43 protein-coding genes (1 of these 43 only partly in view) are annotated in these 40,666 nt (G+C 63.7%); 13 read left to right on the top strand and 30 right to left on the bottom strand.

What is annotated here, in order from left to right; translation table 11 throughout:
* Positions 1–303: 303 nt before the first annotated feature.
* On the top strand, positions 304–537 hold the full coding sequence (locus tag ACWTU8_RS17040) for a hypothetical protein (protein ID WP_455849042.1): 234 nt from the start codon (positions 304–306) through the stop codon (positions 535–537).
* Positions 538–768: 231 nt separating this feature from the next.
* Here the strand turns inward: ACWTU8_RS17040 and ACWTU8_RS17035 are convergent, their stop codons facing one another.
* Positions 769–1,848 carry an aminopeptidase gene (locus ACWTU8_RS17035; RefSeq protein WP_455849041.1) on the bottom strand — a complete coding sequence of 360 codons (1,080 nt, stop codon included), beginning with the start codon at positions 1,846–1,848 and terminating at the stop codon, positions 769–771.
* Positions 1,849–2,097: 249 nt separating this feature from the next.
* On the opposite strand from ACWTU8_RS17035, the gene ACWTU8_RS17030 reads away from it, so the two are divergent.
* Together ACWTU8_RS17030 and ACWTU8_RS17025 are read left to right on the top strand one after the other, a co-directional pair.
* Positions 2,098–2,757, top strand: a complete 660-nt coding sequence (locus tag ACWTU8_RS17030) for a L,D-transpeptidase (RefSeq protein WP_077380658.1) — start codon at positions 2,098–2,100, stop codon at positions 2,755–2,757.
* Between the two features lie 10 nt (positions 2,758–2,767).
* Positions 2,768–3,280 (top strand): OmpA family protein, encoded by a 513-nt coding sequence (locus ACWTU8_RS17025; protein ID WP_065010224.1) that lies wholly within the window; start codon positions 2,768–2,770, stop codon positions 3,278–3,280.
* Between the two features lie 307 nt (positions 3,281–3,587).
* Here the strand turns inward: ACWTU8_RS17025 and ACWTU8_RS17020 are convergent, their stop codons facing one another.
* The 4 genes from ACWTU8_RS17020 to ACWTU8_RS17005 all read right to left on the bottom strand — a co-directional run bounded on the left by ACWTU8_RS17020 (position 3,588) and on the right by ACWTU8_RS17005 (position 7,500).
* Complete coding sequence (locus tag ACWTU8_RS17020) at positions 3,588–4,205, bottom strand: alpha/beta fold hydrolase (RefSeq protein WP_455849040.1); 618 nt, start codon at positions 4,203–4,205, stop codon at positions 3,588–3,590.
* A gap of 39 nt (positions 4,206–4,244) precedes the next feature.
* Positions 4,245–4,739, bottom strand: coding sequence for an adenylate/guanylate cyclase domain-containing protein (locus ACWTU8_RS17015; RefSeq protein WP_455849088.1), 495 nt, complete (start codon positions 4,737–4,739; stop codon positions 4,245–4,247).
* Between the two features lie 60 nt (positions 4,740–4,799).
* The gene (locus tag ACWTU8_RS17010; protein WP_455849039.1) at positions 4,800–6,524 is read right to left on the bottom strand and encodes a hypothetical protein; all 1,725 of its coding nucleotides are present in this window, start codon (positions 6,522–6,524) and stop codon (positions 4,800–4,802) included.
* 337 nt (positions 6,525–6,861) lie between these two features.
* Positions 6,862–7,500, bottom strand: coding sequence for a DNA-3-methyladenine glycosylase (locus ACWTU8_RS17005; protein WP_455849038.1), 639 nt, complete (start codon positions 7,498–7,500; stop codon positions 6,862–6,864).
* A 156-nt stretch (positions 7,501–7,656) separates the two neighbouring features.
* On the opposite strand from ACWTU8_RS17005, the gene ACWTU8_RS17000 reads away from it, so the two are divergent.
* Positions 7,657–8,805, top strand: coding sequence for an amidohydrolase (locus ACWTU8_RS17000; protein WP_455849037.1), 1,149 nt, complete (start codon positions 7,657–7,659; stop codon positions 8,803–8,805).
* A 39-nt stretch (positions 8,806–8,844) separates the two neighbouring features.
* Here ACWTU8_RS17000 and ACWTU8_RS16995 read toward each other — a convergent pair whose 3' ends face one another.
* The 12 genes from ACWTU8_RS16995 to ACWTU8_RS16940 form a co-directional block, all read right to left on the bottom strand.
* The gene (locus tag ACWTU8_RS16995; protein WP_455849036.1) at positions 8,845–10,344 is read right to left on the bottom strand and encodes a helicase HerA domain-containing protein; all 1,500 of its coding nucleotides are present in this window, start codon (positions 10,342–10,344) and stop codon (positions 8,845–8,847) included.
* Between the two features lie 105 nt (positions 10,345–10,449).
* The gene (gene arsK / locus ACWTU8_RS16990; protein ID WP_455849035.1) at positions 10,450–11,682 is read right to left on the bottom strand and encodes an arsenite efflux MFS transporter ArsK; all 1,233 of its coding nucleotides are present in this window, start codon (positions 11,680–11,682) and stop codon (positions 10,450–10,452) included.
* The gene (locus ACWTU8_RS16985; protein ID WP_455849034.1) at positions 11,679–13,112 is read right to left on the bottom strand and encodes an NAD(P)-binding domain-containing protein; all 1,434 of its coding nucleotides are present in this window, start codon (positions 13,110–13,112) and stop codon (positions 11,679–11,681) included. Before ACWTU8_RS16985 ends, arsK begins: the two co-directional genes overlap by 4 nt.
* Positions 13,113–13,161: 49 nt before the next feature.
* A complete protein-coding gene (locus ACWTU8_RS16980; protein ID WP_095520145.1) occupies positions 13,162–13,482 on the bottom strand; it encodes an ArsR/SmtB family transcription factor in 321 nt (106 codons plus the stop codon).
* A 75-nt stretch (positions 13,483–13,557) separates the two neighbouring features.
* Positions 13,558–13,977, bottom strand: a complete 420-nt coding sequence (gene arsC / locus ACWTU8_RS16975) for an arsenate reductase (glutaredoxin) (RefSeq protein WP_455849033.1) — start codon at positions 13,975–13,977, stop codon at positions 13,558–13,560.
* Positions 13,974–14,663: an aquaporin gene (locus tag ACWTU8_RS16970; RefSeq protein ID WP_455849032.1), complete on the bottom strand. Its 690-nt coding sequence runs from the start codon at positions 14,661–14,663 to the stop codon at positions 13,974–13,976. The genes arsC and ACWTU8_RS16970 overlap by 4 nt, the downstream gene beginning before the upstream one ends.
* A gap of 1 nt (position 14,664) precedes the next feature.
* Positions 14,665–15,171: an arsenate reductase ArsC gene (locus ACWTU8_RS16965; RefSeq protein ID WP_455849031.1), complete on the bottom strand. Its 507-nt coding sequence runs from the start codon at positions 15,169–15,171 to the stop codon at positions 14,665–14,667.
* 13 nt (positions 15,172–15,184) lie between these two features.
* Positions 15,185–15,517 (bottom strand): ArsR/SmtB family transcription factor, encoded by a 333-nt coding sequence (locus ACWTU8_RS16960; RefSeq protein WP_455849030.1) that lies wholly within the window; start codon positions 15,515–15,517, stop codon positions 15,185–15,187.
* Positions 15,518–15,675: 158 nt separating this feature from the next.
* The gene (locus tag ACWTU8_RS16955; RefSeq protein WP_455849029.1) at positions 15,676–16,650 is read right to left on the bottom strand and encodes a TonB family protein; all 975 of its coding nucleotides are present in this window, start codon (positions 16,648–16,650) and stop codon (positions 15,676–15,678) included.
* Positions 16,650–17,108, bottom strand: coding sequence for a TonB system transport protein ExbD (gene exbD / locus ACWTU8_RS16950; protein ID WP_455849028.1), 459 nt, complete (start codon positions 17,106–17,108; stop codon positions 16,650–16,652). The genes ACWTU8_RS16955 and exbD overlap by 1 nt, the downstream gene beginning before the upstream one ends.
* A gap of 15 nt (positions 17,109–17,123) precedes the next feature.
* On the bottom strand, positions 17,124–18,050 hold the full coding sequence (exbB, locus tag ACWTU8_RS16945) for a tonB-system energizer ExbB (RefSeq protein ID WP_455849027.1): 927 nt from the start codon (positions 18,048–18,050) through the stop codon (positions 17,124–17,126).
* A 28-nt stretch (positions 18,051–18,078) separates the two neighbouring features.
* Entirely contained in the window at positions 18,079–18,870 is a 792-nt protein-coding gene (locus tag ACWTU8_RS16940) for an ATP-binding cassette domain-containing protein (protein WP_455849026.1), read from the bottom strand.
* Positions 18,871–19,100: 230 nt separating this feature from the next.
* On the opposite strand from ACWTU8_RS16940, the gene ACWTU8_RS16935 reads away from it, so the two are divergent.
* Together ACWTU8_RS16935 and ACWTU8_RS16930 are read left to right on the top strand one after the other, a co-directional pair.
* On the top strand, positions 19,101–19,298 hold the full coding sequence (locus ACWTU8_RS16935) for a hypothetical protein (RefSeq protein WP_455849025.1): 198 nt from the start codon (positions 19,101–19,103) through the stop codon (positions 19,296–19,298).
* Positions 19,299–19,555: 257 nt separating this feature from the next.
* Positions 19,556–19,741: an iron chelate uptake ABC transporter family permease subunit gene (locus ACWTU8_RS16930; protein WP_455849024.1), complete on the top strand. Its 186-nt coding sequence runs from the start codon at positions 19,556–19,558 to the stop codon at positions 19,739–19,741.
* Positions 19,742–19,797: 56 nt separating this feature from the next.
* On the opposite strand, the gene ACWTU8_RS16925 is transcribed toward ACWTU8_RS16930, so the two are convergent.
* The 3 genes from ACWTU8_RS16925 to ACWTU8_RS16915 form a co-directional block, all read right to left on the bottom strand.
* Positions 19,798–20,742 carry an LLM class flavin-dependent oxidoreductase gene (locus ACWTU8_RS16925; RefSeq protein WP_455849023.1) on the bottom strand — a complete coding sequence of 315 codons (945 nt, stop codon included), beginning with the start codon at positions 20,740–20,742 and terminating at the stop codon, positions 19,798–19,800.
* Between the two features lie 133 nt (positions 20,743–20,875).
* Complete coding sequence (locus ACWTU8_RS16920; protein WP_455849022.1) at positions 20,876–21,031, bottom strand: hypothetical protein; 156 nt, start codon at positions 21,029–21,031, stop codon at positions 20,876–20,878.
* A gap of 193 nt (positions 21,032–21,224) precedes the next feature.
* Positions 21,225–21,617: a hypothetical protein gene (locus ACWTU8_RS16915; RefSeq protein WP_455849021.1), complete on the bottom strand. Its 393-nt coding sequence runs from the start codon at positions 21,615–21,617 to the stop codon at positions 21,225–21,227.
* A 290-nt stretch (positions 21,618–21,907) separates the two neighbouring features.
* Here ACWTU8_RS16915 and ACWTU8_RS16910 point away from each other — a divergent pair, with 290 nt between their 5' ends.
* Positions 21,908–24,034, top strand: coding sequence for a DUF294 nucleotidyltransferase-like domain-containing protein (locus tag ACWTU8_RS16910; protein ID WP_455849020.1), 2,127 nt, complete (start codon positions 21,908–21,910; stop codon positions 24,032–24,034).
* A 66-nt stretch (positions 24,035–24,100) separates the two neighbouring features.
* Here the strand turns inward: ACWTU8_RS16910 and ACWTU8_RS16905 are convergent, their stop codons facing one another.
* Entirely contained in the window at positions 24,101–24,733 is a 633-nt protein-coding gene (locus tag ACWTU8_RS16905; RefSeq protein WP_455849019.1) for a hypothetical protein, read from the bottom strand.
* 300 nt (positions 24,734–25,033) lie between these two features.
* Here ACWTU8_RS16905 and ACWTU8_RS16900 point away from each other — a divergent pair, with 300 nt between their 5' ends.
* The 4 genes from ACWTU8_RS16900 (at position 25,034) to ACWTU8_RS16885 (ending at position 27,911) form a co-directional block, all read left to right on the top strand.
* A complete protein-coding gene (locus ACWTU8_RS16900) occupies positions 25,034–25,288 on the top strand; it encodes a DUF4212 domain-containing protein (RefSeq protein ID WP_065010248.1) in 255 nt (84 codons plus the stop codon).
* Positions 25,289–25,303: 15 nt separating this feature from the next.
* Positions 25,304–27,169, top strand: coding sequence for a sodium:solute symporter family protein (locus tag ACWTU8_RS16895; protein ID WP_455849018.1), 1,866 nt, complete (start codon positions 25,304–25,306; stop codon positions 27,167–27,169).
* A gap of 108 nt (positions 27,170–27,277) precedes the next feature.
* The gene (locus ACWTU8_RS16890) at positions 27,278–27,586 is read left to right on the top strand and encodes a YggT family protein (RefSeq protein ID WP_029349200.1); all 309 of its coding nucleotides are present in this window, start codon (positions 27,278–27,280) and stop codon (positions 27,584–27,586) included.
* 4 nt (positions 27,587–27,590) lie between these two features.
* Positions 27,591–27,911, top strand: coding sequence for a hypothetical protein (locus ACWTU8_RS16885; protein WP_455849017.1), 321 nt, complete (start codon positions 27,591–27,593; stop codon positions 27,909–27,911).
* A gap of 20 nt (positions 27,912–27,931) precedes the next feature.
* Here ACWTU8_RS16885 and ACWTU8_RS16880 read toward each other — a convergent pair whose 3' ends face one another.
* The 9 genes from ACWTU8_RS16880 to ACWTU8_RS16840 form a co-directional block, all read right to left on the bottom strand.
* Positions 27,932–28,876, bottom strand: coding sequence for an ABC transporter permease (locus tag ACWTU8_RS16880; RefSeq protein WP_455849016.1), 945 nt, complete (start codon positions 28,874–28,876; stop codon positions 27,932–27,934).
* The gene (locus tag ACWTU8_RS16875; protein ID WP_029349211.1) at positions 28,873–29,928 is read right to left on the bottom strand and encodes an ABC transporter permease; all 1,056 of its coding nucleotides are present in this window, start codon (positions 29,926–29,928) and stop codon (positions 28,873–28,875) included. Before ACWTU8_RS16875 ends, ACWTU8_RS16880 begins: the two co-directional genes overlap by 4 nt.
* The gene (locus ACWTU8_RS16870) at positions 29,928–31,418 is read right to left on the bottom strand and encodes an ABC transporter ATP-binding protein (RefSeq protein ID WP_455849087.1); all 1,491 of its coding nucleotides are present in this window, start codon (positions 31,416–31,418) and stop codon (positions 29,928–29,930) included. The genes ACWTU8_RS16875 and ACWTU8_RS16870 overlap by 1 nt, the downstream gene beginning before the upstream one ends.
* A 197-nt stretch (positions 31,419–31,615) precedes the next feature.
* The gene (locus tag ACWTU8_RS16865) at positions 31,616–32,647 is read right to left on the bottom strand and encodes a BMP family protein (protein WP_127209731.1); all 1,032 of its coding nucleotides are present in this window, start codon (positions 32,645–32,647) and stop codon (positions 31,616–31,618) included.
* 165 nt (positions 32,648–32,812) lie between these two features.
* On the bottom strand, positions 32,813–34,018 hold the full coding sequence (gene pcaF, locus ACWTU8_RS16860) for a 3-oxoadipyl-CoA thiolase (protein ID WP_455849015.1): 1,206 nt from the start codon (positions 34,016–34,018) through the stop codon (positions 32,813–32,815).
* Positions 34,019–34,067: 49 nt separating this feature from the next.
* Positions 34,068–35,357, bottom strand: coding sequence for an NAD(P)/FAD-dependent oxidoreductase (locus ACWTU8_RS16855; protein WP_455849086.1), 1,290 nt, complete (start codon positions 35,355–35,357; stop codon positions 34,068–34,070).
* A complete protein-coding gene (locus ACWTU8_RS16850) occupies positions 35,357–36,709 on the bottom strand; it encodes a glutamine synthetase family protein (RefSeq protein WP_455849014.1) in 1,353 nt (450 codons plus the stop codon). Before ACWTU8_RS16850 ends, ACWTU8_RS16855 begins: the two co-directional genes overlap by 1 nt.
* A 45-nt stretch (positions 36,710–36,754) precedes the next feature.
* Positions 36,755–38,029 carry a glycosyltransferase gene (locus tag ACWTU8_RS16845; RefSeq protein WP_455849013.1) on the bottom strand — a complete coding sequence of 425 codons (1,275 nt, stop codon included), beginning with the start codon at positions 38,027–38,029 and terminating at the stop codon, positions 36,755–36,757.
* Complete coding sequence (locus ACWTU8_RS16840) at positions 38,029–38,979, bottom strand: GntR family transcriptional regulator (protein ID WP_455849012.1); 951 nt, start codon at positions 38,977–38,979, stop codon at positions 38,029–38,031. The genes ACWTU8_RS16845 and ACWTU8_RS16840 overlap by 1 nt, the downstream gene beginning before the upstream one ends.
* Before the next feature lie 236 nt (positions 38,980–39,215).
* On the opposite strand from ACWTU8_RS16840, the gene ACWTU8_RS16835 reads away from it, so the two are divergent.
* Entirely contained in the window at positions 39,216–40,280 is a 1,065-nt protein-coding gene (locus ACWTU8_RS16835) for a polyamine ABC transporter substrate-binding protein (RefSeq protein WP_287336340.1), read from the top strand.
* 105 nt (positions 40,281–40,385) lie between these two features.
* A protein-coding gene (locus ACWTU8_RS16830; RefSeq protein ID WP_029349227.1) for an ABC transporter permease crosses the window boundary here: on the top strand, positions 40,386–40,666 show its beginning. Its footprint extends 562 nt past the window's final position; only the first 281 of its 843 coding nucleotides appear in the window; it begins with the start codon at positions 40,386–40,388; its stop codon lies off the right edge, out of view.

Below are 40,666 nucleotides of genomic sequence, written 5' to 3'. Positions count from 1 at the left end.
AGGAAATGCTGGCGCGAATGAATGCAAAACCCGATCGCGTGCTGTTTCCGAAGAGCAATTTGAGGTGAACTTCCTCACGCCCCGCCCGCGTCGCGGCAGGCAAGCCCGGATACTCGAACGTGTGCGTCCAATCCTCCTCACTCGTTCGTGTCGACATGGCTTGCGTCTCCGACTCAGGCGGAACCCATGATTCACAACCGACCCCAAGGAACACTGTTGCCGCCCATCTAGCCGTCTTATCGGTATCGGCGAAGCCGCTGATCTGTGCTAAGCCGCAGCCCGAATAGTCAAAGGAGTACACCCGTGAGCGAGCCGACCGTGGCCGAGGCGACCGACAGCATCTATGCATCGCTCCGGGCGAACAATGCCGACATCGACGCACATATCGCGGCGCTCAAAGCAGCGCTGGCGCGAGAGGGGATAGAACAAGCGGTATTCGATCCAACCAAGCTGGCGCAGAACAACCGTTCGGGCCGCAAGCTAATGCAGGCTTATTTTCGGCAGCGCGGCGTGAGCGTGAGGTTTTCGGCCTCGTAGGGGCGCACGCTGAGGCGCCACGGCCCGCCGGCAATCATTGTGGTCCAAGATCCCGCGGGGAGTTCAGGCAAGTCCGCTTTTGGCTTCTGTAGGCCGACATGCGGCTTCCGGCCCCGCCGACGTCAAAGTACCTGGGAAATCGGCCGACAAATGGTCAATTCAATCACCTGCGCCGGCTGCCGAGCACATCAGCGACCGATTCGCCGCTTCCGGCCTTCGGATTTGACCGGATCAATCGCATAAATCTGCCGCCTTGAGCGCTTCGGCGCGGTCAGATTTGTCTAACGCTCCTATCCGTCGAACCGACGCGAAGAATCGTGGATAGTCGCCCGAACACAAATCGAACAAGCGGAGAAACGTCGCCACCCGATCGCCGTAGACGGAAGTCGCGGCGAGCTTCGCGTTGTTAATCGGAGAATCGAACCAGACATCGTATCCCCGGTATCCACGCCAGCGACTGTCGCGCATCTCTCGGTAGCGCATTCGCAGCCGTTCGATCGCGGCTATCTTTGCGGCCCGCTTCTGCTCAGAGGTAGCGCTGTCGTCATAGACGTGCCTTAGCTCGTCTCGGGTCTGCGACACCAGCGCAAGAAATTGAGCTCTGCGCCTCCGGTCGGCTTCGTACCGGCGCAAACCGGCAGTATCCCCATTCGCGCGCAGCCATTTTCTTACACCGGTTGTTTCGACAGCGGCAGCGAACGCTTCGTTGAACGCGGAATCGTCCTGTACGTAGACGCGCTGGTGGGCCAGCTCATGGAACACCAGCCCTGCAAGACCCGCTTCATCTTGGCTGAGCATGGTGCTTAGCAGCGGGTCACTTGACCAGCCGAGCGTGGAATATGCAGTGATGCCCGTCACATAGACGTCCAGGCCCTGTCTCTGAAGTTCGACAGCGGTTTCAATCGCAGACCTTTTGGAGAAGTATCCTCGGTACGGAACGCATCCGAACACCGGAAAGCACCATGTTCGTGGCGTCAGCGAGAATTCCGGCGCTGCGAAAATGGCCCATGTCACCGCGTCCCGACCAATCTCAACATAGCTGCGGTAGCTATTGTTGTCCGGCAGCGCTAGTTCATCTATCGCAAACTGTCGGATGGCGCTCGCCGATGCCATTCGAGCGCGCAATGTCCCAGGGGTCGAAGGATTGTCGATCAGCTCTCCGACATCCTGGCGCGCCGCCATGATCTCCACGTGACCCTTCAAGGATTGTGCGTAATAGGAAATGCTGGTGCAACCTGCCACGCCGGACATCACGATCATCGCAGCAACCGAACGAAAAAAAGCATGCATCATACCCACGGCATCGCTCACACGTCCGGACAGGGCAAATGTCGCAACTACGTCCGGTCCCAAACAGTCGCGCCAATTTGGTTAAGATCCTGGATGGGGTTTAGGTTAGACGTTCGTCCTCGGCAAGATTGCCACAATTCGGTCACTCGCCGCCAAATTGCCGAATGTCCGGACATGGCAGACTGAAGCAACGCAGCATTTTCCACTTTGAGGCGAAGTAATTCTCAACTATGGTGCGCCAGGCTTTTGGCATGGGGGGGAATATTGCCGATGGTTTTATCACGCAGGGGTGTCGTGCTCGGCGGCCTGGCGCTGGTCGCGGTGGGTGCAACCAGCAATATTGCTCAAGCCGCGGCGGCAAAATCCTTTTTCGCCGGTACCGCCAGCGACAACAATTTTGTCTATCGCAAGACCAACTTCGCCAAGATCGACAAGAGATGGCATCGCCAGATCGTCAAGTATTTCAGCAGCGAGCCGGTCGGCACCGTCGTGGTCGATACCCGTCACCACTTCCTCTACGTCATCATGGAAAACAAGACCGCCATCCGCTACGGCGTCGGCGTCGGCAAGGACGGCTTCAAATGGTACGGCCGCGCGACGATCGACCGCCGCGCGCTGTGGCCGCAATGGGTCCCGCCCCCCGAAATGCGTAAGCGCAAGCCGGACCTACCGCACATGGTCGCAGGCGGCGCCTCCAACAATCCGCTCGGGCCGCGCGCGCTCTATCTGCACCGCAACGGCGCCGACACCGGCTACCGCCTGCATGGCACGCTGGAGCCATGGAGCATCGGCACCGACGCTTCCAGCGGCTGCATCCGGATGTTCCCGGAAGACATCATCGACCTCTACCAGCGCTGCCCGATCGGCACCGCGGTGCAGGTCCTGCCGCACATCGCCGACCAGGCGCCCGCTTCCACCACTGTCGAATGATTGGCGCCTCATGAACCGCATGATTGAAAACACGCGCCGGCTGCTCGCCGCCGGCCTGCTGGTGCTGGCCGCATCCTGCTCGACCAGCAACACGCTGGCCCCTTCCACGCCCAACATCACCAACACCGAGGTTGCCGGCTTCCAGAACGTGCAGCCGGGCAGCGAGGAGGATTTTATACTCAATGTCGGCCGCCGCACCTATTTCACGCAAGGTTCGGCCGCGCTCGATTCTGTCGCCAAGGCCACCCTCGACACCCAGATCGCCTGGTTAGCAAAGCATCCGCGCTGGCTGCTCAAGCTGCAGGGTTTCGCCGACGATCCCGGCGCAAGTGAAACGGCGCTGTCGCAGCAGCGCGCCGATGCGGTGATGGACTACCTCGCCGCCGGCGGCATAGACCGCAACCGCATGTGGGCCAAGGGCTACGGCAAGGACAGGCTCGTCCGCGACTGCCCCGACACCGCCTGTAGGTCGCAGAACCGCCGCGTTGTGTCTAATTTGCGCGATGAGAGGGACGAGCCGTAGGGGGCTGCTGTTCTGCTTGTGACCCGAAGCAGAGTCTCACACGCGACGGCGGCATGGCTGCTTTGCGCCGCATGTCGGTCGTTGAGTAGACCCTAGCCGCATCCAAAAGCCGACATGCAATTGAACAGGCGAGGAGGCACGTTTGCACACAAGCGGACGTTCGGCTGTAGCCACTCAACCCTTTCCAGCAGGGGTGTTTCAACGAAGCTGAAATGGGTGTCGCTTCGTCGCACTCGCCGCCGGCTTCATCGCCGTCAAATCCATCCACACTCGCCTAGCTCGCTCGAAGCAGAGAAGATTCGGGGCGTCACCTCGATAAGAATAGCCGTATCTCCTCGAATATGCGTTCGAAGGCAGGCTCGCCCTCCTGGACCAAATGGCTGCGCTCCTCCATCGCAACGAACCGTGCGTCCGGTATGCCGGCCGCCACCTCGCGCCCGCTCTCGAGCGGAGCGATGAGGTCGCCGCGGACGTGCATTACGAGGGTCCGTGCCTGCACCCGAGGCAGGAGATCGCGCACGTCGAGGTCACCTACCGTTTCGAAGTAGCGGACCGCGCACTCGGGCGAGGTCGTCCGCCGCTGAAGCTCGTTCCAGACGTCCGCCTGCTCCTTTGTGGCGTCGGGCATGAACTGCGAGGTGAACATTTGGCGGAAGACTGGCTCATCCGCACCCCAACCAAAACGCATCAGGGTTGCCATGGCGTCTCGCTTCGCCCTGCTCTCAGGCGAGCGTTTGCGAGCGCCAAGCGCGAACCCGCCATACAAGATGAGGTGCGACACCCGCTCGGGATAGCGCTCCGCGAAGGCAATCGAGACCGCACAGCCCTGCGAGACGCCGAGCAGGGCAAAGCGGTCGAGACCTGCGTCATCCACCACAGCCTTAAGATCGCTCACCCATGCGTCGAGGGAGACGGTCCGGTACATCCCAATCCGAGAGGCCGTTGCCGCGAGCGTCGTAGCGGATCAGCGTGTTGCCTCTCGCAGGCCGCTCCAGAAAGGCGCGCCATACCGGGCTCTCCCAATCGTATTCGAGATGGTTTGAGCCAATTGGCCGCCTTCACGATCGGCGGGCCCGTGCCGACCTTGGCCCATGCGAGGCACGGCAATATTCGATCTCCTGCTGCAGGGCGGCACCGCGTATCGAGCGAGCCGCGGCCGTTCTTCACGTTGGACGAGGTAGGTTCTAACCGGCCGAGCGATGTTCTTGACCGATGTTGAGCCTCGATCCTCAAAGCCGCAATTCAGCTTGCCCTCGACTTCGTCGTGCACTTTGCCGGAGATCAGGATGCCGCCCGCTGGCGCGAGTGCTTCGAGGCGGGCAGCGACATTGACGCCCTCGTCGTAGATGTCGCCATCATCCTCGACTATGACGTCGCCGAGGTTGATGCCAATCCGAATTGCAACCGGGTTTGACGGGCAGTCCGGCCGGTCCGACGCACCCCGAACGGGCCAGCCCATCATCCATCCTGTCGCCGGACGTAGCTCTGTCCCCGAAGATTTTTCTTCCCGTTTCGGCGATCAATCCCGGCGCGGATCGTAAGGCTTGGCGGCCCGTTGAGCGACGCGCTCGCGGTACCTCGCGTCGGTACCACCTCGGTTTTCCGGCTTGGTGAGCGTTTCGACAGGCTTCCCGAGGACGACCAGCAGCGTGTCCCATTCTTCCTGGCCGAGCGTCTTGTAGCGGTACTGCAGACCCGGCGAAGCCAGAAGCTGCTCGATCTCAGGCCGCGCGAAAGAGGCTGCAGGGCCTATGCGGCGAAAGCCGCTTCGCACGGCATCGGTAGCCGCGGTCAGGTCGCTGAAGCCATACTTGCCCGGATCGTAGACGGAGTACTCGCGCAGCAGCCGCAACAGGTCGGGCACGGCATCGACGCCGCGGTCGCCCTGGCGCTTGATCAGGCCGGTGGCAAAGCGGCTGACCGCCGGATCGGCGAGAATCTCGCGCTCTTCCGGCAGAGGATCGGCGAATGCACCTACAGGGAGGCCGGCCAGGGCATTGATCCAGTGGCACGCCTCCTTCTTGTCGGTGGCCGCGAGATAGCGGCGGGCGGCGAGCCGCCGCAGACCGGCGGAGTCGCCATCGACCTGTTTGATGATCGCCCACAGCCCGTCTGAGGATCGCACCCGCGGGTCCTCCAAGATGCGAACCAGCAGACGCCGGTCGCTCTCGCCGAGCGGCTGGTCGTTCGCGCGGAACGAGTCCATCCACTGATTGGCGAGCGCGAACGCGGGATCGCTCACCGGCTTACGCGAATCGTCGAGCGCTCTGGCAAGTTCCTCGCGCGTTCTCGTTTTCGCCGCTTCCATATCCACGCCGCGCGAAACGCTGGTGTGGTCGAGTAGCAACCGGTTGACCGGAACCTCGGCGTACATCCTTCCGTCACCGAGCCGCCGACGCCCCCAGCCGAACCGGAAGGTCTCGATCCCGCCCGAAGTCCCGATCAGCATCGGCGTCGCCGGGGCAAAGATCGACAGGATCGACTGCCGCAGCAGCACCTGTTCACCGGCGTCGGTGATGGTGAGCGCCTTGCGGTGGGGTGCGGAGGGTTCGAGCGACCAATCCACCCGTCCCGATCGGGGCTTGGCATCGGGCACGGCAGGGCCGTCCTCGATCGCGATGGTGAAGTCGGGTTCGAGGGCGTCGTCGCTTTGCAGCAGCGCCTTGCCCTCTGACATCATCAGGTTCCATTCGGCTTCCAGCGCGCGCTGAGGGGCGAGCGGATCGGAGGCATCGTAGCGCCGCTCTTCCAGCAGGCCATGCCCGATGACGGTGCTTCGTTTGCCGGGCGTCGAGTCCGGCACGATGCGATAGGTATTGGAATGACCGCGAGGGGTCTGGACGCGGACCGAAGTGACGCCCGGGGTCTTGAGCAAGGCCGCGCACAGTGCATCGCAACGGCCCTCGAACGGGCGCGCGAGGAGAATGTCGCCCTTCAGCGCAATCGGTGCGCTCGCCTGAATGTCCGGCTCCTTCAGGCTGGCCAGCATGCCCCTCGCCCAGGTGAGGCCTGGCTGGGGGATGGTCCAGAACAGTGCCAGCGTCGCAGCGCCCGACATGACGTTCAGAGGAACCCCTGAAAGGAAACCTCCGAGCAGCAAGCGGAACAGCGCGAAGGCGACGCCATACATGAAAGCCGTTGGCATCGACGCGAGGATGATCCCCGGGATAATCAGGAAACTGCCGATGATGACCAGCCAGGGCATTGTCAGCGCCACGAACGCGCCGATGCCGGTGATGATCAAGTAAGTCTTCAACCACATGCACGGAACCTTACCGCGCAGGACTCAAAAAAATGATAAAGCTACTGTTCTCGGGTCGGTGCCGTCTTTCGGCATCCGTCCGTTGACGAATCTCGTTACGCTCACCTCAAAAAGCTGTCGATCGTCCGCCTTTGGGGCTCTGGCGCCTCCCACCAGATGACCGACTCGAAGTGGCAAGAGGAACGTCAGCTTTCTAACGCATCGCGCCCGAAACCGGAAGGACAGCAGACGGCCCATTGAGGTTACCATATAAATCGCACTCGATTGTCCGCTCTGGGGGCGCAAATCAGACTCCGATGCTTTACCTGCAACTCTGCTCCTACTGCTGCCCCTGGCTCAGCGATCTTGGACCGCTGACAAACGCACTCCCCCTGACATAAAATCGCAATAGCCGACCCGCGTCCTTCGAAATACCGATCCTAATGCTCTTCCCGATTTCGCCTGCTTTGTGGTCGTCTCGTGCCAGCCATAGCGGGCCTTCCCGGCAAAGATCGAGCCCGTCGAGCGAACGGTCGATTCGCAACGCGGCAGCCAGCCTACCCGGTCCTCGCGCCAGGTCGCGCAAGCGCTCGACGCCGCGATGGAACCGCATGAGTCCGATGCCTTCGAGCGGCTCGAGCGCCCTGATCAGCACGCCGGTTCCGATCCCAGCCGTCTCGCTCGAAACGTTCAGCATGTATGAGAGGCCATAGGCGAGATAGACGTAGGCGTGCCCGCGCTCAAGAAACAGCGAACGGTTGCGCGGGGTCATTCCCCGGTAACCGTGCCCGGCGGCATCGCCGGCGACATAGGCCTCGGTCTCGACAATGCGGCCGCTGACGATGCCTTCCGGCAACGCCCGCACCACCAGCTTGCCGATGAGATAGTGGGCAAGAGCGGCCGTATCTTCAGGCAGCTCCGCGCGGGCGAGCGGCGGATGATCATGTCGGCCAGGCTTCACGGCATCCGCTCGACCCATTGTGCGCGAGAAGGCCCAGGCTCGAACGGATCGCGGAAATACTGGTTCTTACAACCCAAGGGCACTCTGAGCTCCCGGTCTTGCATTTCGAGACTCCTTGACCCTGGAGCAATGGCTGCTTTTGCTTAGAATGGAGCGCAAACGGAGTTGGAACACGTGACCCTTACCAATCGAGACATCGTCGAGCTTATAGCGTGGCGGCGCAAGCTGCACCAGAACCCCGAAATCTCGAATGAAGAGGAGAAGACCGCTAAAGAGGTCGTCGACTTCCTCGCCGATACGGGGCCGGACAAGGTGCTGACCGGATTGGGCGGGCATGGCGTGGCGGCGATCTACGAAAGCGGTAAGGCGGGGCCGACGGTGATGTTTCGCTCGGAACTCGATGCGCTGCCGATTTATGAACTTTCTGGCGTAGATCATGCATCACTCGTGCCGGGCAAGTCGCATATGTGCGGCCATGACGGACATAGCGCGATCCTGGCGGCACTTGGCCGTCAGTTGGGGCGCGAAAAACCTGCCCGCGGTCGTGTCGTGCTGATGTTCCAGCCGGCGGAAGAAACCGGCAATGGTGCTGCCGGTGTCGTCGCCGATCCGCGCTTTAGCGAGATCGCCCCGGATTTCGCCTTCTCGCTGCACAATCTGCCGGGCGTGCCGTTCGGCGAGGTGCGGCTCAAGACCGGGGTGGTGAACTGCGCTTCACGCGGCATGCGCATCGTGCTGGAGGGCAAGACCGCGCATTCGTCCATGCCCGAGACCGGCGTCTCGCCGATGATGGCAATCAGCCAGTTGATGCCGGCACTCCCGGCACTTGGCAGCGGAACTTTTGCCGACGACAACTTCAGCATGCTGACCGTCACCCATGCCGCGATGGGCGAAGCGGTGTTCGGCATCGCGCCCGGCCATGCAGAGGTCTGGGCGACGCTGCGCACCCGGCGCGACGAGCGCATGGCAAACCTGTGCGCCGCCGCTGAATCGCTGGTCACACAGATCGCTAGCCAGCATGGCCTTTCTGCCCGGTGGGACTATCAAGAGATATTTGTGGCCAGCGTCAATGCGCCGGACGCCGTAGAGCATCTGCGGCGAGCTCTCGATGAAGAAGGCGTCGTGCACGGAGAAGAAGCCCTGCCAATGCGTGCTTCGGAAGATTTCGGCTTGTTCGGCCACAGCGCCTCGTCGGCGATGTTCTTCCTGGGTGCGGGCGAGCGGCACCCTGCGTTGCACAATCCGGACTATGACTTTCCGGACGATTTGATCCCGATCGGGTCGAAAATATTCATGCGAGCGGCGCGCAATCTTCTGGGCTGACCTCAGCTTCTGGCTGAGCCCCAGCGCCCCATCCGCCCCTCACACAGCCAAACGCCCCTGCTCGGCCTCCGCCGCATTAGGGTCTCCCGGTGCGGTCGCCCAGGCCAGTTCGACGAGCGTCACCGTCCGCCGCCCAGTCCCGTCGAGTTGGCAGACGATGAGGCCCTGCTCCTCGATATAGGTCAGCAGACGCCGGGCACGGCGCAGCGAGTGTGAGCCATAGGCGCGGGCAATTGCTGCGTCGCTCGGGCAGGGCCAGCCCTCCTTCGCTGCGCGGGCGATCATCATGAACACACCTTGCATATCCTCGGGCAGCAGCGAGGCGCGCACCGAGACATCCTGCCAAGCGTCATCCCCCGCCATATCGGAGCCGAGGCCGGCGCGGGCGCGGGTCAGCATGCGGCGGAACTCGGGAAGGTTCGGCACGACCGAGGCGAGGCCCTCTATCCGGCAGCGAACCACGAACTCCTGATAAAGCACGCCGATGACACGGAAGCCCGCGTCGGGCTGCGCCAGCACGGCGCGCAGAACACGGTCCACCCGCTCACGCCGCTCCGCCAAATCCTCGGCGCTGATCGGCGGCTCCACCGGTTCAGGGCGGATTTCCAGCGCCGCCGACTTCGCCGCCATCAATTGATCGAGCAGGTCCGGCGACGACCGGCGCTGCGGCCGGACAGTTTCCGGCGGCGGGGCTGCCAGGATGATGGCGCGCGCGTCCTCAAGGGCTGCTTCCGGCAGCGGCATCAGCCGCGGCGTGCCATTGCGCGGGCTGGTATCCGTCGGGCCGATGCGCAGGCCCAGCGGACGGCGCGATAGCGCCGGGCCCAGCGCCATGAATTGCCCGCGCTCCAGGTCGCGGAAAGCCTCGGCCTGCCGCCGCTCCATGCCCAGCAAGTCGGCCGCGCGGGCCATATCAATGTCCAAAAAGGTTCGGCCCATGAGGAAATTGGAGGCCTCGGCGGCGACATTCTTGGCGAGCTTGGCCAGCCGCTGGGTGGCGATGATCCCGGCAAGCCCGCGTTTGCGGCCACGGCACATCAGGTTGGTCATGGCGCCGAGCGAGAGTTTGCGCGCCTCGTCCGAAACCTCGCCGGCGACGGCCGGCGCGAACAGCTGCGCCTCGTCCACAACCACCAGCATCGGATACCAGTGGTCGCGGGCGACCTCGAACAGTCCGCCGAGGAAGGCAGCGGCGCGACGCATCTGGTTCTCGGCGTCGAGCCCTTCGAGATTGAGCACCGTGGAAACGCGATGGATGCGAGCCCGCTCGCCGGCGCTCTGCAGGCCGCGCTCGGTATGCTCCTCGGCATCGATCACCAGATGGCCGAAGCGCTCGCCCAGCGACACGAAGTCGCCTTCGGGGTCGATGATGGTCTGCTGCACCCAGGGGGCACTCTGCTCCAGCAGCCGGCGCAGCAGATGCGATTTGCCGGAGCCCGAATTGCCCTGCACCAAAAGGCGGGTCGCCAGTAGTTCCTCGAGATCCAGTGCCGCCGGGGCGCCTGCGGTCGTGTGGCCCATCTCGATCGCAACGGTCATGTCTCGACTCTCCTTGGGGAGAGGGCTTATCAACCGCATCACAGCCCGTCGAGCGCCCATGGCCGACCGCTCGCTGTTGCGCACAGCTGTACGCCGCACGCGACGTCAGTTCGCCGAGGTAAGCATCACGCGATCATGCGCGAGAGGCTGCCGCCTGATCAGGATGATTGCCGAGAAAGCCAGTATGCCGAGCATGCCGACCGCAGCGGTCAACCAGAGCGATGGTTGGAGGTCGATGCCTGCCATCGCCATGGCAAGGGCAAAGGGCGCAAGCGCTGAAGAAAACTGACGCGCGGCCGTCACCCAGCCGAGCCGGGCGCCGTAGCGCTCCCGCCCGAACAGTTCCAGGGGCAGCGTGCCGCCGACGATGCTGGCGAGGCCCGAGCCCAATCCAAACAGGATGACGAAGGCGATGGCGCCGGGCAGCGATGGTGTCATCGCCAGCAGGACGACAAGGCCGAGCGGCAGCAATGTCGCGCCGATCACCGCGAGCCAGGTCTGTGCCAGCCGGCCGCCGAACAGCATGTTGATCAACCGGCTCGCCACCTGGGAGGGCCCGAAAAGCGTGGTTACGACGAGCCCGGCGGAGCCAAGCCCGAGCGCCGTCGTCAGCGGCACCATGTGAACGAGAATCGAGGACAGCACGAAACCCTCGATCGCGAAGCCGCCAAGCATGAGCAGAAACACTCTGCTGCGGTCGCGTGGCGCGAAGGCACGGCCTGCCGGCGCGACGGCCGCAGGTGTCGGTGAGGCGCTTTCGTCTGTCCGACGCGACAGCCGTGCCAGCCAGGCATGGATGGGCAGGCAGATGGCGACATTGATGCCGGCAAAGACCAAATAGACCTCGCGCCAGGTCAGGTGTTCGTGCAGCGCAGCCGTCAACGGCCAGAACAGGGTGGAGGCGAAGCCGGCGATCAGCGTCAGATGGGTGATGCTGCGCTGCGCCCTGGCTCCGCCGATCTGGACGATCGCGACGAAAGCGGCGCTGTAAAGCACGAAGGCGGACGCCAGTTCCATCGCCACCAGAGCCAGCACAAAGCTCACCCGGCCGGGTGCTAGCGCGCAAGCGACAAGCGCTGCTGCGGCAGCAAGCGAACCAAAGGTCATCACCCGGCCGGCGCCGAAACGATCGGCCCAGCGCCCGGCTGTCGGTGCAAACAAGCCACCCACCAGCAGCGACGCCGACAGGGCGCCGAAAACCCATTGTTCCGGCCAGGCGAATTCGAGCGCGATCGACGGCACCAGGATACTGAAGCTGTAATAGAGCGTGCCATAGCCGATGATCTGCGTCAGCCCCAACGCCCAGAGCGCGGCAGCCGGGATCTTCCGGTCGCTCATCGAGCGGCGATCTCGAGATCGCCGCTGCGCACTGCTGCGATCGCTTGCGTGCTGCCGCAGCCGCAGCCTGACTTGCCGCTCGCCTTCGCCTTGGCGTCGTCGACACAACAGGCATCGACAGCAGCCGGCGCCGGCCCGCCGCAGCAACCCTGGGACGACGCGCCTGAAAGTGACGCCGGCACAGTGCAGACGCCGGTCTCGGGCAACTCCAGCTGCACGGCATCGGCCGCAGCCATGTCGCCGGCGAGCGCCGCGGCGACCGAGCGGACCTGCTCATAGCCGGTCAGCAGCAGGAACGTCGGCGCCCGGCCGTAGCTTTTGACGCCGACCGTGTAGAAATCGGGCTCGGGGTGGCTGAGCTCGCGATGACCATGCGGCGGGACATCGCCGCAGGAATGTTCATTGGGGTCGATGAGCGGCCCCAGCGCCTTGACGCCTTCGAGCCACGGATCAAGGTCCAGCCGAAGCTCGCGGGTCAAGGTGAGATCAGGGCGCTGACCGGTCGCGGCGATAATCCTGTCGACGGGGCCGAGCGTGCGCAATCCGTCTTTTGTCTGGCCTTCGACAACCAGGCGGCCGTCGACCTCGCGAATGGCAACCGTGGCAAAGCCCGTCACCAGCCGCACGCGGCCGCTCTCGGCGAGATGCCGGACATCCGAACCGAGTTCGCCCCGCGCCGGCAAGGCGTCGGCATCGCCGCCGCCGTATATGCGGACAAGGTCGGTGCCGCGCGTCACCCATAGTGCCAAGGTGCCCGGTTCGGTTTGCGCAAGCTCCGCCAATTCGAGCAAGGCATTGGCAGCGGAATGGCCGGCGCCCACGACCAATGTCGTGCGGCCTGCATAGAGATGACGGTCCCGTCCGAGGACATCCGGTATGCCATAGGCAATGCGGTTTCCAAATTCCTTCTCACCTTCGGCCGGCAAGCCGCCCGCACCGAGCGGGTTCGGCGTTTGCCAGGTGCCGGATGCATCGATGACGGCACGAGCGCTGTCCCGGCGCGTGCCCTCGGCGGTTTCGACCAGAAGCAGGAACGGCCGCGTCTCCCGCGCCTTGCTCAAGACCTTGTCGGCTCCCCACCGGGAAATCGCGACAATGCGGGCATTACTCTCGATCGACGGCGCCAGTTCGGAAAGCTTTGCCAGCGGCGCGAGATACTGGTCGACGATCTCGCCAGCCGTGGGGAACGCCTCCGGCTCCGGCATCTGCCAGCCGTGGCTCTCGAGAAGTTTTCGGGCGACCGCATCGACACAATAGCGCCACGGCGTGAAAACCCGCACATGACCCCAATCCAGAAGGTTCGACCCGACCGCGGAACCAGCCTCGTAAACCTTGACTGAAAGGCCGCGGCTGACAAGTTGGGCGGCAGCCGCCAGGCCGACCGGTCCGCCGCCGATGATGGCGACCGGGAGATTGCTGTTGGGAACCATGATGCACCTTCTATGCTTCTAGGATTATAGAAATATAGGCCAAAAAGAGTTACGCAGCAGCCTCGCCGACAGCCGGGCCGCATACGGCATCGGCACAACATTCATCGGCAAGAAAGCCGAGGAGATCGTTCATGACAGGGTAATTGGCACGGCAGATCAGCGTCGTTGCCTGGCGTTCCTGGGTGACCAGGCCGGTCAGGATAAGCCGGTGGAGATGATGCGACAGGGTCGACGCAGCGATGCCGAGGGCTTCCTGCAGATAACCGACCGGTCGTCCGGTTTCGCCTGCCCTCACCAGCGTGCGATAAAGCTTCAGCCGCGTCGGATTGCCGAGCGCCTCGAGCTGTTTTGCTGCTTGTTCGAGTTTCATGGAAATACGCTAGCTCCCGCTGCCGGGTGTCGTCAAGTTCTATTTCCAAGATTATCGAAGAACTGGATTATACCTTCAGACGCGCCGCCCCGATGCATCGATCACCACTTCGCCGTCTTCCTTGGTGAACGGCCCGATATCCGGATTGGGCAGAATGTCGAGAACGGCTTCGGACGGCCGAGCAAGCATGGTGCCGAGCGGCGTCACCACGATCGGCCGGTTGATCAGGATCGGATGCGCCAGCATGAAATCGACAATCTCGTCGTCGGTCCATTTGGGATCGCCGAGGTTGAGCTCGGCGTACGGCGTACCCTTCTCGCGCAGCAACTCGCGCGGCGTCATTCCCGTCGCCTTGATCAGCTCGACCAGCCGTTCGCGCGACGGCGGGTTCTTCAGATACTCGATCACATCAGGCTCTTCGCCGGACTGCCGGATGATGGCGAGCGTGTTGCGCGAGGTGCCGCAGCCGGGGTTGTGGTAGATGGTGATGGTCATTTCGCGGCTCTCATCTGTCTGATTGGTTTGGGCTCGCTGAGCAGCCATCCTGCCAAGGCCATGGCAAGCAGCGCGCCCAGCAGCTCGGCGACGATGAACGCCGGCAGGTCAACAGGACGGATGCCCGCGAACGTGTTTGAAACCGCTCGCGCAATGGCGACCGCCGGATTGGCGAACGACGTCGATGCGGTGAACCAATAGGCCGCGGTGATGTAAAGGCCGACCAGCCAGGGAATCGCATCCGAACGGAAGCGAAGTCCCGCCAGAATGGTGAAGACCAGGCCGAAGGCGGCCACCAACTCCGCGAGCCATTGTCCGTTTCCGGTCCGCACGGTTTGCGAGATCTGTAGAATCGGCAGTTCGAACATGGCGTGCGCCAGCAGCGTCCCGGCAACGCCGCCGACAAGCTGGGCGATGACATAGGCCAGTGCGGCGTTCGCTTCGATTTCCCGCCTGAGGGCGAAAACCAGCGTCACCGCCGGATTGAAATGCGCCCCGGAAATCGGTCCGAGTATGGTGATCAACACCACCAAAATCGCTCCAGTCGGCAAGGTGCTGCCGAGCAGGGAAACAGCGACGTCGCCCGTCAGCCTGTCGGCCATGATCCCGGACCCGACAACCGTCGCGACAAGCATTGCCGTGCCGAGCGCTTCCGCGACAATGCGACGGGACAGGTCAACTGCCATATTAGCCGGCCTTCGGTAGATCGCGGCCGATTTCATCCAGCCGTTTCTGCAGGGCGAGCCTGTCGATCGTGTTCATCGGCAGGCTGACGAAGATCGAGATCCGATTGTTGAGCATGCGATAGGCTTCGGCAAAGGCCAGATGTTTTTCGGCGTCGGTGCCTTCCACGGCGGCCGGGTCGGGCACGCCCCAGTGCGCCGTCATCGGCTGTCCCGGCCACACCGGGCAGGATTCATTGGCCGCATTGTCGCAGACGGTAAAAACGAAATTCATCTCGGCCGCGCCGGGAGCCGCGAATTCCTGCCAGTCCTTCGAACGGGCGAAGGACGTGTCGTGGTTGAGGGTTTTCAACAGCTGGAGCGCGTAGGGATGGACCTCTCCCTTCGGGTGCGATCCGGCCGAATAGGCCCTGAACTTGCCGGCGCCGACACGCTTCAAGATCGCTTCGGCGAGGATCGACCTCGCCGAATTGCCGGTGTAGAGAAAAAGCACGTTGTATGGCTCGCTCATGGCGTAGTCCCTTCTAACAGTTGCAGGTCACCGCCTGAATGACCGGCTGGCAGAGCTCCGGCGCGCCGCTGCAGCAATCCTCCATGAGATAGGCAAGGAGATTCCGAAAGCCGGTCATATCGGCGACGTAGCGGATTGTCCGGCCGTCGCGCTCGGCACGGACCAGGCCGGCATGGTCGAGGACCTTCAGATGCGCCGACATGGTGTTCTGCACCGTACCGAGGCGCGAGGCGATCTCGCCGGCCGGCACACCGTCTGCGCCCGCCCGGACCAGCAGGCGAAACACTTCGAGCCTGGTGTCCTGGCCAAGCGCTGCCAATGCGAGAAGAGCGGTGTTCTTGTCCATGTATCCTAGAATCCGGAATTATGGATGTATATGACGGGCATGTGACGAGCAGATGACGATTGATGGTCGAAAATCGTCGCCGATGCGGGCTGCAATGATCTGCATCCGGCAAAGACAACTTCGAACAGGACAGGATCAAATGGTCTCGGTGTGTCGCCCTAATCCAGCTTGAATGTGAAAGGCGCCGCGACAGATGTGCCCGCTCTTTCCGGCGGCGGCGCCGGCACTTTGGCGCCCTGCAGCGCGCTGAGCGCCGCGCTGTCGAGGTCCGGATCGCCGGAGGAACGAGTAAGCCGGGCGGATAGGACCCGGCCGGATGCGTCGACCGTAAAGGTCACCTTCGGAGTACCTTCCGCGCGCCGGGCTTTCGCTGCCCTCGGATAGCGCGTATACCGCCTGATCCACGCATGCAATTGCGAGTTCCACTTGGACGAGCTCACACCTGATCTCGAAGCCGTTGCCTTGGCCGATTTCGGTGCGGCCGCCCTGGCTGCGGGTTTCTCAGCGAGACTGGCCGTCGTCCGCGGCGGTGCGGCTTTCTCCTTTTTCGGACGGTTTTTGGCCTTTTCGACCGACTTCTTCGCCTTCACCTCGGCCGGCTCTTTTACCTCAGTCTTTGCCTGCTTCTTTGTCTTGGCCTCGACGGGTGCCTCGGCCGGTTTCGGCTGCGGCAGCGGGATGACCACTTCCGGCGTGACGGCCTCGGCAACGTCCGGCATGACCTCCTCGAGCGGCGGCTGGTCGACCCGCTCCGCCATGGTCGGCGGGGTGGGCTCGACTGTGTCGGCCGGAGTGGTTTCCGACGGCTCGGTGACCGGCTCTGCCGGCTCGACGGGCGATTCGGGCGGAGGCTCCGTTTCGGCTACGGGCTCCTCGGCAGGATCCGGCTGATCGGGCGCCACCTCGTCCGGTATCGGCGCCGGTATGGCCGGCGCAACCGCCATCGGCGACAGCTCGATCACCTGCGCCTGCGGCGGGCCGCCGTCGGGGTCGGCCGGGCGCCAGCTCTGCATCGCATAGCCGATCGCGGCATGCACCACCAGAACCAGCGCAGCCGCGGCCGCCCACCAGGCAATCTCGCGCACGCCGAAACGCCGCTGATCGGCCATCGGCAGGGCGGCCGCCGGCGACATTATTGGCCCGTTCCGACTTGTGGCGCCGCGGCATCGCCGGGCGCGGTCTCGAGGCCGACCAGCGCGATCTTCAGATAGCCGGCGCTCCGCAAAAGGTTCATCACCTCCATCAGTTCGCCATAGCCGACCGCCTTGTCGGCGCGCAGGAAGATGCGCGTCTGCCTGTCGCCCTTTGTTCTGCCGGCGAGCGCGGCGGCGAAGGCTGCGCGCGGCACGCTGTCGTTGCCGATCGCCAGGCTGAGATCGTTTTTCAGCGTCACGAACAGCGGCGTCTCCGGCCGGGGAGCCGGCGTCGCGGTCGAGCCCGGCAGGTCGACATTGACATCCACCGTCGCCAGCGGCGCCGCGACCATGAAGATGATCAGCAGGACCAGGATCACATCGATGAACGGCGTGACGTTGATCTCATGGTTTTCCTCGAGATCGCCGTCGATGTTCTCTCGAATTCTAGCTGCCATGGCGTCACTCCGTGTTCATTCCGCGGCCATCTGCTTTGCCGGCGCGACCGTGCGGAAATCCAGATCCCGGCTGACCAGCCGTTCGACCCCTGCCGACGCGTCGGCGAGGATCTGCCTGTAGCCGGCTATCGATCGCGCGAAGACGTTGTAGATGACCACCGCCGGGATCGCCGCGACAAGGCCCATCGCGGTGGCCAGCAAGGCTTCCGCGATTCCCGGGGCAACGACAGCGAGATTGGTGGTCTGCGCCTGCGAGATGCCGATGAAGGCGTTCATGATGCCCCAGACCGTGCCGAAAAGGCCGACGAAGGGCGCGGTCGAGCCGATCGTCGCCAAAACGCCGGTGCCGCGCGACATGCGCCGCGCCGCCGCCGCCTCGATGCGCGACAGGCGCGAGGTGACCCGCTCCTTCAATCCGTCGCCGGACACATGGTCGAGCGAGCCGGCCGAAAGCGCTGCCTCTTCCTCGGCTGCCCGCACCAGCAGGGCGCCAGGACCGTTATTGTGGCCAAGCGCGCGCCCGGCCTGGTTCAGCGTCGCGGCATTGCCGATCGCTTGTGCCGCGCGGCGGGCGCGCAGCTTGCCGCCAAGGATCTCCAGCGATTTGGCCAGCCATATCGTCCAGGTGACGAAGGACGCAAAAGCCAGCCCGATCATCACCGCTTTCACGACGATATCGGCCGCCATGAACATGCCCCATGGCGACAGATCATGCGGCAGGGTCAAAGACGTCGCCGTTGAAGGCCCGGTCTCGATAGGCGTGGTCTCGGTGGGCGTGGTCACGGTGGGCTGCGCCGGTGGCACGACCGCGTCCGGCGCAGCCTCTCCAGGCGCGGGAGCTTCGATCGGCGGGGACGCGCCTGGTTGCTCCTGGGCGGCAATGCCGCCGGCCGACAGGATGGCGAATGCGATCACCGCCGCGAACAAACCATGTCTGGACAAAGGCTTCTTCCTTATTCTCACAGCGGCCTCATTGCACATAGCCGATCGGCTGGCCGGTGATGGGGTGTGCAAACACGCCCATCTCCACACCGAAAACTGCTTTGAGCACGTCGCCCTGCATGATCTGGTCCGGCGTGCCGCGCGTCAGCAGCCTGCCGTCCTTCAACGCGATCAATTCGTCGCAGTAGCGCGCCGCCATGTTGGGATCGTGCAGCACGACGACGACGCACAGGTCGCGTTTGCGGCTGAGGGCCCTGACCAGCCCCAGCACCTCGACCTGATGGGCGATGTCGAGCGCCGAGATCGGCTCGTCGAGCAGCATGACGCCGGCATTCTGCGCCACCAACATGGCCAGCCATGCGCGCTGGCGCTCGCCACCGGACAATTCGTCCACCGGCCGGTCGGTGAAATCCGCCATGTCGGTCAGGACAAGCGTCTCGTCGACATGGCGCCTGTCCTCGTGCCCGAAGCGGCCGAGCGCACCGTGCCAGGGATAGCGCCCGAGCGTCGCCAGTTCGCGCACGGTCAGCCCGGTCGCCGCCGGCGTCATCTGCGGCAGACAGGCAAGCGCGCGGGCGAGTTCCCGCGCGCGCCACTGCACCAGCGGCCGCTGCGCGAAGGTGATGCCGCCCGAGCTTGCCGGCTGCTGGCGCGCCAGGAGCGTGATCAGCGTCGATTTGCCCGAGCCGTTGTGCCCGATCAGCCCGTAGACGCGCGAGCGTTGCAATTCGAGCGAGAGAGGACCGAGCAGCGTTCGCTCGCCGACAGCGAACCGCACCGCTTCGACATGGAAGGCAGTCTGGGCATGAGTTCCTGCCACGGTCTCGGCCTCCCTCCAGCTTTGTGCGTGCATCTCGAAATCCGGCTTTCGGCAATCCCGGTTTTCCCGCCGATGCACGGTGACTATGAAACATGAGTTTAATAGTCAACAATGATGATGGCTCTTTGAGTCAACAAAATGCGTGACGCCCCGGATTTGCGTCGAAACTCGAAAATGTGGAGCGCGCCGAGATGGTCGTTGGTTCAGGTCGCGGAAGAACTCAAGATGAAGTGACCGCGCGCCGAAACCTCCTGATCGCGGCGATGTCGCTGCCGGTGCTGCTTGGCGGCGGCCACGCCGTCGCGCAGGATGCGACCACCACTCTCGACCCGATCAACATTCAGGAACGCGTCGAAAGCGCCTTTGGGACGGTCGACGGCTATGTCGCCACCCAGGCTCCACCGCCACCAAGACCGACACACCGCTGATCGAGACGCCGCAGTCGATATCGGTCATCACCAAAGACCAGATGGAATCGCAGGCGGTGACAGCCTGACTAGCGCGCTGCGTTATACGCCAGGCGCAAGCGGCAATCTCTACGGCACCGACAATCGTGGCCACGGCCTGCAGATGCGCGGCATTTCGAACTCCAGCGGCGTCTTCTACAAGGACGGGCTGCAGCTCAAGGAGAGCAATTTCACGCTGTTCACGGCGCTCGATTCCTACGGCGCCGCACCTGGCCCGCATGCTCGGCTTCCAACGCGCCTTACCGCAGCTTTTCGCATCGGCGATGCTTGGCGGCATGATGCCTGTTTCGGCCGACTGGGCCGGCCGGATGCTCATTTTCCCATGGCAGATTCCGGCGGGTTTGCTGGCTGCTCTGGTCGGAGGGCCTTATTTCATGGTGCTGATGTGGAAAGGCCGGCAATGAGCGGCGCCGCCAAGTGCTTCGGGCTGGCGGCCACAAGGCGCATAGTCCAGCCACGCTCAGCCGGCGCGTGCTTCCCGGATCACGCGAGGCGCAAACGTGCCGGGCTGAGGGACATCGGCCTCGCGGCGCGCCAGAGTGTTGCGCAGCAGCGCGATCACCTCGCGGCCAGCCATTGCGATCTCGCGTGGCCTGTCGATGCCGACGATCATGAATTCCTCGATTCCCAGGGCCGCATAAGGAAGCAGCGACAACCCGATCTGCGCCGGCGGTCCAGCAATTTCGACCGCCTTCTGGCAGGAGGCGTTGTCCTCCGAACGGATCAGGACGGGAAGCGCGAAACGCAGCTTGTGGGCCCGGCCGTGTTCGGCGGCGGCACTGCGCACCCGCTCCATCAACTGCCGGATCTCGTCGAGCGAACCCGGCGCCAGTTCAAAGACATCGGCATGCCGCCCGGCGACCCTGAGCGCCGTTCCGGACTGTCCGCCCATGCGGATGGCCATCTCGGCGCTATGCGGTCCCTTGCGCGGCACATAGCCGCCCCTGACGCTGTAAAAGGCGCCTTCATGATCGAACGGCCTGTCGTTCGACCACAACCGCTTCAGCAGCACCAGATATTCGTCGATCCGCTGCCAGACGACCGTATGACCGACCGGACGTGTTTCGGCATCGTCATCGTTCAGCGGCTCGCTGAGCATCCTGAGCGACAACCGCGCGCCGCTTTTCGCGTCGAGCGCCGCCAGTTGCCGTGCCGCCACCGTCGGCTCGATCACACCGGCCCAATGCGTGAGAACGACCTCGAGTGAGGACGTGCGGTCCAGCGCCCGGGCGGCAATATCCATATTGGTCAGCAGCCCGGCCGGATCGTCGACGACGATCTTCTGGAAGCCGACGTCCTCGATCAGCGACAGCTTTGTCGCGGCTTCCGCGAAATCGTAGAAAAACGGCACGGTTAGGTCGGCGGGGTGAGTTTTACCGGGAACATGCGTGAACTCGATCGGCATTGCCATCTCCTCCATCACGTTGAGATCAGGGCGCGCAAAAGCACACCGGCATTCGGTTCATTCAACTCCGACATTGCGAAACGGCAGATCGCTATCCCTGTAAGTCAGGACCCGATCACTCGGGGCGCCATGATCAGGGAATAAAACCCAGAACGACTGCCCCGGTAAACACGAACGCAAGGGCAAAGACGAGATAGGCAAAGGCGCCCGCATAGGCCGGCCGCCAAGTCTGCTCAGAACCGAGCCTTTGGCCTTTGCGGGCAATCCGGGCGTTCTGGAAATAGGACATATCGACCTCCGTCTGGGCGATCAATCTATAAAATCAGTAGACTTTGTCGAGTGCTATTTTCCAGCGATCCTTAGAATGTTCTTCTCAAACCGGATGGAAATTTGGTTTGTTTGCTGCTTAGAGCGGCACGTCCGAGCCGATGGCAAAACGCCGGGCTCATGCAGGCGGAGGGGCGGGAATGGGGGGCGGCCGCCTATTTGGCGGGCGGCCTGTAAGCTTCCAGACCGAACAGCATCAGCACGAGCGACACCAGGAAGAACCCGACCGCCACCCCGAGCGCGATCCGGGCGTAGAGTCTATAAACGTCACTCATGATGGTGCCGAACACCCGTCCCGCCGGACCATCGGCTGGGCGCGATTTCTCATCGAGGTAGAGCCAGACTTCGGTGTGCTTGGGATCCTTGCTGGCTGCGGTCGTGGCTTTCCACATCAGGGCCAGAACCATCGTCAGCGTGAGGAACGCGCCGGAGCGGAATGCGGATACCGGGTTGAAGGAGAAGCCGACCATGACACAGCCGATGGCAAGCGATCCGAACATTACGGCGCGCCCGATGCACTCCACAGCAATCCGCCTGATCTCATCCATCGGCTGCCTCGGCAACAAACTCGCCGACAGTGCGCGAGCGCTGCGACCGTATCAAATCACTTTAAGGCGAATGTGCCGCCTGGACGGGTGGTCCTCCGGGATTCAGTATGGACGTGCCGGCGCGCAGCTCCAGGCCGACCGGGGCATCTTTGCGAACGCCACAGCATGAAATTCGGCCATCGACGCGGCCCGTCGGCGCGCTCTATGCTGCAGGGCAAGCAGGATCGACCTTTCCGACATCGACAGGGCGCTGTCTCGGCAAGAAATCCGGCAGAGGAAGGCTATCGGCTATGCCGAAGGGGACGGAATTGAAGCCGGCGACCGGCGCGACACCGCTGATAGCAATTGCGGCTGCCGCCGTTGACACCGAAACAACCGGGCCCGACGCCACCAAGGCGCGCGTGGTCCAGATTGGCGCGATCGGCATCGCGCATGGCAAGGTCGTCCGGCAACCTCGGTTCGATCTCCTCATCGATCCTGACGAAGCAATCCCGTCCGAGGCTTCGCTCGTCCACGGCATCACGGATGGCGATGTTGACGGCGCCGGGAGCTTCCCGGATGCATGGGCGCAATTCCAGGAGTTCGTCGGCGACCGCATCCTCGTCGGCCACTCGATCGGCTTCGACCTGGCGGTATTGGAGCGCGAATGTCGACGCGCCGGTTTGCCCTGGAAAAAGCCTCGGGCGCTGTGCGTCCGGCTTCTTGCAACCATAGCAAATCCCAATCTGGCGGACCATTCGCTGGAGACGATCGCCGCCTGGCTTCGCCTGGAGATAGCTGGCCGCCATTCGGCTCTGGGCGATGCGATCGCGGCGGGAGACATCTTTGCCGGGTTGATACCGGAGTTGCGCAAGCGCAACATCCGAACACTCGGAGAGGCCGAAGTCGCCTGCCTTGCCCTTTCGGATGCTCTCGAAGCCGGCCATCGCGCCGGCCGGGCCGAGCCGGTGTCGCGACCCCAGGCTCCCGCGTTTCAGCCGGTTGATCCCTATGCCTATCGCCATCGCGTCGGCAGCCTCATGAGCAGCCCGCCAGTCGTGGTGAAATCGACCAAACCGACAAGGCAGGTCATCGACCTCATGGTCAAGCGCAAGATCAGCTCGGTCCTGGTGTCCGACCGAGGAACGCCGGATCGACCGATTGAGGAGTATGGCATCGTTACCGAGCGTGACCTGCTGCGCCGCATATCGTCCGACGCCGAGCGGGCTTTTGACATGCCGGTCGGAAGCATCGCAACGCGACCGCTGATAAGCATCCGCGCCGCCGCCTTCGCTTATCGGGCGATCGGCCGGATGGATCGGCTGAAAGTCCGCCACCTCGCCGTCCACGACGGGGGCGTGTTGGTCGGCGTGCTTTCGGCGCGTGAAATGCTGAGGCTGCGCGCCGCCGCTGCCATCGATCTCGACGACACGATCGAACATGCCAAGGACGCCGCCGAACTGGCCGCCACCTGGTCGATGCTGCCGGGCGTGGTACGTTCGCTCATCGGCGAAGCGATCGACCCGCGCGCGGTGGCGGAAATCATCAGCGATGAGCTTTGCTCGCTTACCCGCCGCGCCGCCGTGCTTGCCGAACAACAGATGCAGATCGAAGGTCACGGCCCGCCGCCCTGCGCCTACGCCGTGCTCGTGCTCGGCTCAGGCGGCCGTGGCGAAAGCCTGATAGCCCCCGACCAGGACAACGCAATCGTCTTCGCAGATGGCGAGCCGGGCGGGGCCGAAGACAGCTGGTTCAAAAAGCTCGGCACCAAGCTCGCCGACATGCTCGACATCTCAGGCGTGCCGTATTGCAAAGGCGGGGTAATGGCCGCGAACGCCGCATTCCGCGGAAGCCTCGACACCTGGAAGGGGCGCGTCGAAGCTTGGGTTCGCCGCCTACGGCCGGAGGATCTGCTCAACGTCGATATCGTCTACGATCTGCGGCCGGTTCACGGTGACACGACGCTGGCCGCGCAGTTCATCGAATATGCGTATGACCGTGGCCACGCCGAGCCGGTATTCGCGAAGCTTCTCGGCGAGCAGATGACAACCGGCAATCCCTTCACTGTTTTTGGCGGCTTTCAGCTTGAAAATGGCCGGCTGGACATCAAGAAGTATGGCCTTTTTCCGATCGTCGCGACCGCACGCACGCTTGCAATTCGCCACGGCATCCGCGAGCGGAGCACGCGTGCCCGGCTCGAGAGACTGATCGCGCAGGATATCGGCGGCGAGCGCGACATGAAGGCGATGCTGGCCGGCCATTCCATGCTGATCGGCTTGCTGCTCGCTCAGCAGACGCATGACATCTACGCTGGTATACCTGTATCCAACCGTATCGAGATCAATGCCCTGATGCGCGAGCAGCAGGCAGAACTCAAGAGCCTCATCAAGCGCCTCCAGTCGGCACCCGACCTGGTGCGGGACCTGATGTTCGCATAGCCGGCGACGCTCGGACGGTGCGAGGCCGAACGGGGAGCCCTGGATATCGGCGCGCCGGAACAAAGCTCAGATGCGCGCGGCACCCAGCAACTCGTCGACGAGGGCGCTGCGGTCAGCCTGCGCAAGGAAATCCTCATGCGCGCGCAGCAGATTCATCCTCAGGAAGTTGAAGATATAGTCATAGTCGTTGGTCAGGAGATTGGGGTGGATCGGGACCATCTCGAAAACCGTTCGCGCCAGCGGCTCGGGGATTTCGCGCACCGGCCGCGGCGGACCGATCTGCGTGGCGGCGAGACGTTGACGTGTGAGCTCGGTGGCGTCCTCCCAGAAAGTCGGGGGCGAGCCGTCCGGAACGGCATATTTGGAGAAGCTTGCCAAGGCCACTTTTTCCAGCGCCGCTGGCAGGCCTCGCTGGCGCAAGCCGGCGGGTTCGCGCAGCGCACCCTCCACCATTTCCGCCACGATGGCATAGCAGGCAGGGTAGGCGCGCCAGCGTGAATGGTTGAGCGCCGCCTGGAACTCCTTCTCGCTGAACAGCTTCTGCCAGTAGACCCCTGCCCTGACGCGGCAGAACTCGACGATGCTTTTCTGCGCCAGGAAGGCGGCGCGCGAATCCATGAAGTCAGCCAGGTCGCTGACGCTGCCGATCGGCTGCGGCTTCCGCAGGAACTCGGGCAACAGGTCGTTCAGTAGGCCCATGACGCTCTCCCTTCGGTTTTGTTTCCAACCGATGTTGATCGTTTAGCCTCCGCGACGACGCACCGCCAGCCCTCTTACCGATTCAAGTCCTCTCACCGGTTCTCCAGTCCTCTCATCGATTCTAAAGTCGTATGAACAAAAGCGGCAAGAAATGTTACTCCTATAAAGTTACGGTCACTGATTCTATACCTGACCGCTACACGTGCCGGAGGGCTTCCGCCTTAGCGGAAGAGGCAAGCTTTAAACGGCGCCTTGCGGTCGAGACGGTCGCAAGCTGCCAACCAAGGGAGGTTCAACGCTATGGCGACACCAGACCGCGTAAGTTATTGGAACAAGACCAAGAGCCTCATGTTCGTCATGCTGGGCCTGTGGGTGTTCTTCGGTTACGTCATCCACATGTTCGTGGAGCAACTCAACACCATCGTCATTTTTGGTTTTCCGCTCGGCTTCTACATGGCCGCCCAGGGTTCGCTCATCGCCTTCGTCGTCATGCTGTTCTGGTTCGCACGGCGCCAGAACGCGATCGACGAAGAGCATCATGTCAATGAAGATTGATCGGGGGGAACGTCAATGGCTAACACGACATCTACCACCGCAAGCGGAGGCGACTTCACCTCCAATCTCGGCCGCATCTACGGCCTCTACACCGGCGGCTTCATAGCCTTCATCATCCTGATGGCCATCTTGAGCGCCATAGGCGTCGAAAATGTTGTAATCGGCTACCTGTTCATGGGCTTTACCATCGTCATCTACGCGGTGATCGGCGTCCTGAGCCGCACCATGCATGTCGGCGAATATTACGTCGCCGGGCGTCGCGTACCGGCGCTCTACAACGGCATGGCGACCGGCGCCGACTGGATGTCGGCGGCTTCCTTCATCGGCATGGCCGGCTCGCTCTACCTGCTCGGCTATGACGGCCTCGGCTTCGTGCTCGGCTGGACCGGCGGCTACGTGCTCGTGGCCATCCTCGTTGCGCCTTATCTGCGCAAGTTCGGCGCCTACACGGTTCCCGACTTCCTGTCGGCGCGCTATGGCGGCAATCTTGCCCGTTTGATCGGCGTGATCGTTCTGTTCTCCTGCTCGTTTACCTATGTGGTCGCGCAGATTTTCGGCACCGGGCTGATCTCGGCTCGCTTCCTTGGCATCGACTTCAACGTCGCAGTCTATGTCGGCCTCGCCGGCATCCTGGTGTGCTCGATGCTCGGCGGCATGCGCGCCGTCACCTGGACGCAGGTCGCCCAGTACATCGTGCTGATCATCGCCTACCTGATCCCCGCCATCTGGATGTCCACGGTAAAGACGGGCATTCCTATCCCGCAATTGATGCAGGGCCAGGCGCTGGCGAACATCACCGCGCTTGAGACGGCGCAGGGCATCACGGTGCATCACATCACGCCGTTCGTGCATGGCGGCTATGATGCAAAGAACTTCTTCCTGCTCATCCTCTGCCTGATGGTCGGAACGGCGTCATTGCCACACGTCCTGATGCGATACTTCACCACCCCGTCGGTGCGTGAAGCGCGCGTCTCGGTCGCCTGGTCGCTGCTGTTCATCTTCATCCTGTATTTCACCGCGCCCGCCTATGCGGCGTTCGCCAAGTGGACGATGCTCGACCTGGTGGCGTCGGGCCTGACGCCTGAAAACATCGCCGAGAAAGCCGGATGGATGATGCGCTGGGCCGCTGCCGACAACACGCTCGTGCAGATCTGCGGTAAGGCGGCGACAGACACCGCGGCGATCGTCGCAGCCTGCGCCGAAAAGGGCGTCACGGCACTTTCGTTTGCCGACATCAACCTCAACGCCGACATGATCGTGCTGGCCACGCCGGAAATGGCCGGCATGCCTTACGTCATCTCGGGCCTCGTCGCCGCCGGCGGCCTTGCCGCCGCGCTGTCGACTGCGGACGGCCTGCTGCTGGCCATCGCCAACGCGCTCAGCCACGACATCTACTACAAGATGATCGACCAGAATGCGCCTACGTCGCGGCGTCTGATCGTGTCCCGCATCTTGCTGGTTATGGTCGCGGTGCTGGCCGCCTACGTCGCGTCAACCAAGCCGTCGGACATCCTGTCGATGGTGTCGTGGGCGTTTTCTCTTGCCGCCGGCGGGCTCTTCCCGGCGCTGGTGCTCGGCGTCTGGTGGAAGCGGGCCAATTCGACCGGCGCTGTCGCCGGCATGATCGCAGGCTTCGGCATCACCCTCTTCTATCTGGTGATGACCCAGTACGGCGCCGATTTCGACAAGACGACGCCGAACATGGAATTGTGGTGGGGGGTGAAAAACATCTCGTCTGCGACTTTTGGACTGCCGGTGGGCTTCGCCGTGATGATCATTGTCAGCCTTCTCACCAGGGCGCCGTCACGGGATATGCAGGATTTCATCGAGGAAATCCGTGTCCCTCGCGGCAAGCAGATGATGGAAGAAAAGATTGCCTGATTGCGCATAGCGATCGGCGCAAGAGGCGGGGTCCGGTGACGGACCCCGCTTTCATTTCGGGGACGTCGCTGGCATAACGCGGCGCCGCCGCCGCTTGGAAAATCGCCCATGAACGATTTCTGGTCCTATTGGTATTTCCACATACCGAATTTCATCCTCGCCGCGGTGATGTACACGCTGATGGGGCGTCTCCTACTCGGCCTCTTCGTGCCCGAAAGCTGGGACAACTACATCTGGCGCTTCTTCAAGTCCGTCACGGACCCGGTGCTGCGGATCGTGCGGACCATCACGCCGTCGATCCTGACCCAGCCGGTGGTGATCGTCTTCAGCGTGCTCTGGCTTATGGCCTTGCGCGTCGGCTATCTCGTTTTTCTGATCAATTTCGGCATTGCGCCGATGGCTTCACAAGGGGGTTGAGGCAATGGACAGAAACGCTCTTGTGCCGGTCATGGCGGTCGCCATCGTCAACGGTATCTTTTCGCCGTGGGTGCTGTTGGTGTTCCTGTTCTATCCGGTCTGGTATCCGGGCTGGGCGCCTCCCTTAAGCCAGATCGTTTACATGGCAAGTGCGCTGATCCTGTCGACGATGACCATCATGCTCGCCGGCGTCCCGGCCGCGCTCTATGAGCGCTGGTCGGCGCACCCCAGGAGCATCGTCGTCTCGTCTATCTGGCTTGCCGGCACGGTTTTGTTGACGCTGCCGGCGCTGCCGAATGTGATGCAGGCGCTAAGCGGCGGCTGAGAATTTCCCGCCCCCGGCTGTCAGCGTTCTTCCCGGCGGAACGGCTTGAGCAACGCCGATGGAGCGACGGCATTGCGCGACATCACCGCCATGGCGACGATGGTGAAGATGAAGGGCAGCATCAGGAACGCCTCATAGGGGATGTGGCCGAGCCCGCTTGCCTGCATGCGCAGTTGCAAGGCATCGACGAAGGCGAATAGCAGGGCGGCCCCTGCCGAACGCCAGGGATCCCAGCGACCGAAGACGACGAGCGCGATCGCCACCCAGCCACGTCCGGAGACAAGGCCGAAGGTGAAAGCGTTGAACTGCACCATCGACAGGAAAGCCCCGGCCAGCCCCATCAGGGCGCCGCCGAGGATCACCGCCTGGAAGCGAATGGCGATAACGCCGACGCCGGCCGAATCGGCGGCGCGCGGATTTTCGCCGACCATGCGCACGGACAGGCCCCACGGCGTCCGGTAGAGCACGAAGGCGGCCAGGGGAACGGCTGCCATCGCCATGTAGACCAGCGAAAACTGGTTGAACACCGCCGGTCCGAGCACCGGGATGTCAGAGAGAACAGGGATCGGCAGCGTCTCGAAACTCTTGATGCTGGGCGGCACCGATTGCTGGCCGAAGATCAGCCGGTAAAGGAAATAGGCGAGGCCCGACGAGAACAGCGTCACGCCGATGCCGCAGACATGCTGGCTGAGGCCGAGCGCCACCGTGAACAGCGCATGCACGGCACCCATCAGCGCACCGGTGACAACTGCCGCAAGCACGCCGAGCCACAGGCTGCCGCTGAGGCTGGTCGCGGTGAAGCCGGTCATCGCCGACAACAGCATGATGCCTTCGATGCCGAGATTGAGCACGCCGGCGCGCTCGGAGAACATCTCGCCCAATGTTGCGAAAGCCAGCGGCGTGGCAATCCGGATGATGGCGGCCAGGAAGCCGACCTGAAAAATCTGTTCGAGCACGACGCTCATTTTGCTGTCCCCACGCGGCGGATGCGGTAGGCGGTGAACAGCAGCGCCACCAACATGGCGAGCAGCGCGGTTCCCTGTATGACATCGCTGAGAAAGGCCGGAACGCCGGTGGCTCGCGACATCGCCTCAGCGCCGGTCATGACGGCGGCGAGGAAGAGCGCCGCCGGCACCACGCCGAGCGGGTTGAGCCTCGCCAGCATGGCGACAACGATGCCGGAATAGCCATAGCCCGGCGAGATGTCGCTCATCACCTGGAAATGCACGCCGCCGACCTCGCCGACGCCGGCAAGCCCGGCCAGCGCGCCGGACAGCAGCGCCGTCGAGATCAGCACGCGCTCGACATGGATGCCGCCATAGCGCGCAGCTTCTGGATTTTCGCCGATGACCCTGATCCTGAAGCCGAGCGTCGTGCGCGCGATCAGGAACCAGATGACCGGCGCAGCAAGGAACGCTGCCACAACGCCGAGATGCAGCCGCGTCCCTTCGAGCAGCACCGGGAAATTCGCGGAATCTTCGATCGGCGGCGAGATCGGGTAGCCGCTGAAAGTATCTTTCCACGGGCCCTCGATCAGCGCCATCAGGGCGTAAAAGATGACCGAGTTGAGCAGCAACGAGCTGACCACGTCATCAACACTGAATTTGACGCGCAGCGTCGCCGGCACCAAGGCGACTGCGGCACCGGCGGCAGCGCCTGCCGCCGCCATGAGAAGCATGGCGAGCGGCCCCGGCATCGGGATGGCGCCGACCGCGCAGCTCGCCACCGCACCGGCCAGCAACTGCCCCTCGGCGCCGATGTTCCAGAATTTGGCACGGAAGGCGACGGCGACGGCCAGCCCGGTAAAGATCATCGGGGTCGCGCGCACGAGCGTTTCGGTGATGGCGTAGCTGTCGCCCAGCGACGCCGAGAACATCACGCCATAGGCTTCGATGACGCCGGCACCGGCCAGCGCGATGAGGCCGCTGCACAGCACCAGCGTTGCTCCGATCGCCAGCAGCGGCAGAGCGAGATTGAACCAGCCGGGCGTGCTGGTGCGGGCTTCGAGGCGAAACATCAGGCTGTCCCCTCCGCCCCGGTCATCATCAGGCCGAGCCGCGCAATGGTGGCGTCGGCGCTGTCGAGCGTGCCGACGATCCGTCCCTCATACATCACCGCGATGCGGTCGCAGAGCATGAGCAGCTCTTCGAGATCCTCGCCGAGGACGATGATGCCGCAGCCCCTGCCACGCATGTCGAGGAACTTTTCGTGGATGAAGCGCGCCGCACCGATGTCGAGACCGCGCGTCGGCTGCGACACGATCAGCACCTTGGGGTCGAAGGCGAGCTCGCGCGCCAGCAGCGCCTTTTGCAGATTGCCACCGGACAGCGCTCCGGCCCGCGTCATCGGTCCGGGGCAGCGTATGTCATAGGCCTTGATCTGCGCTTCGGCGAAGGCGCGGATGGCATCCGGCCTGAGCAGGCCGTTGCGGCTGAACGCCCCCGTGCCGATGCGCGGCAGCACCATCGAATCCGCCAGCGGCAAATTGGTGACCAGACCGGTCGTCATCCGGTCTTCCGGGATGCGCCCGAGACCGAGCGCCTGCACCTCGCGCGGCGAGAACCGCGAGACCATTTTGCCGGCTATTGTCATCCGGCCGGCATCGGGCGCGCGAACGCCGGAGATCACCTCGGCAAGCGCCCACTGGCCATTGCCCGCGACACCGGCAATGCCGAGAATCTCGCCGGCACGCACGAAGAGCGACACGTCGCGCAGCGCCATGCCGGAATGCCGCGACGTCGAGATGCCGTCGAGGGTCAGCACCGCGGCACCTGGCGTCGATGGTCCCCTGGCCGGCGGAACGATCTCGTGGCCGCACATCAGCCGCGCCATCTCCGAGGATGTCGTGCTTGCGGGGGTATCGACGCGCCCGGTCACGCGGCCATGCCGCAGCACCACGCAGCGATGGGTGAGCGCCCTAACCTCGTTGAGCTTATGCGAGATGAAGATGATGCCGAGGCCCTGGGCCGCCATCGAGCGCAGCGCCGAAAACAGCCCGTCGACCTCTGTCGGCGCCAGCACCGCCGTCGGCTCGTCGAGGATCAGCAGCCTTGCACCGCGAAACAATGCCTTGACGATTTCGAGCCGCTGCTGCTCGCCGATCGATAATGCCGAGACGGGAAGGTCCGGATCGAGCGTGAGCCCGTGCTGCCGGCCGATCTCGCCCAGCCGCGCCAGCCCGCCGGCGCGATCGATGCGGCCCGACTTTCCGGGAATGCCGATCAGCAGGTTTTCCAGCACCGAAAGCCGCGGTGCGAGATGGAAATGCTGGTGCACCATGCCGATGCCGGCGGCAAGCGCATCGGCCGAGCTGTTGATCGTCACCGGCCGGTCCTGAACCAGGATCTCGCCGGCGTCGGGCGCATAGGCGCCGAACAGCACGTTCATCAGCGTCGTCTTGCCGGCGCCGTTTTCACCCAGCAGCCCGAGAATCTCACCCGGCGCGACGCTGAGATCGACGGCTTCGTTTGCCTTGACGGCGCCGAAGCTTTTCGAGATGCCGCGCATTTCGATGAGTGGGGCAGATGTTGACAAGGGTGCTCCTGGTGGGAGATGGCGCGACTCTTCACCCTCCCCCTTGTGGGGAGGGTCGGCTTACGATCGTAGCGAAGCGAAGATCGAGAGACGGGGTGGGGGTACGGCGCCGACCCCACCCCGCTCCGCTTCGCGGATCGACCCTCCCCACAAGGGGGAGGGTAAAAAACTCAATCCGAAACCGGCGTGTTCTCGTCGACATCGACGCGGAAATTGCCGTCGAGGATTTCGGCCTTTTTCTTCTCGACCAGCTCCTTGACGTCGGCGGGCAGGGTCTTGTCGAATTTGTGGTACGGCGCCAGAAAGGAGCCGCCCTTGGCCATGCGCGAGAAATCACCGTAATCCTGGGCGGTGAAGACGCCGGCCTTTACCAGTTTGATCGCGTGCTCGACCGTCGGATACATGTCCCACACCGGGCCGGTTATCACCGTGTCCGGGCCGAGGTTGGACTGGTCGGACATGTTGGAGATGGCGAGGATCTTCCTCTCGACCGCCGCTTCGATGACGCCGAAACGTTCGGCATAGATCACGTCGACACCGGCGTCGATCTGGGCGATAGCCGCTTCCTTGGCCTTTGGCGGGTCGAAGAAAGAGCCGATGAAAGCCACCTTCCGCTTGATGTTAGGATTGACCTCCCGGGCGCCGGCAAAGAAGGCATTGACGAGCCGGTTCACTTCCGGAATGCCCATCGCCGCAACGGCGCCGATCGTGCCTGATTTCGACATCTTTCCGGCGATCAGGCCGGAGAGATAAGCCGGCTCGTGGATCCAATTGTCGAAGACTGCGAAATTCGGCTCGGCCGGCCCGGCGCCGGAGCCGAACAGGAAGGCAACCTTCGGGAACTGCTTGGCGGTCCGGCGGGATTCCCGTTCGGCGGCGAAGGCGTCGCCCATTACCAGCTCATAGCCGCCTTGCGCATATTCGCGCATGACACGGCTGAAATCCGCCGTCTGAACCTTCTCCGACCATTTGTACTCGATGCCGAGTTCCTTCTCGGCCCTCTGCAGGGCGACATGGATCTGGTGGACCCATGGCTCCTCGGTCGGCGTGGCAAAGATCGCCGCCACCTTCAGCTTCTTGTCCTGAGCTAAGGCCAGACCCGGCAGCATGGTTGCTGCCAGGCCGAGCGCGCCCAGTTCCAGAACGCTGCGTCGCGAAAGCCCTTTGCATTTCGACTGGACTTTGCTCTTCCCGTTTTCCATCGCATGCCCCTCTGATTGGCGCCGTGGCGAGCCGGCTGTTTCTTTGAATTGTCAGCTGGGGAACTATGGAACGGAGCCTCACCTTTGTCCACATGGTCAAATTTTTCGGGGGGAGCAGCAGCTGCCGCCCGCCGTGGCAGACCGCGGCCGGCGCTCGATCTTGTTTTACTGCCGTTCCAGCGCCACGGCGATGCCTTGGCCAACGCCGATGCACATGGTGGCGAGCGCATAGCGGCCGCCGCGCTCCCTGAGCTCCAGCGCCGCAGTGCCTGATATGCGCGCACCCGACATGCCGAGAGGATGGCCGAGTGCGATGGCGCCGCCATTCGGGTTGACGTGCTCCGCGTCCTCGGCAATGCCGAGCTGGCGGAGCACGGCGATGGCTTGGGAGGCAAAGGCCTCGTTGAGCTCGATGACGTCGAAATCTGCCGGCTTCAGCCCGAGCCGGGCACACAGCTTCTGTGTCGCCGGCACGGGGCCGATGCCCATGATGCGCGGCACCACGCCGGCGACCGCACCGCCGAGGATGCGGGCGATCGGCGTCAGCCCATATTTCTTCACGGCAGCTTCCGAGGCGACGATCAGCGCCGCGGCACCATCGTTGACGCCCGACGCATTGCCGGCCGTGACCGCGCCGCCTTGCCGGAACGGCGTCGGCAATTTCGCCAGCGCCTCGATCGTCGTACCCGCGCGTGGATGCTCGTCCTTCGAGACGACGACCGCGTCGCCCTTGCGCTGCGGTATCGTTACGGGAATGATTTCCTTCGCCAGCCGGCTATTGGCCTGCGCGGCCACCGCCTTGTCCTGGCTGCGCACGGCAAACGCATCCTGGTCCGCGCGGGAGATGGCGAACTCTTCCGCGACATTCTCGCCGGTCTCCGGCATCGAATCGATGCCGTACTGCTCCTGCATCAGCGGATTGACGAAACGCCAACCGATGGTGGTGTCGTGAATCTCGGCATTGCGGGAGAAGGCCGTCTCCGCCTTGGGCATGACGAAAGGGGCACGGCTCATCGATTCGACGCCGCCTGATATCAACAGCTCCGCCTCGCCCGCCTTGATAGCGCGTGCGGCGATGATGATGGCATCCATGCCCGAACCGCAGAGGCGATTGACGGTCGAGCCGGATACCTCCTTGGGCAACCCGGCCAGCAGCAGTGCCATGCGCGCGACATTGCGATTATCCTCGCCGGCCTGGTTGGCGCAGCCATAGACGACGTCATCGATCGCGGCCCAATCGATGCCGGGGTTGCGCTCGACCAATGCTCTCAGGGGGATCGCGCCAAGGTCGTCGGCGCGGATCGAAGACAATGACCCACCAAAGCGTCCGATCGGCGTGCGGATGTAGTCGCAGATATAGGCCTCGGCCATCTAACAGCTCTTTTTTGCGTTTCCCTGCTACGACCCCGCTCGCTTGCGCTCAATGCTTGATGCGGTCGCGCATGGCGTACCAGAGCATGCCGAGCACATAAAGCGGACCGCGCAGCGCCGTGCCGCCGGGAAACGGCAACGGCCTAAGCGTCGAAAACAGATCGAGCCGCGAATTATCGCCCGTGATTGCCTCGGCGAGCAGCTTTCCCGACAGCGTCGACAGGATCACGCCCTTGCCGGAATAGCCATGCGCAAAATAGACCTCGCCATAGTGGCCGACATCCGGCAGGCGCGATGTCGTCACCGAGACGAGGCCGCCCCAGGCATGGTCGATGCGGCGGCCGCGCAATTGCGGAAAGGTCTTTTCCATATGCGGCCGCACGAAGCCGGCAATGTCGGCGGGCGGCGACGGCGTGTAGCGCTCGCCGCCGCCGAACAACAGGCGTCCGTCCGCCGACAGCCGGTAGTAGTTGACCACGAAGCGGGTGTCGGAAACGGCGACATTGCTTGGGATGACGTCGCTCGGGTCGTCCAACGGCTCGGTGGCGACGATGTAGTTGCCGACCGGCATGATGCGGCTGTTGACGCGCGGCTCGAGCCCCTGGAGCAGCGCGTCGCCCGCCAGCACGACATGCCTGGCCCGGACCGAGCCCTTGGCCGTCGCAACCCTGATGGCAGGTTCCCGCTCCAGCCGCAGCGCCACCGAATTCTCATGGATGCTGACGCCCGCAGCTGCCGCGGCGCGGGCAAGACCCAGCGTGTAGTTCAGCGGATGCATATGGCCGCCGAGCTTCTCGTACATCGCGCCGTGATAGGGGGTGTTCACCATTCCGCGCGCCTGCGCCGCCGACATCATCTCGACGTCATGAAAATTCATCACGCTGGCAAGGCACTCAGCCTCTTCTTCGAGGTCGCGCAGGTCGGAGCCGTTGATCGCACCGGCGAGGTGGCCGGTCAGCCGGAGGTCGCAATCGATGGCGTGGCGCTCGATCAGGTCGAGCACCAGTCCGCGCGCCTCGAAGGCGAGATCGAACAGCGCCCGCGCCCGTTCGGGCCCATAGAGCTTGACCAGCCCCTTGGCGCCCTTGCGCAGGCCGGGGATTATCTGGCCGCCATTGCGCCCGGACGCCCCCCAGCCGATCTTGCCGCCTTCGAGGAGCACCACCTTCAGCCCGCGCTCGGCGGCATGAAGGGCTGCGGACAGGCCGGTGCAGCCGCCGCCGACCACCACCAGATCGGCGTCGATGTCGCCCTGCAGCGCCGAATGCTCCGGAGCCGGATTGGCCGTCGCGACATAGTAGGATTTGCCGATATCCAGGCCGGAGTTGAAGCTCATCATCATACCTTGAGCAGCAGGTGGTCGCGTTCCCAGCTGGTGACGACGCTCTGGAACAGGTCAAGCTCGACGCTCTTGACGCGCAGATAGGTCTGGAAGAAATCCTCGCCGAGCAACTCCCGAACCGGACTGCACGCAGCGAAACGGTCGAGCGCCTCCTCCATGGTTTTCGGCAGCGTGCTCTTGCTGCGATAGGCATTGCCCGATGCCGCTGGCGAGCGCGAGAGCTTTTCTTCGACGCCGAGATAGCCGCAGAGCAGCGAGCCGGCCATCGCCAGATAGGGATTGGAATCGGCGCCGGGCAGCCGGTTTTCCACCCGCCGCGCGGCGCGCGCGCCGGCCGGCACGCGCAGGCCGCAGGAGCGGTTGTCGTGCGACCACTCGATGTTGGCCGGGGCGCTGTGGTTCGGCCGGATGCGGCGGAACGAATTCACGTTCGGCGCAAACAGCGGCATCACCTCGGGAAGGTATTTCTGCAGGCCGCCGACGAAATGCCCGAACATTTCGGTGTCGGCATCGTCGCGCCCGGCAAACAGCGTATTCCCGGCCTCGTCGACGAGCGACATATGGAGATGCATGGAGCTGCCGGCCTGTGTGGCGATCGGCTTGGCCATGAAGGTCGCATGCATGCCGAATTCCTGTGCGGCCTGGCGCGTCATCCTCTTGAACAGCAGCACCTTGTCGGCCAGCGGCAGCGCGTCGCCATGCAGGAAATTGATCTCGAGCTGCGCCGTGCCCGATTCATGGATCAGCGTGTCGAGCGGCAGCCCGGCCGCCGCGGCATAATCGTAGAGGCGCCGGATCACCGGCTCGAATTCCTCCAACGCCGCCATGTCATAAGGATGCTGCACTGTTTCGGAACGGCCATTGCGCCCGACCGGTGCGCTCAACGGCCGATCAGGATCGGGATTAGGCGCGGTCAGGTAGAATTCGAGTTCCGGCGCCACCACCGCCCGCCATCCCCGCTGGCGGTAGAGATCGAGCACGGCCCTCAAGACGTGGCGCGGGGAGGCCATCCACGGCCGGTCGTCCATGTGAAACGCGTCGGCAAAGACATAGGCTTTCCCTGCTCCGGCACCGGGTGCCAGGCAGAGCGTCGCAACGTCCGGCACCATCCGCATGTCGGGGTCCTGATAGCCGAAGCCCTCGTCGTTGGAACCGGAATAGCGGCCGTCGATGCAGACCAGGAAGGCGCTGCTCGGCAGGTAGAGCGCGCGATCTTCGAGCGACTTCAGGAACTTGGCCGTCGGCAAGGTCTTGCCGCGCAGCACGCCGTTCACATCCGGCACCAGGCACTCGACTTCCCTGATCCCCTGCTGCTCCAGCCATCCCTTCGGATCGTCCGTCGGGGTCATTTGCGGTGCATCCGTTGTCGTGGTGTTGAGCATCAGGTCACGTCCTTAGAGGGCGAGAATGGCTTCGGCGGCGATTTCGGTTCCCGGCGCCCGTGCCATGGTGACCGCATTCTCCTTGAGGCGAAAGCGCATCCCGCTGTCGGCCATTAGGCCAAGGATGGCATTTTCCAGTTCATCGTCGCTCCAGCCGTCGCGGCTGATGTGGCGGCCAACGCCAGTTTCCTCAGCGCGTCGCGCATTGTCATGCCCGTCCCAGCAATAGGGCATGATCAGCGACGGCACGCCGAAACGCAGCGCTTCGCAAAAGCTGTTGTTGCCGCCGTGATGGATGAAGAGATCGGATTTCGCGACGACCGACGGCTGCGGAAACCAGGCGTCGAGATAGACATTGTCCGGAACCGCGCGATAGGTGTCGCGCAGACCGCCGACATTGACGATGAACCGAGCCGGAAGCCGGTCGAACACGGCAAGCATGCGCTCGATCAGGCCGACATCCATGGCGCCCAGGCTGCCGAAGCTGAGATAGACCAGCGGCCCGTCATTGCGCGGAAAGACCGGCACATCGAACGGCCCTTCCGAACGGACGCAGCCTTCGAGATAGACGAAGCGGGCCGGGTCGAGCGGCTCGGCGCGCTGCCTGCGCACGATCGTTGGGGTCAGCAGCAAATTGAGGTCGGGCGAAGCTTCGAGAAAAAGGCCCTTCGGCAAGGGCGCAAGACCGGCGTCGATCCGAAGCCGGTTGAACCGGTCATGCGCCGGAGCGACCGCTGCCAGATAGCGCGCCTCGAAGGCCGCGCGGCTTGGGTCGTCGGCGGCGAGACCGGACAGATAGGGTGGTACATCGGCGTCGGGAAGCTCGGTCTCGGCGCAGGAGACGACGCGCACCCATGGGCAGCCGGCGGCGGCCAGCGCCGGAAACATGATGACATTGTCGAGCACCACGGCATCCGGCTTCAGCCGGGCCACCAATTGGCGCAGCGGCCCCTCGGCATTGACCGCGGTATCGACGATCGCTTCCCAGGTCGGGGCGACGTAGGTTTCGAGCTGATCGATCGGGCTCAGCCTGAAATGCGGCAGATGCCGGCGCACGAAAGCTTGCCAGTAGCTCTGGCGTTCGCTGTCGGTCAGCGGCTCGTCGGTCGGCAACTGGTATTCCTGAAAACCATAGTCGGCGAACACACCGGAAAAGCCGGCGTGACAGATGAACACCGGCCGGGCTCCACGGGCGCGCAAGGCTTGCGCGATACCGACGCAATTGAGCGCGGCGCCGAAGCTCGCTTCGGGAAACAGCGCGATGGTCGGGCTGGCTTTGCGCGTCACTACGGTCCTCGTGAGTCCGGCCGGCTGATCATGCCGAACAATGCGGGGGCCCCGCGACTGGCCGCCTGCGGCCGCTGGCTGCGGGAGAGCCGCAGGTGAACGCGAAGCAGATCGGCTGCAACCTCATACTGCCGGCTTTCCAATTGGTCGAGTATGGTCAGGTGCTCGCGCAGCGATTGCTTCAGCCGGAAGACGTTGACGCCGGCATAGGTCCCCGGCAGCCGGCGCAGCCTGAGATGGTCGGACAGCGCGTCGGTGACGAACCGGTTGGCGGCGCCGTCGGCGATCATTCCGTGAAAATCGATGTCCAGCCGCTGGAACTCTCTGATATCGAATGCGGCATCGGGCAGCGCCAGCAGCGTTTCCATGCCCTGGCGCAAGGCTGCCGCGCGCGTCCCGTCCAGCCGAAAGCCGGGCGCCAGAATGGCGGCGGGTTCCAGCAGCAGGCGGAACTCATAGCTTTCCCCTTGTGCCTCCGGATCGTCAGGCGCCCGCCTGAACAGCCAGGCCTGCCCCGGTGCACGGTCCAGAAGATTTTCCTCCGTCAGTTTCTTTAGCGATTTTAGTACCGTCTTTCGTTCGGCACCATAGCGCCGCACCAGCGCGCCGATGGTCACCGTTTGATCCAGCCGGCGCGCCGATCGATCGCGCAGGATCATCTCCGCGAGTTCGTCTTCCTCGGCGCTCGGCAGGTCGGCTGAAACGGTCGCCTGGTTGGTGAGGTCGACGGCCAGCCGATAGCCCGATTCAGCCTCCCAGCGCACGACACCCCTTTCGGTGAGCAGGCGCAAAGCGGCCCGCACCGGGGTTCGAGATACGTTGCAGAGCGAGGCGATCTGCTGTTCCGGGAGATGAGCGCCGGCCTCGAAGCCGCGCTGCCGGGCCACATCGAGAATGCGCTGAGCGAGATCGAGATGGTTGGTGCGCGGTCGTCTGGCGGCGGCTTGCATGGCGATTTCTCATGAACGGCTTGACCGCTACGGCCTGACCGATCGCGCTTATAGCGCGTTCGGCGATTTCGCAGCGACGTGCCAAATTATGGATTGACGTACTTTTTTCTGCAATAGTACTGTGAGGTCAAACGGCAACAAAAAGACCGGGGAACAGGATCGAAGCGGCGGCATGGTCGCAAGCGCTGGTCCGACGATTGATTGAATTCGACGATCAACCAGAATGGGAGTCTGTCATGACCGCCTCAACCCGCCTGCGCCATCCGTTAAAGATATCTTCGGTCGCGCTTGGTCTCGCCCTGGCGCTGTCGGCGCCGGCGGCCGCCGCCGACCTCGTCATTTCCAACTGGGACGGCTACATGGCGCCGGATGCCATGGCCGCCTTCAAGGCCGCAACCGGCGTTTCCGGCGAAGTCGTGGTTCACGCCACCAATGAGGAGATCATGGGCAAGCTCGTGGCTTCGGGCGGCAAGGGCTATGACGTGGTCTTCGTCTCCTCGCCCTTTGCCGAAGTGCTGAACAAGCTCGGCCTGATCGAGGCGATCGACCACGCGAAGATCCCCAACCTTGCCAATCTCTATCCCGAGGCGACGAAGCTGCCGCACGATGCCGGCAACAATTTCTCCGTGCCTTACACTTGGGGCACCACCGGCCTCTGCTACCGCTCGGATCTGGTCAAGACCGAGCCGGCCAGCTGGAACGATCTTCTCGCCCCCTCCGACGACCTCAAGGGCAAGACCACCATGCTGGCGACCGACCGCTGGCTGCTGGCCGCCGGCCAACTCGCCAAGGGCTATTCGGTCAACGAGACCGATCCGGCCAAGCTCGCCGAGGTCAAGGACCTGCTGATCTCGGCCAAGAAGACCTTGCTCGCCTATGACGACACCACCTTCTACTCGAAGCTGGTCTCCGGCGAGGCGTTGTTGGTGCAGGCATGGGACGGCTGGTGCAATTACGGCATCGCCGAGAAGCCTGAGATCAAATACGTCATCCCCAAAGAGGGCTCGGATCTGTGGGTCGACACGATGGTGGTGATGAAGGCTTCGGCCAACAAGGACGCCGCCTTCCAGTTCATCAACTTCATGCTGGACGCCAAGAACCACGCCTGGGCGGCGCAGAACATCGACTACAAGGTGCCGAACAAGCCGGCTATGGAAAGTCTGCCTGCGGATTTCCTCGCCAAGTTCCCCAATATGAGCATGCCGGTGGCCGAGCTGGTCAAGTTCGAGCAGTTGCGCGACGTCGGCGACGCCCAGCGCGACTATTCGAAGATCGTCAGCGAGATCAAGGCCGCGCAGTAACCAGTATCAAGGTCAGAGATCGCGGTCGACGGCGGGCCTCCGCCGCCGGCCGCTGAGTGCGGTATCGCAATCGTGTCCCAAACCAGATTTCGCTCCTCCTTGCTGATGGCGCCGGCGCTGGCCTGGCTCACCGCCTTGATGGTGGTGCCATGCGCTCTGGTGCTGGCGCTCGCCTTCTTCCGGCGCGGCATCTATGGCGGCATCGAATACACCTTCACGCTGGAGAATTTCGGGCTGGTGTTCGACCCGCTCTATGCCGGCATCTTCCTCAATTCGGCACGCATCGCCGGCACGGCAACGCTGATCGCGGTGGTGATCGGCTATGCCGCCGCCTATGCGATCGCGGCGGCACCACGCCGGTGGCAGCCGGTATTCCTGTTCTTCGC

This window comes from Mesorhizobium sp. BHbdii, from assembly GCF_053848045.1.
This window is presented reverse-complemented; position numbering and strand designations above follow the sequence as displayed.

Coding starts and splice junctions, on each gene's coding strand:
- ACWTU8_RS16910 (WP_455849020.1), top strand. CDS start 21,908: ATGCCGAAGGGGACGGAATTGAAGCCGGCGACCGGCGCGACACCGCTG.
- arsK (WP_455849035.1), bottom strand. CDS start 11,682: ATGAGCGACCGGAAGATCCCGGCTGCCGCGCTCTGGGCGTTGGGGCTG.
- ACWTU8_RS16900 (WP_065010248.1), top strand. CDS start 25,034: ATGGCGACACCAGACCGCGTAAGTTATTGGAACAAGACCAAGAGCCTC.
- ACWTU8_RS16965 (WP_455849031.1), bottom strand. CDS start 15,171: ATGAGCGAGCCATACAACGTGCTTTTTCTCTACACCGGCAATTCGGCG.
- ACWTU8_RS16995 (WP_455849036.1), bottom strand. CDS start 10,344: ATGACCGTTGCGATCGAGATGGGCCACACGACCGCAGGCGCCCCGGCG.
- ACWTU8_RS16835 (WP_287336340.1), top strand. CDS start 39,216: ATGACCGCCTCAACCCGCCTGCGCCATCCGTTAAAGATATCTTCGGTC.
- ACWTU8_RS16875 (WP_029349211.1), bottom strand. CDS start 29,928: ATGTTTCGCCTCGAAGCCCGCACCAGCACGCCCGGCTGGTTCAATCTC.
- ACWTU8_RS17025 (WP_065010224.1), top strand. CDS start 2,768: ATGAACCGCATGATTGAAAACACGCGCCGGCTGCTCGCCGCCGGCCTG.
- exbD (WP_455849028.1), bottom strand. CDS start 17,108: ATGGCAGCTAGAATTCGAGAGAACATCGACGGCGATCTCGAGGAAAAC.
- ACWTU8_RS16915 (WP_455849021.1), bottom strand. CDS start 21,617: ATGGATGAGATCAGGCGGATTGCTGTGGAGTGCATCGGGCGCGCCGTA.
- ACWTU8_RS16955 (WP_455849029.1), bottom strand. CDS start 16,650: ATGTCGCCGGCGGCCGCCCTGCCGATGGCCGATCAGCGGCGTTTCGGC.
- arsC (WP_455849033.1), bottom strand. CDS start 13,977: ATGACCATCACCATCTACCACAACCCCGGCTGCGGCACCTCGCGCAAC.
- ACWTU8_RS16850 (WP_455849014.1), bottom strand. CDS start 36,709: ATGACCCCGACGGACGATCCGAAGGGATGGCTGGAGCAGCAGGGGATC.
- ACWTU8_RS16920 (WP_455849022.1), bottom strand. CDS start 21,031: ATGTCCTATTTCCAGAACGCCCGGATTGCCCGCAAAGGCCAAAGGCTC.
- ACWTU8_RS16985 (WP_455849034.1), bottom strand. CDS start 13,112: ATGGTTCCCAACAGCAATCTCCCGGTCGCCATCATCGGCGGCGGACCG.
- ACWTU8_RS17030 (WP_077380658.1), top strand. CDS start 2,098: ATGGTTTTATCACGCAGGGGTGTCGTGCTCGGCGGCCTGGCGCTGGTC.
- ACWTU8_RS17020 (WP_455849040.1), bottom strand. CDS start 4,205: ATGTACCGGACCGTCTCCCTCGACGCATGGGTGAGCGATCTTAAGGCT.
- ACWTU8_RS16925 (WP_455849023.1), bottom strand. CDS start 20,742: ATGCCGATCGAGTTCACGCATGTTCCCGGTAAAACTCACCCCGCCGAC.
- ACWTU8_RS16980 (WP_095520145.1), bottom strand. CDS start 13,482: ATGAAACTCGAACAAGCAGCAAAACAGCTCGAGGCGCTCGGCAATCCG.
- ACWTU8_RS16840 (WP_455849012.1), bottom strand. CDS start 38,979: ATGCAAGCCGCCGCCAGACGACCGCGCACCAACCATCTCGATCTCGCT.
- ACWTU8_RS16865 (WP_127209731.1), bottom strand. CDS start 32,647: ATGGAAAACGGGAAGAGCAAAGTCCAGTCGAAATGCAAAGGGCTTTCG.
- ACWTU8_RS16855 (WP_455849086.1), bottom strand. CDS start 35,357: ATGATGAGCTTCAACTCCGGCCTGGATATCGGCAAATCCTACTATGTC.
- ACWTU8_RS17005 (WP_455849038.1), bottom strand. CDS start 7,500: ATGGGTCGAGCGGATGCCGTGAAGCCTGGCCGACATGATCATCCGCCG.
- ACWTU8_RS16960 (WP_455849030.1), bottom strand. CDS start 15,517: ATGGACAAGAACACCGCTCTTCTCGCATTGGCAGCGCTTGGCCAGGAC.
- ACWTU8_RS16905 (WP_455849019.1), bottom strand. CDS start 24,733: ATGGGCCTACTGAACGACCTGTTGCCCGAGTTCCTGCGGAAGCCGCAG.
- ACWTU8_RS16880 (WP_455849016.1), bottom strand. CDS start 28,876: ATGAGCGTCGTGCTCGAACAGATTTTTCAGGTCGGCTTCCTGGCCGCC.
- ACWTU8_RS16885 (WP_455849017.1), top strand. CDS start 27,591: ATGGACAGAAACGCTCTTGTGCCGGTCATGGCGGTCGCCATCGTCAAC.
- ACWTU8_RS16870 (WP_455849087.1), bottom strand. CDS start 31,418: ATGCGCGGCATCTCGAAAAGCTTCGGCGCCGTCAAGGCAAACGAAGCC.
- ACWTU8_RS16890 (WP_029349200.1), top strand. CDS start 27,278: ATGAACGATTTCTGGTCCTATTGGTATTTCCACATACCGAATTTCATC.
- ACWTU8_RS16930 (WP_455849024.1), top strand. CDS start 19,556: ATGCTCGGCTTCCAACGCGCCTTACCGCAGCTTTTCGCATCGGCGATG.
- pcaF (WP_455849015.1), bottom strand. CDS start 34,018: ATGGCCGAGGCCTATATCTGCGACTACATCCGCACGCCGATCGGACGC.
- ACWTU8_RS17015 (WP_455849088.1), bottom strand. CDS start 4,739: ATGGGCTGGCCCGTTCGGGGTGCGTCGGACCGGCCGGACTGCCCGTCA.
- ACWTU8_RS16895 (WP_455849018.1), top strand. CDS start 25,304: ATGGCTAACACGACATCTACCACCGCAAGCGGAGGCGACTTCACCTCC.
- ACWTU8_RS16970 (WP_455849032.1), bottom strand. CDS start 14,663: ATGGCAGTTGACCTGTCCCGTCGCATTGTCGCGGAAGCGCTCGGCACG.